Raw genomic sequence first — 51,229 nt, 5'->3', positions numbered from 1 at the left:
TATCGCAACGATCACCGTTATCCCTACTGCGACAGGATGCCCGGGTGAAGCGAAAACATTTACGATCACGGTAAACCCGACGCCAACAGTAGCGTTGCCTGCTTCATTTGAAGTGTGTAATGACGCGATGACCACACCGATAATCTTTACCCAGATTGTAGGTAAAGAGGTCAATGGAACTACATTCAGCTGGACAAATGATAATCCCGGTATCGGTCTTGCAGGGTCAGGCACAGGAAATATAGCGGCTTTTAAAGCGATTAATCTGACCAATGCACCTATCATCGCTACGATTACTGTTACTCCTACTGCGACTGCATGTCCGGGTGCTCCTAAAACCTTCACCATCACGGTGAATCCAACGGCAACGGTAGCTGTGCCTTCATCTTTTGAAGTGTGTAATGACGTGACCACCGCACCAATTATTTTTGCACAAGTTGCAGGTAAAGAGGTGACGGGGACTACCTTCAGCTGGACAAATGACACCCCAGGTATTGGCCTTGCCGGATCAGGTACCGGAAATATTTCAGGATTTAATGCGATCAACCTGACCAATGCACCGATTATTGCGACAATTACTGTAATTCCGACAGCGACAGGATGCCCGGGTGATGCAAAAACATTTACGATCACGGTTAACCCAACCCCGACAGTAGTGTTACCGGCTTCTTTTGAAGTGTGTAATGATGTAACCACTGCACCGGTTACCTTTACGCAAGTTGCAGGTAAAGTAGTTAATGGAACTACATTTAGCTGGACAAATGACAAGCCTGGTATAGGTCTTGCCGGGTCGGGTACTGGAAATATTGCGGCTTTTAAGGCAATTAACCTGACCAATGCACCAATTATTGCTACCATCAATGTTAGCCCGATAGCGACGGGCTGCCCCGGTGATGCAAAAACATTTACGATCACGGTGAACCCAACGCCAACCGTAGCGGCACCCGTTTCTTTCGAAGTGTGTAATGATGGAACGACTACACCGGTTACCTTTATGCAGGTTGCAGGTAAAGAGGTGACGGGGACAACCTTCACTTGGACAAATGACAAGCCTGGAATTGGTTTGGCCGGATCAGGTACCGGAAACATTGCAGGTTTCACAGCGATCAACCTGTCCAATGCACCAATTATTGCCACGATTACCGTCACTCCAATAGCAACAGGTTGCCCGGGTGAAGCGAAAACATTTACGATCACTGTTAACCCAACGCCGACTGTGGCGGTACCTTCTTCTTTTGCAGTTTGTAATGATGCCATGACTACACCGGTTATTTTTACACAGATTGCCGGTAAAGAAGTCAATGGAACTACATTTAGCTGGACAAATGACAAACCTGGTATAGGCCTTGCGGGATCAGGCACTGGAAGTATTGCGGCTTTTAAAGCGATCAACCTGACCAATGCACCAATTATCGCTACGATTACCGTTATCCCTACTGCGGCAGGATGCCCGGGTGCGCCTAAAACATTTACGATCACAGTAAATCCAACGCCAACTGTGGCGGTACCTTCTTCTTTTGCAGGTTGTAATGATGCCATGACTACACCGGTTATTTTTACACAGATTGCAGGTAAAGAAGTCAATGGAACTACATTTAGCTGGACGAACGACAAGCCCGGAATTGGTCTTGCGGGATCTGGTGCCGGAAATATTTCAGGATTTAATGCGATCAACCTGACCAATGCACCGATTATTGCGACAATTACTGTAATTCCGACAGCGACAGGATGCCCGGGCGATGCAAAAACATTTACGATCACGGTTAACCCAACCCCGACAGTAGTGTTACCGGCTTCTTTTGAAGTGTGTAATGATGTAACCACTGCACCGGTTACCTTTACACAAGTTGCAGGTAAAGAGGTAGCGGGTACAACCTTCAGCTGGACAAATGACAAGCCTGGTATCGGTCTTGCGGGATCAGGTACTGGAAATATTGCGGACTTTAAAGCAATTAACCTGACCAATGCTCCGATTATTGCTACCATCACCGTTAGCCCGATAGCGACGGGCTGCCCGGGTGCTTCCCAAACATTTACGATTACAGTAAATCCAACGCCAACAGTTGTGAAACCAACTTCAATGGAGGTATGTGATGATGCCAACACAATGCCGGTAACTTTTACGCAGGTTGCAGGTAAGGAGGTGACAGGTACAACCTTCAGCTGGACAAATGATAAACCTGGTATTGGCCTTGCGGGATCAGGCACTGGAAATATTGCGGCTTTTAAAGCGATCAATACGACCAATGCACCAATTATTGCGACGATTACTGTTATTCCAACAGCGACAGGATGCCCGGGTGATGCAAAAACATTTACGATCACGGTTAACCCAACGCCGACGGTAGCATTGCCTGTTTCATTTGAAGTGTGTAATGACGCGATGACTATACCGGTTACCTTTGCGCAGGTTGCAGGTAAGGAGGTGGCAGGTACAACTTTCAGCTGGACGAATGACAAACCAGGTATTGGCCTTGCGGGATCAGGCACTGGAAATATTGCGGACTTTAAAGCGATCAATACGACCAATGCACCAATTATTGCGACAATTACTGTTATTCCAACAGCGACAGGATGCCCGGGCGCTCCTAAAACCTTTACGATCACAGTAAATCCAACGCCGACTGTGGCGGTACCTGCTTCTTTTGCAGTTTGTAATGATGCCATGACTACACCAATTATTTTTACACAGATTGCCGGTAAAGAAGTCAATGGAACTACATTTAGCTGGACAAATGACAAACCTGGTATTGGCCTTACGGGATCAGGCACTGGAAATATTGCGGACTTTAAAGCGATCAATACGACCAATGCACCGATTATTGCGACAATTACTGTTATTCCAACAGCGACAGGATGCCCGGGCGCTCCCAAAACCTTTACGATCACAGTAAATCCAACGCCGACTGTGGCGGTACCTTCTTCTTTTGCAGTTTGTAATGATGCCATGACTACACCAATTATTTTTACACAGATTGCAGGTAAAGAAGTCAATGGAACTACATTTAGCTGGACGAATGACAAACCAGGTATTGGCCTTGCGGGATCAGGCACTGGAAATATTGCGGACTTTAAAGCGATCAATACGACCAATGCACCGATTATTGCGACAATTACTGTTATTCCGACAGCGACAGGATGCCCGGGTGATGCGAAAACATTTACGATCACAGTAAATCCAACGCCGACTGTGGCGGTTCCTGCTGCTGTTGAAGTGTGTAATGATGCGAGCACTACATCGGTTATTTTTACACAGGTTGCAGGTAAAGAAGTCAATGGAACAACATTTAGCTGGACGAATGACAAACCAGGTATTGGCCTTGCCGGATCAGGCACTGGAAATATTGCGGATTTTAAAGCGATCAATACGACCAATGCACCAATTATTGCGACAATTACTGTTATTCCAACAGCGACAGGATGCCCGGGTGATGCAAAAACATTTACGATCACGGTAAACCCGACGCCAACCGTAGCGGTTCCTGCTGCTGTTGAAGTGTGTAATGATGTGATGACTCCGCCGGTTACCTTTGCGCAGGTTGCAGGTAAAGAGGTAGCGGGTACAACCTTCAGCTGGACAAATGATAACCCTGGAATGGGCCTGGCAGGATCAGGTACCGGAAATATTTCAGGTTTCAAGGCGATCAACCTGACCAATGCTCCAATTATCGCTACAATTACCGTTATCCCTACATCAACAGGATGCCCTGGTACTGCAAAAACATTTACGATTACAGTTAACCCTACACCAACAGTGACGGCACCTGCTTCATTTGAAGTGTGTAATGATGCGATGACTCCGCCGGTTACCTTTGCGCAGGTTGCAGGTAAAGAGGTGACGGGTACTACCTTCAGCTGGACAAATGACAAGCCGGGAATCGGTCTTGGAGGATCGGGGACCGGAAATATTGCTGGTTTCAAAGCGATCAACCAGACCAATTCACCAATCATCGCTACCATTACCGTAATTCCTGCAGCAACTGCTTGTCCGGGTGATGCGAAAACATTTACGATCACTGTTAATCCGACGCCAACGGTGGAGAAGCCTGCTTCTTTTGAGGTGTGTAATGATGTGACCACTACATCGGTTATTTTTACACAGGTTGCGGGTAAAGAAGTAGCAGGTACTACATTCAACTGGATAAATGATACGCCAATTATTGGATTAGCTGCTTCAGGTACAGGGAATATCGGTGCTTTTAAAGCTGTAAACACAACTAATGTTCCTATTACCGCAACTATTACTGTTACTCCGATTGCAACAGGTTGTCCGGGCATATCAAAAACATTTACGATCACTGTTAATCCGACGGCTGATGTTGGCAAGCCTCTGGATCAGGAACTATGTGATAATAACCTGACAGCAAAGGTTACGTTCTCAGGGACGGTGTCAGGAACTATTTACAGGTGGACAAATACTCGTCCTGAAATAGGATTGGCAGCTAGCGGTACAGGGCCAGAAATTGCAGCATTCAGGGCTATAAATAAAACAGCAGTTCCAATAACCGCAACAATAGTAATCACGCCTTCAAATGGTTGTGGAGGAGAGATGAAGTCATTTACGATAACTGTAAATCCGAATGCAACTATTGCACTCACATCGGTTATTGAAACTGCTGAGCAGACAATATGTGTCAATACACCAGTTACAGCAATTACTTATAGGGTTACTAACGCAACTGGTGCGACAGTGACAGGACTGCCTGCCGGACTAACAGGGAAATATGATGCCGGGATATTTACGATCAGCGGAACACCAACGGTAGCAGGAACATTCAATTATACGGTTACAACAACTGGCGGTTGTGCGTCGGCGACACTAAACGGGACTATTAAAGTCAATCCCAATGCCGAAATTGCACTCCAATCTGCTGTTGCGACTGCTGCTCAGACAGTATGTATTAACTCTTCGGTTACAGCTATAGTATACAAGGTTTCAAATGCAACAGGGGCAACAGTAACAGGTCTGCCGGATGGATTAAGTGGTGTGTATAATCCGGCAACTATGGAATTTACAATTACTGGGGGTTCGGTTCAATCTGGCAGCTTTAACTATATCGTTTCAACACAGGGCGGATGCGCAATAGCAAACCTGACTGGTGTGATTAAAGTTACTCCCAACTCGACTATCATTCTGTCATCTGCTAATGGCACAGATAATCAGAAAGTTTGTGTCAATACTGCTATCAAACAGATCAGTTATCAAACAGCTAATGCTTCGGGCGCTGTTGTAACTGGTTTACCTGAAGGGCTCACTGGTTTATACAAAGATGGTCTGTTCACGATCAATGGTACGCCTAAAGTTTCAGGCACATTTAATTATACTGTAACTACCATTGCAGCATGCCAAACAGCTTCTATTCAAGGAAAAATAGTTATTTATCCGAATCCTATTGGTTTTAATGACATCGTAAGCAATTTGACCTGTGCAAATAACATGCTTAATTATCAGCTGCAGGATAATGTAAATACGATATCAAAAGGAGGAAATGCTGTGCCGGCATCATTTAGCTGGACTGTTGCGGCTAATCAAAACGTGCTTGGAATTAATAGCGGATCTGGAAATGCAATTACTGCGGTTCTGGTAAATACGAGTCATGTTGTGCAGCAGGTAATATATACTGTTACCCCAGTCTCTTTATCAGGGGGCTGCCCGGGCGCACCATTTACAATTACGGTAGCTGTACCTGTTTGCAGTGGACTAACGCTGACAAAAACTGCTGATGTAAATACTGTTTCGCAGGCTGGTGATCTGATTAAATATACAATTACTGTGAAAAATACTGCTTCAGCAAATCATACTGGGGTAACAGTTACAGATCCCTTCTTAGGTGGGGTACTGTCAAGACCTGTTTCAGGAGATAATGGCAACAATATCCTTGAGGCAAATGAATCATGGGTTTATACAGGTACATATATTGTTAAGCAGGAAGATATTGATAACAATGGAAAACCAACAGCTGCTACAGGTAATATTATCAATACGGCGACTATAAATACTACTGAACATCCAACGGTACTTTCTGCGAGTGCGACTGTAAATATCGTTACAACAGGTGCTGTTACACTTGTTAAAACGGGAATAATGAGCCGTGATTTTTCTGCTATTGTCTACACCTTCAAAATTAAGAATACGGGAAAAGTAAAATTAGCTGAACTGGATCTGAAAGATATTAAGATTCCAGGGGAAATAAGTTTGAGCAAAAATGTAATTGCAGTGGGGGAAACCATTACCGGAACTGCAACGTATATGGTAACGGATCAGGAAAAACGCGACGGGCGTGTGGTAAACACAGCGACTGTTACTGCTAAGACACCCGCCGGTGATCTGGTGACAGATGTTTCTGGTACACAGGAAAATAATGATATACCTACTGAGCTTATTATTGATGATGTTCCGCAGGCTGTAAATGACAGGGCTGAAACTATGATCAATCAACCCACAACGTTTATTATTTCAGAGAATGACATGCCATCATTTAACGGCCTGGATAAAGGAAGTATTATTATTACACGTCAGCCCTCAAATGGCCAGCTTATTGCTCATCCGGATGGAACTGTGACTTATACACCTAATAAAGGTTTCTCCGGACAGGACGATTTTATGTACACCATTACAGACCTGAAAGGTAAAATAAGTAACAAAGCATTGGTTAATATCACTGTAACGCCAATACCTGTGTTTATACCTAATACCTTTACGCCAAATGGCGACGGTAAAAATGATACATTTAAAATCATTGGAAGAGAAAGCTTCGACACAACTGATGTATTGATCTTTAACCGCTGGGGTAATGAGGTATACAGGAACAACAATTACAATGATGAGTGGGATGGATCCGGATTAAGTGAAGGAACTTATTACTATTTAATTATATTCAAAAAGGGTGATAATCAAGTCAGTAAAAAAGGCTGGATCTTGATTAAAAGATAAGCTATAGCTTATTTAAAGAGGAAAAGAATGAAATGTTTTTATAAGGTGCTTTTGCTGATCTGCTTGGTTTCTCCGTTCACGGGGCAGGTTATTGCGCAGCAAAACATTCAGTTTTCTCAGTATATTTTTAATACTCTTAGTGTGAATCCTGCCTATGCGGGATACAAGGAAGAATGGTTTGTACAATCGGCGCTGCGCAACCAGTGGGCAGGGTTAAAGGGGGCACCTAAAACCGCTCAGATCTCTATAGACGGAATTCTGGATCCTCAGGATACTAAACATGGTGTAGGTTTTCAGCTCACATCTGATAAGTTAGGGGCGCAGTCTTCTAATTCGGCGACTTTAAATTATGCTTTTCGTTTGCAGCTTGATGGTGCTGATACGCGGAGGCTCAGCTTCGGACTGGGGGTAGGGGCCGCACAGTATAGTCTGGATGGCGGTGCGCTGACTACGGTTGACGGCGGCGATCAATCAGTTCCGGTAGGCAACAGCAGCAGGATATCTCCGGATTTCCGGGTTGGAATCTTCTATACTACACCTTATTGGTATATTGGCCTTTCCGCCCTGGATCTGCTGTCCGACACCAAATCTGCTGATGATTACAGAAGAACATCCGGTATGGATGATAATATTGTCCGTACACGCCACCTTTATTTTATAGCAGGGTCACTGATTAATGTTTCTCCTGATCTGCGGATCCGGCCGAGTATGATGATCCGGGAAGATTTTAAAGGTCCCACTAATGCCGATTTTAATGTGATGGGTATTTTTAGTGACCGGATATGGCTTGGAGCAGGATATCGTACGAGTCTGAAATTACTAAAAAAAGAATACCAGAATACAGATGTCAGCAGCCAGTCTGCTATCATAGGAATAGCTCAGTTTTATGTGAATGAACGCTTCAGAATAGGATATTCCTATGATTATGCGACTTCAAAACTAAATGGTTACCAGAATGGTACACATGAAATTACTGTTGGCATAGCTTTCGGAAAGGCACCAAAAGCTTCGATTTGTCCCAGAGTTTTCTAAAATATATTTTGTAATGCGGATGTCATAGTCTATGTTTGCCTACTAAATCTATAGACATTATGCTTTGTGCCGAATCATCTCTCTCTTTATTATCCATCAAGTGGGTACTCCGACCAGTTTATGAAGTAGATTTCTGCTATTGCTGTGCTTTTTAAGAGTAAGCATTCATCTTCAATCATTCAAATGTCAAACAAAATATGAAAACATTCTACACTAAAAATTTATTGCCTTTTATTTTTTCTTTGCTGCTCATGCATGCTGCCACACTGAAAGCGCAGGAAAATCAGCTAATTGAAGTTACAGGGAAAGTTATTGATCAGGATGCGAAAGTGCCGCTTGCGGGCGTAAGTGTGTTGATCAAAGGTACAATTGCGGGTACGACAACAGATCAGAATGGTCAGTTCAAATTAAGATCTAAACTTAAATTTCCATTTAAACTGGTCTTCACCAGTATAGGTTTCAAAACCCAGGAGTTTGATGTGAAAGAATCCGGGCTGCAGTTAAATATCGCTTTGGTAACCCAAACCATAATTGGTAATGAAGTAGTCATCACAGCCTCCAGGGTTCCGGAAAACATTCTTAAATCCCCTGTGGCGATTGAAAAATTAGATATTAGGGCAATTCGCGAATCGCCGGCACCAAGCTTTTACGATGCATTGGAAAATGTTAAAGGTGTGCAAATGACAACAGCGAGTTTAACTTTTAAAATTCCCAATACCAGAGGATTCAATATCCCGAGTAACTACAGGTTTATGCAACTGGTGGATGGTATAGATATGCAGGCGGCAACATTAGGGGTACCACTGGGAAATGCGATCGGTCCGACTGAACTGGATATTGCGAGTATTGAGATTACACCAGGTGCAGCATCTGCATTATATGGAATGAATGCGATCAATGGTATGTCTAACCTGATTACCAAAAGCCCTTTCCTTTATCAGGGCCTGAGTTTTTATCAGAAATCGGGAATTAATCACGTGGGCGGTACAGGACGCGACGTAAGTAACCTGACGGAGACCGCTATACGTTATGCTAAAGCATTCAATAACAGATTCGCTTTTAAGGTGAACTTAAGTTATTTAAGGGGAACAGACTGGCTTTCAGATACGCGCACTGATCAGAACCCCAATAACCTCAAAAGTGCAAATCCTTCCTTTGCTGCTTTAAACGGAGCAAGTAACGTGGCGTTTGATGGTTGGAATAAATATGGCGATGATGTGCTTGCAGGGAGTAATACTGTTTCTGTAAGTGGATTAAATATTAATGGACAGGCTAATCAAACACTCAATGTTGCAAGAACAGGTTACTGGGAAAAAGATCTGGTAAATCCGAATGTAGATAACCTGAAGTTTGATGCAGCGGTACATTACAGAATCGGCGACTTTGCTGAGATTTCTTATGATTACAGGATTGGTAAGATGGATGGCGTATTTCAACGCGGAAACAAGATCCAGCTGGATAATGTAATTATTCAGAATCATAAGCTGGAACTGAAAGGAAGTAACTTCCTGGTCAGAGCATATATGTCGCTGGAAAACTCGGGCGATTCCTATAATGTGAAACCTCTGGCAGATAATCTTGATCTGGCCAGTGGCGGAAGCGGGACAGCCTGGGGTGCTAAATATAAAACGGCATTAAATACTTATGCAACAGCTAATGGGGGAACGTTGACGGACGCTAACCTGGCTGCTGCTACCGCATACGCAAGACAGCAGGCAGATGCTGGTCGCGTTGAGCCTGGAACACAGGCTTTTGAAGACTTGAAAAGAACTATTATTGGTGTAAATAACTGGGATATTAAATCGTCTGCCATTCCTGATGCACCTGTTACAGGTGGTGCGGCATTGATACAAAAAAGTCGTATGTACCATATTGAAGGACAATGGGACTTATCTAAGCAAGTGAAATATTTTGACCTGCTGGTTGGTGGAGATGCAAGACAATATTCGATTATTCCTGACGGAAACAGCTTTGTTGATTTCAGCAGGGCGATAGCTGACCGCGGCAAGCCACTGGAAGATGGATCTTATGGGAAGAACATCCATTATAAAAAGATAGGTGCATTTGCGCAGGTGACAAAGACCTTTTTTGAAGAAAAGCTGAAGTTGTTTGCTTCTGCCCGTTATGATTACAATCCGGAATTTGATCCTAAACTCACACCGAGATTTGCTGCGGTATATTCTCCGGATACACACAACAACTTCAGGGTCACTTATCAGCAGGGATATCGTTTCCCGGGTTTATTTGAAGCACTATCTTACGTTAATAATGGTCGTGTGAAAAGGGTAGGAAGTTTGTCCTACATCAATGAAGGATTGGGTTATCTGGACAATAGTTATACCCGTGCATCTGGTGTGCTCTTCAATTCTGCGGTGAATGCAGCTGTAGCCGCTGGAAGTGAAAGAAATGCTGCTGCTCTGGCAAACCGTGATTTACTGGTAAAAGCAGATTTGCCTAAAGCAAGTCCGGAGAAGATCAATTCATTTGAAGTGGGATATAAAAGTGTATTGCTGGAAAACACGATTTTCCTTGACATAGATGCTTATACAAATACTTATACCGGATTTCTTGGTCAGGTACAGGTCGACGTGCCTAAAGGGGCTACTGTTGGTTCTGATGCGGCTGTACTGGCAATGTTAGATGCTAACCGCGATTCGGGACAGGACCGTTACAGGGTTTATACCAATGCTAAAAATAAATACAGAAACTATGGCTCTGCATTAGGAGTTACCTATAACTTTTATAAAAAGTTTACAGTAGCTGGTAATGTGAGTTATAATAAGATAAAGTCCAATGAACAGAATGATATTTTCGTAACGGGCTTCAATACACCGGAATGGGCAACGAATTTCACTTTTGGTAATCGCGAGATAGTAAAAAACCTTGGATTTAGTGCTGTTTATAAATGGCAGAACTCATTCTTATGGGAAAGTCCGCTTGTTACGGGTGAGGTCAAGGCGATCAATACGTTCGATGCACAGTTTACTTATAGAATTCCTCAGGCAAACGCAAGTATCAAAATTGGAGGAACGAATATCTTTAATAAGCCGTTTCTTCAATATGCCGGTGGGCCAACGCTGGGTGCACTTTATTATGCCGCGGTTACTTTTGAGGGACTGCTGAATAAATAATATCTCTTAGTAATTCCAGCCCGGCCTCATCAACGCTGGCACTGGAATTACTCAATACAATTACCCCGGCTTTTTTGCCCGGTATAAATCCGCAATAACTGCGAAAGCCCGCTGTTCCGCCATTGTGCCAGACTACAGTATCGTTATCTAAAGGCTGTATCATCCAGGCAAGTCCGCGTTTAAAATCCTCCTGGTGATCTGTGGGCTGGTGACTAAGGCTGTAATCTGCATTGATTTCATTGATATTGGCTTTCAGGTAAAGCAGCATATCGCTCACAGTAGATTTTAATCCGCCGGCGGCCTTAAAATTTTCCAGATTCCAGTACGAAACAGCTTTTCCTGTTTCATCTGAATAACCTGTAACCATGAATTTGTCTTGAGGTGCAGCAACTTCATAATGCGTATTTAACATCTTAAGCGGGCCGGTGATATTCTTTTGGAGAAGTTGTTCCAATGGCATTTGATATACATTTTCCAGGATTGTTCCTAACACGGCAAAGCCCAAATTTGAATAGACCGACACTGATCCAGGGATGGTATCTGGTTTGAATTTTCTGAGAAATGCATAAATCCCTTCTTTAGGATAGTTCAGGTAGGGATTGGCTGGATCGAAGCCTTGCTGTTTATCAAAGTCATCTGGTAGTGATGGCAAACCTGAGGTGTGGTTGCTGAGGTTAATTATCTTTATAGGACTTCCTTTAAACTGCAGCTGGTTAAAGTCGCCGGGAAGATATTTCCTTATATCGTCATTCAGCTTAATTTTACCCTCATTAACCGCGCGTGCCAGCAGGATTGCCGTAAATGTTTTAGAGATAGAGGCAATTTCATAAAGCGAGCTGCTGGTTGGCAATTCATGAGTACCTTTTTTTGTTTCTCCATAGAAGAAAAGCTCAGTTTTATCTTTGTCGACGATACCGATACTCAGACTGCTGTTATTGGGATCTTTCAGGTAGTTCATCGCGACCGCATCGATTTTGATTTGCAGAGACGTTTTACGCGGGTTATTTGTTTGAATGGACTTCGGATCCCTGGGACCGGGAATTAACTTTTTATTTTCAAATGGCAGCCATAATATGCCGCTGATCTGGTTGCTTGTATTGAGCATAATTTCCAGCGATAATTTTGATCTTTCAAAGTCGACCATAAAAAGTATACCTCTCTTGCCGGCACCTGCGTAATGGTAGTTATTGATTTTACCAAGAGGACTTTTTAGATTGGCCCTATAGAAAGTGATGGTATTGCTTTCAGATGTACTTTGTCTGAATTCATCGGACAGCATTTTGTGAATTGCTGAGAATTCATCATTATTATAAAACCCGATGAGCTGTTTCACGATTTTATCTGCTGCCAGGCTATCCTGACTATTGGTTTTAACCTGTGCAGCTACAGTGATATGAGTCAGTAACAAGAGGATAACAGCTAACTTCTTCATTCTTATGAAATTTATTCTTTAAATATATTAAAATATTTCAGTATTAGCCATGTAACAAACCCGGAATATGATCATCTAAAAGCGGGCTATTTGTTATTTATCATAAAAACCAGGATGATCTCAAAATTCAATGCTGTTGTTTTGCTCGCACTCGCATTAAATGCCAGTGTGTATGGTCAAAGGATTACCAGAATTGACGGAACTACGATTACCGGTGATTCGCTCAACGCTTACCTGCCTAAATTAATGCAGAAGGCCAATGTACAGGGGATGGGATTGGTTGTATTCAATAAAAATAGGGTGGTGTACAAAAAGACATTTGGCTATAGCCGTGCCGACAAAAAAATACCGCTGTTACCAACCACCAATATATATGGCGCTTCATTAAGCAAGTCTGTATTTGCAGTGCTGGTCATGAAACTGGTTCAGGAGGGAAAACTTAATCTGGATAAACCACTGCAGGAATATTTGCCACATCCTATTTATGATTATCTGCACCTGAAGAAATGGCATGACGACTTCAGTAGTTTAAAAAATGATACGCTTTACGCAAAAATAACGGCCAGGATGTGCTTAGACCACACTTCTGGTTTCCCTAACTGGAGATGGGATTTGAAGGATCAGCAGTTAAAAGTACTGCAGACACCTGGCAGCAGGTATAGTTATTCCGGTGAAGGTATGGTTTATCTGCAGGTAGTGATAGAAAAGATGCTGGGTAAATCTTTAGAGCAATTGATGGATGAGGAGATTTTCAATCCCCTCCGCATGGAATCGTCGGCCTATACTTTTCTACCTGCTTTTGAGCAGGATTACAGTTTCGGTCATCATGTGAACGGGGAATTATATGAAAAAGATAAAGACAATGAGGCGAGGTCTCCCAGTACACTGGAAACTACACTGAATGACCTTTCTTTGTTTGTAGCAGGTGTAATGCAAAAGAAAGTAATCAGTGCAGCATCGACAGATAGCATGTTTAAACCACAAATCCGGGTTCGGTCGGTGCTACAAATGGGACCGCTGTCCATACGGGATACCAACGCTAATGACGGTATTCAGCTGAGCTACGGACTGGGTTGGGGATTATTGAAATCGCCTTTTGGATGGGGAGCGTTCAAAGAAGGACATGGTGATGGTTTCCAGCATTACATGATTATATTCCCAAAACAAAAAACAGGTATACTGATCATGACAAACAGCGATAACGGCGAAAGGATCTTTAAAGAGCTGCTGGAATTATGTATAGCAGACAAGTATACACCATGGAAATGGCAGAATTATATTCCCTATACGGGATTATAAATCGCCCACCAGTTTTTGCCACACGTTTTCAGCCAATATTTTATGTCCTTCCGGTGTTGGGTGGATACCATCCTTTTGATTGAGTTTGGGTACGCCGCCAACGCCATTTAATAAAAATGGGATGAACGTCATGTTATTCTTCTTTGCCAGTGCCGGGAACATATTTTTAAAGTCCGACGTATATTTTTCGCCCATACTGGGTGGCATCTGCATCCCTGAGAGCAGCAATTTAGCTTTTGGATATTTGTTTCTTACCCGGTCAATTACCGCCTGGATGTTTGCCGCTGTTTCCTTTACCGGCAGGCCTCTCAATCCATCGTTGGCACCTAGTTCAAGCACAAAAATATCTACCTGCTGTTTTAAAAGCCAATCTATACGGCTTTTACCAGCTGCGGAGGTCTCACCACTAAGTCCGGCGTTAATCACCTTATAGGGTAAAGCAAGCGAGTCGATTTTATGCTGGATAAGGGCCGGATAGGCCTGATCGGGATCTACACCCAGACCTGCGGTTAAGCTGGTGCCAAAAAACAGAATGTTTTTTACAGTAGTATTCTTTTCTGGCTTGATTGCTGTTGTGGAATCTGTTACTGTAACTGAATCTTTGTCAGCTACCTGTTTCTGATCATTGTTACAACTGGCGATCATACCTGTCATTACTATCGGAAGGAGGAAATTGCGTAACTTATTTGCAGTCATATGATGAATAAAGTGTTTTTGATCTATATTTAAACGTAACAAATCTTGATTGTATAGCTCAAATATCAACAATTAAACCCATTACATTGGAAAGCATTTTAAAAATTAAGGAAGTCACCAAGCGGTATGAAAGTGCAGGAACAGCATTAACCATACTTGATCATATCAGTTTCGCAGTTGAGAAAGGCTCAACAGTTGCTATCACCGGCCCTTCCGGAAGTGGAAAAACTACGCTTCTGGGTTTATGTGCAGGTCTGGACAGCGCAACTTCCGGCAGTATAGAATTGAATAATGTGACATTAGATCATCTTTCGGAAGATCAGCGTGCTGCAGTAAGAAACCAGCATGTAGGATTTATATTCCAAAACTTTCAGTTATTGCCTACGCTAACGGCAATAGAAAATATCATGGTACCATTGGAACTTCGGGGAGAGAAGAATATACGACCCCGCGCAATGGACTTGCTGGATAAGGTAGGTTTATCCGCCCGTGCTGATCACTACCCTGTACAACTATCCGGCGGGGAACAGCAGCGTGTTTCGCTCGCGCGGGCTTTTTCAAATACACCAGCTATTTTATTTGCTGATGAGCCGACGGGAAATCTGGATGGTGAAACAAGTGAGAAAGTGATAAAACTGTTGTTTGACCTGAATAAGGAAGCAGGCACGACTTTAATTATTGTGACGCATGACCTTGAACTGGCTTCCCGTACGGATAGAATTATCCGTTTAAAAGGTGGTGTAATTATAGCTGATGAACAAAAGACTTATGCCTGACTTACCTGTATTCCGAAAAACCGCACCTGTGTTATGGTTATTTAAAATGGCCTGGCGTGATAGCCGAAAAAACCGATCCAGGCTATTGTTATTCACCTCATCTATTGTTTTAGGTATAGCGGCACTAGTGGCTGTCTATTCGTTTCGGGACAATCTGCAACGCGATATTAATAATCAGGCCAAGAATCTGACTGGTGCTGATCTTGTTGTTGTCAGCAGGAAGGAGATGAGTAAATCAATGACGGCCAGGCTGGATACGCTTGGTGATGAACGCGCAAAGGAACTCAGCTTTATTTCAATGCTGTATTTTATCAAAGGCGAGGGGAGTCGCCTGATGCAGGTAAAAGCCCTGGAAGGAAACTATCCGTTTTACGGTGAGATCGAAACTACACCCCTGGTTGCTGCTAAGGAATTTAAAACTGGCAGGAATGCATTAGTAGATAAAACGGTTATGCTGCAGTTTGGCGCAAAACCAGGTGATTCCATCAAGGTTGGTCATCTTAATTTTGCAATTTCGGGCTTTCTGGATAATGCACCGGGGCAAACAGGGGTAACCGCTCTGGTCACTCCGATAGTTTATATCCCGATGAAATATCTGAAAGAAACGGGACTTGCACAGGCAGGCAGCAGGATCAATTATTTCTATTACTATAAATTTAAGAGTGAATCGGCTCTTCAGCATACCATCAGAACGATACAACCTGCACTGGAGAAAGAGGGTGCCGAGTTTGAAACTGTTGCTTCTAAAAAACAAAGTACAGGCAGGTCATTTCAGGATCTGAGCCGTTTTTTGGCTTTATCGGGATTTGTCGCTTTATTGCTGGGATGTATCGGTGTGGGCAGTGCAATTCATGTTTATATCCGCGAAAAACTGGCAGCTATATCTACTTTAAGATGTCTGGGCGTAAGGGCATGGGAAGCATTTTTTATTTATTTGATTCAGGTGACTGTGATCGGATTTATCGGAGCGGTAATAGGAGCGGTTTTGGGTACAGGTATTCAGTTTCTCCTGCCTATGGCGCTAAAAGATTTCCTGCCTGTTGAATTTACGATGCAGGTTTCCTGGATGGCCATATCACAGGGGATTATTACGGGTGTATTGATCTCCGTACTCTTTGCCTTGCCTTCATTATTAGGCGTAAGAAATATCTCACCTTTAAATGCCATCAGGTTATCTTTTGAAGAATCCAAACCAGCAGCAGCACCGCTGAAATGGCTGGTATATATCGCAATAATTATATTTGTGTGGGGTTTTGCCTATCTCCAGATGGAAAACTGGATGCAGGCTACCGCATTTACCGGCAGCATACTCATCGCCGTGCTGGTGTTCTACAGCTTGTCAGGATTATTACTTTGGCTAGTCAGGAAAACACTCCCTGCAAGGGCGGCATATATCTGGCGCCAGGGTTTTTCAAATTTGTACAGGCCAAATAATCAGACATTAATGTTGATTGTAGCTATCGGGCTGTCTACCATGCTGATCGCTACCTTGTATTTTGTGCAGGGACTGCTTATTGGTAAAGTAAGTTTGTCATCGGGAAAATCACAAGCGAATATGTTGATTTTTGATATTCAGAGCGACCAGCGCAGTGCGGTAAATGCGTTAACTAAAAAACAGCATTTGCCGGTGATGAGCGAAGTAGCGGTGATCACTATGCGAATTGATGAAATTAATGGTAAAACAGCAGCACAACTGGCATTAAAGGATAGTTTAAGTTCCAAACCTAAGCCTGCTGAGCAGGAAAACCAACAGCCCCGGGAATCGTCTGCCCGCGCCTTTAAAAGTGAACTGCGTGCAAGTTACAGGGAAGAACTTACGGGTGCAGAGCAGGTAACGAGTGGAAAGTGGGTAGGCAGGGCAAAACCTGGCGAAACAATTTATGTGTCTTTGGATGAGCGTTATGCTGAGAGAATTAATGTAAAAGTAGGTGACAAAATACAGTTTAATGTACAGGGGACATTGATACCTACTGTAGTAGGAAGTTTGAGGAAGATAGATTGGGTAAGAGCACAAACAAACTTCAGAATACTCTTCCCTTCAGGCGTATTAGAAGAAGCGCCCCAGTTTTTTGTATTGATGACCAAAGTTCCTGACGCTAGGGTTTCTGCAGCATACCAGGCTACGGTAGTGCGTGCATTTCCAAACGTTTCAGTAATTGATATGGGTTTACTACTTAAAGTGCTGGATGAATTACTGGGTAAAATTAGCTTTGTGATTCGATTCATGGCTTCCTTTAGTATGATCACTGGCTGGATTGTGCTGATTTCTGCCGTAAGAAGTAGTAAGAATCAGCGATTGAAAGAAATTGTGTTGTTGCGGACTATCGGAGCTAAAAGCACTCAGATCTTAGCGATCACTGCGATTGAATATTTGTTTCTTGGTGTATTGTCCGCTGCAGCCGGAATTCTGATGGCTATGGGTGGAAGCTGGGCACTTGCAGTGTTTAGCTTTGGTTCTGTATTTACACCGCCGGTGCTGCCGGTACTGATTTTGTTTACAGGAGTTACACTATTTGTAGTCATAACAGGTATGCTTGGCAGTCGCGGTGCACTGAGTCACCCGCCGCTAGAAGTCTTAAGGAAAGATAGTTAGCAGGTATTATGTTCAGGACATGAAATTCGGAACAATGTTTGCGTATTAATGGAAAAAATAATTTACAGCCGGAATAATTATGAAGAAAAGAATACACGTTCTTGAAGATGATCAGGATATCAGATACATCATTGAGTTCTTATTAAAAGATGAAGGATATGAATTACAGCTTTCATCGACCTTTGCGGAACTTAAAGAAAAATTGAATGACGCTTTGCCAGACTTATTTATTATCGATGTGATGTTGCCGGACGGTAACGGAATCGAAATTTGTAATGACCTGAAAACAGATATGTTTACGAAACATATTCCTGTAATTGTGATGTCTGCTAACCCTGGAAGTCAGGAGAAAAGTGTTACTGCATCGGCGGACGACTATATTGCAAAACCATTTGATCTTGATTATGTGGTGACAAGGATAGAGAAATTACTTGCAAAATAATTACCATGATTTTACTGGAAAACGAAAATATCAAAGTAGCCATTTCACCAAAGGGTGCTGAATTACAAAGCATCCATAGTAAAACGACTGATTTTGAATACTTATGGAAAGGTGATCCGCAATACTGGGGCAAATTTAGTCCGGTACTATTTCCAATTGTAGGCGCATTGAAAGACAATAAGTATATTTTCGGGAACCAGGAATATGAGCTTCCCCGTCACGGGTTTGCGAGAGACCATGAATTTGATTTCGAGCAAATCAGTAACGAGGAAGTTTTATTTACGCTTTCGCAGACAGCGGATACCTTGAAGGTTTATCCTTTCGAGTTTAAATTAGGTTTGCGTTATCAAATAGCCGGTACTAAAGTTTCCTGCAATTATGAAGTTTATAATCCGGGATTGGAAGCGCTTTTATTTTCAGTAGGAGGGCATCCTGCATTTGCAGCACCGCTGACAGCTGGTAGTGTTTATGAGGATTATTACCTGGAATTTAATAAAGACGAATCGATTACTTATCATAAAATTGAAGACAACCTGATAGCAGATGAAACTGCATCGCTTGTTCTGGATGATAGTAAGCTGGTATTAAAACATGAGCTCTTCTATAATGATGCGCTGGTGATAAAAGAGCTGAAAAGTGACTCGATCAGTTTAAAGAATAAAAGAAACCAGCACGGACTGACCTTTAATTTTGAGAACTTCCCTTATTTTGGTATCTGGGCGGCCAGAGATGCTGATTTTATCTGTTTGGAGCCCTGGTGTGGTATCGCAGACGGTGTAAACCATAATCAGCAGCTCCGTGATAAAGAAGGAATTATCTCTCTGTCACCGGGGCTGGATTGGAAACGTAGCTGGTCGGTTGAAGTATTTTAATCTCCTTTTACTACCCTTAATATTAAATGTGAATGCTGACCTGATTTAAAGTATATGCGGTGAGTCGCTTTTTGGAAGTCGGACTCATCAGCTTTATATATATTAACAAATTGCTGTGGATTCCGGTCTACCAAAGGAAACCAGGAACTTTGCACCTGTACCATGATCTTATGGCCTTTCTTAAAGCAATGAGCCGCATCCTGCATATCAAATTTCACTTCTGTTATTTTGCCTGGAACCATTGCTTCCGGCCTGACAAAACTATTTCTATATTTAGCACGCATCACTTCCCCGCGCACCATTAACTGAAATCCGCCCATCTTCGTACCTGGTATCGGACTGTCATCAGGTGCATCTCCAGGATAAACATCGATGAGCTTAACTACAAAATCAGCATCTGTGCCTGTGGTGGATACAAATAAATCGGCTATGATATTTCCGGAGATGATCACATCATCTTCCAGTATTGGTGTCTGATAAACCAATACGTCCGGTCTTGTTGCTGCAAATCGCTGATCTTCGTACATAAAGTCGCTGCCACGATCTATCCTGATTTCTTTGGTGTAAGGGACAGGTTTATTAGGATCGCTCAGGAACTCATCATATTCAGATTTAACAGTCGCCGGTGCCTCGAAGGAGAGCTTTCCATTTTCATGGAAATACAGATTTTTTTCCTCTGATTCCACAGGTGGCCAGGCTGAATATTTTTTCCACTGGTTGGATCCTGTTTCAAATATGGTGGCTTTTGGTAATTCAGGATCCTGCGTTTCTTTCAGATAATGGTTAAAGAATGCCAGTTCAATATTTTCCCTGTAATAGGGGCCTGTTTCACTATTGAAACGGATATTTCCCAGTGCCTCATTGTTGCCGCGCGACCAGCTTCCATGCGTCCATGGTCCCATTACCATATGATTTGGTGATGCTGGTTTATTTTTCTCAATTCCGGCAAATGTTTTTAGCGGACCATATAAATCTTCCTGGTCAAACCATCCGCCAACGGTCATGATAGCTGGTTTAATATGCTTAAGGTGAGGAACAGGAGTGCGGGATGACCAGAATTCAGTATAGTTTTCGTTATCCATCATTTCATTCCAGATGGGATTTTTGCCTTTGAAGTATTTTTCATTGATATTTTTTAGCGGCCCTGCGTTTTGATAAAAACTGTAGGCATCCGGAGTTCCATATTCCGCAAAAGAAGCGGCATGTTCAGTTGTGGGCTCGGGGCGTGGAGTGCCAAAATAAGATAGAAAAGAAAATGTTCCCATCATGAAAAATGCACCATTATGATGGCGGTCGTCCCCCAGAAACCAGTCCGTAACAGGAGCCTGGGGTGATGCGGCTTTTAAAGCGGGGTGTGCGTCGATTGCCGTCATCGTCGTATAAAAACCAGGTGCCGAAATTCCCCAGGTACCTACTTTTCCATTGTTATGCGCTACGTTTTTAATCAGCCAGTCGATTGTATCGTAGCTATCAGAGCTTTCGTCGATATCAGACTTTTTCCTTTTATGCGGGATATACGGCCGCGTAGCAACAAACTCGCCTTCAGACAGGTAACGGCCTCTTACATCCTGATAGACGAAAATATATCCTGATCTGGCAAAAAGCATAGAGGGACCCAAAGTTACTTTATACTCATCACCATAAGGTCCGGCACTGTAGGGTGTCCGGTTGTACATGATGGGATATTTTTTGGTCCCGTCCTTTGGACTATATATGATAGTATGCAATTTCACACCATCCCGCATTGGAATCTGCTTTTCGGTTTTATGGTAATGTTCGCGGATAAAAACCGCGTCGTCGTTATTTATCATAGGTTTTTGTGCAAAAGCGCCAAGAGATACTATTGAAATGGCGGCGGACATTATATAAGTTTTTCCGGCTATAGGCTTCATAATAGCTAAATATAGAAAAATATGGCTATTTGTGAACATGCTTACATACGCGGTTGAATCTCCAGTTCATCAAATGTGCTGCGGCTACGGTGAAGCCGCCCATTGGAATCAATACTGGCTCCAGGCTTTCTATACCAGCAAAATGACCTATTCCTATTAACGCAAAACCCGCAAATAAGATAAAAAAGGGTAATACCTTTTTGTGTTGCTTGCGATAAGATATGCTGAGGGAGAGCGTTCCAAGAATTACTGAAACTATGATCATAGCTATTTCTATCCATTCGTTTGCTAAAAACTGAAGGCCGGCGAGCGGGAGCGCGGTTAAAAATACAGGTACCAATGCGCAGTGTATGGCACATAATGTGGAGGCCGTCATTCCCAGTCGGTCAAGTTGCAAGGCTATTTTAGATAATGACATAAAAATATAATATGCTGCAAATATAAAAGCAACCACATTGCATTTGTAATGTTTGTCAGTTATTTATTCAATAATGTCATTCTGATGAGAAAACTACATGGCTAATCGTGTACATAGTATCCTTCATTCATTATTTGGCCGGGACAAGGTTGTTCCGGATCATCCTCTCGCCGTCATTGTTATCTTATATTTAAATGCTATAGTCCTGCACATTGATTGATAGTTCTGCAGGATGTTTTGCTTTAGTGTGATACATGAAGGACCAGGAATGAGCAGATTGATGATGTGAAAAAATGATATTTTAACTTTCCTTGCAAAAGTGTTAAAGAAAGTTAATTAGGAAATGCAGATGTTTAGTACATTAGTTTTCCAAATAAATGAGACCTAATGCAACCAACCACAACCAAAAACTCTGCTTCAGCACTTACTGCGGCAATCCTGGTAGCTTCTTTAGGCTACTTTGTAGATATTTATGATTTATTACTCTTTAGCATAGTCCGTATTCCGAGTTTGAAATCACTGGGACTCAGCGGAGCACAGCTTACGGATACCGGGATTATGTTACTCAATATACAGATGATAGGTATGTTGATCGGAGGTGTATTATGGGGAATGCTGGGTGATAAAAAAGGCAGGCTTTCTGTATTGTTCGGCTCCATCTTTCTCTATTCCATGGCCAATGTTGCAAATGGTTTTGTACATTCCGTAAATGCTTATGCTGTATGGCGTTTTATAGCAGGTCTGGGACTTGCAGGAGAATTAGGTGCAGGAATTACGCTTGTGGCCGAATTGATGCCAAAAGAAAAGAGAGGATATGCCACCACTATTGTCGCCTCGGTAGGGGTAAGCGGAGCGGTGGTAGCCTATTTCATCGCGCAGGCTTTTGAATGGAGAACTTCATTTTTTATTGGTGGTGGCCTCGGTTTATTACTGTTATTGTTAAGAGTAGGGGTAGCCGAATCAGGTATGTTCAGTGAATCTAAGAACGCCGAAAATAGGGGTGATTTTTTTGCCTTATTTAAGAATAAGGCCCAGTTTATTAAATATATCCGCTGTATACTGATTGGAATACCTTTATGGTTTGTAGTAGGTGTATTGATTACCTTGTCTCCCGAGTTTGGAAAAGTGCTGCGTGTTCAGGGAGAGGTGAGTGCAGGTGCAGCAGTGGCCTGGTGTTATGGAGGAATCGTGATCGGGGATATTGCCGGGGGATTGTTGAGTCAGCGAATGAAGAGCAGGCTTAAAGTGGTCTATATTTTTCTATCCCTGTCTGTGGTTGGAATTTGCGCCTATTTTACACTATACGATTTGACACTGCAGCATTTCTACTGGTTGTGTGGCGGCATTGGTTTAACTGTTGGCTACTGGGTTATCTTTATGACTATTGCTACTGAGCAGTTCGGTACCAATATAAGGGCTACGGTTACGACGACGGTTCCAAATTTTGTGCGTGGGGCAGTAGTGCCATTAACACTCCTTTTTCAGTTATTGAAGCATGTATATGGCGGAAACATTATCTATTCGGGAATTACGGTTGCTGTGTTAAGCCTCGCAGTTGCATTTATGGCGCTGAGTAAAATGAAAGAAACATTTTCGAAAGATCTTGATTATGTTGAAGAGTTTTAGTTTTATCCTAAATTGCGGACCAATCACTTATTATGAAGTATATCCTGGGAATAGATATCGGTACGGGTAGTACCAAAGCCGTCGCCGTAGATTTTGATCACAGGGCATTTGACAGTAGTCAGCATTTTTATGCGACACAATCTCCTTCTCCGGGATACAGCGAACAACATCCTGAAGTCATCTGGCAAGCCTTTCAGAAAAGTATTTCGGAAATAGTTGAAAAGCTGGGATCAGCGCCGGTAGCTGTTAGTCTAAGCAGTGCTATGCATAGTTTAATTGCGGTAGATCATAATGGTGAATCCCTTTTGCCAATGATGACATGGGCCGATCAAAGGAGCGCCGGTATTGCAGAGAGATTACTTTCTGAAGATCTGGGCCTTGAACTTTATCAGGAAACGGGTACGCCTGTACATCCCATGTCTCCTCTATGCAAGATCATCTGGATCAGGGAAAATCAACCGCAAATCTTTGAAAAGGTAGCCAAATTTATTTCCATAAAAGAGTATATCTGGTACCGTTTATTCAACAGCTGGGAAGTAGATTATTCTATTGCTTCCTGCAGCGGCCTGATGAATACAGCGCAGATGCAATGGAGCAAAAAAGCATTAAATACTGCCGGAATTGGTTTAGCGCAGCTCTCTGCATTAGTTAGCACCAGCTACCTGAGAAAGGATTTTGAACCTCAGGAATTACCATTTCTTGAGGCAGGGACTCCATTTGTGATAGGTGCGAGCGATGGTTGCCTGGCTAACCTGGGATCAGGTGCGTTTAGACCCGGATCAGCAGCTTTGACTATTGGTACAAGCGGTGCACTGCGTGTGGCTAGTGATAAGGCAGTTTTTAGTATGAAAGCCATGACCTTTAGCTACCATCTGGATGAAAGTATATTTATTAACGGTGGGGCGGTTAATAATGGGGGCGTGGCCTTAAAATGGCATTTGAAAAATATTTTTGATAAGGAGACACTTACAGCAGCGGATTATGATACTGCATTGCGTGCAGCTGAAAACGTAAGGGCAGGAGCGAATGGATTGATCTTTTTGCCCTACCTGCAGGGAGAGCGGGCTCCGATTTGGGATTCCAGGAGCTGCGGCAATTTTTTTGGTATAAGTTTGAATCATCATCAGCAACATTTTACCCGTGCAGTGGTAGAAGGAATCTGTTTTGCATTGAATGATGTATTGCAGTCGCTAACTGAATCTGGTCAGCCTGTAGCAGAATTAAAAGTTAGCGGAGGTTTTGTCTCTTCGTCCGTATGGCTACAGATTATGGCAGATATAACCGGGAAAAAACTCATTAAGGTAAATACCGAAGATGCTTCGGCTACCGGAGCGGCTTACCTGGCTGTGAAAGCTATTGGTCTTGAAGAAGAATATCCTTTACCCAATCAGGACGAAATGGTTGCTATAGCGCCCAATCAGCAGGAACACGAAACTTATAAGAAGTATTTTAAAATTTATAAAAAATTATATCAGGATCTTAAAGGAACTATGCATGATCTGCATGATTTGCAAAACGAGATGATATAATCCCGTTTTGCGATCAATATCTTATTGATGCACTGAATTATAAGTTTTTACAAGGGATTGAATTGATTTTACATCAAAGCTATCCATAGCTTTAACCCGTGCTGTCAGGTCGGCATCGTTAGAAAATTTCTCCACTAAACTATTTTTAATATACTGTGTATTTGCATCAGATTTGCCTCCATCGGGTGTGATTTCCAGCATCTCACCAGTACCTGGCTTTTCAATATAATATAAAGCGCGTCTGTCACGTTTCGGCTGGTCGTTTTCATCATCGCCTCTGCCGCCAAAAGTTACTCCACCACCAAAGCCCACGCCACTGTAACCTCCTGTTCCGATTCCTATCCCTATTGAAGGCATAAAACGTACTCTTCTTTTTCTGGTTTTTTCGTTGCCTGTATTGCCTCCCATGGCGTATAGGTTTACAGCACCAGCTTCTACCAATTTAAAGAAACGATAATCCGTTTTTTTGTTTGTGACGAAAGGCTTGCTGACAAATGTAACGCCGTTCCAAAGAAACTCTTTAATTTCTCCAGCTTTGAACTGCTGAATATCTCCGTCATCTTTTTTTATGCTCACCGTCAGGTAGTCTGTTCCCTGGATAGTTCCCCTGATAAAATTACCGGTGTCAATCACTACAGCATCCTGTGCTATCGCGTTGAATGTCAGTACAGAAAATAATATAAAAATGCTAAAAAACTTCATTGCTTTCATAATGATCAAATAACGTGAATTCTTCTGAAAATGTTGTCATACTGATTTCAGATATTTAATACCAGCAATTGGTCATGATTTCACATAAATATCTTTTTTCCGGACCATTCTGATTGAAACATTGTTATAGTCTGAACTGTATTGCTTTAATGCTGAGTTTGTGCAGACTGCGCTTAGACATAGCTATGATATAGCCTGCACATAGGGTTGACATACCCGGGGCTATGTTAACCCTATGTGCAGGGAGGGTCTTCCCCGGGTCTTACAGATTTGTGAACAAATGTTATATAGTATTGACTATCAGTAGTGTGAGATTAAGTTAGTATATTGTATAATATTAATATAAAATCATACTGATATGGCAAAGTTAAAAGGTACCGATAATGGCTTCAGAGGCAAATTAGGTATAAATACAGTTTATGAACTGAACGGACAGGTAATTATGCGTGAAATTGGTGTAAGGGAAAAGCCTTTCACCAGTGCTGAGTTAGCTAATCAGCAGGCAATTACGCTGATCTCGTCTTTATTAAAACCTGCGAGGGAATTTATAGAGCTTGGTTTTGCGAGCGAAGCAAGTAAACATCCTACAAAAAACTATCACAATATGGCATATTCTTATAATTATAAGACGGCTATATCAGGGACTTATCCCGATAGATGTATAGATTTTGAGCGTGTTTTATTCAGTAAAGGTATCATGCCACTGGCGGAAAATACCTCAGCTTTACGAACAGATACAGGAATCTTGTTCGAATGGGATACCGCGCTTCATCATCCTGAATTTAAGGATACCGATCAGGTGATGTTACTGGCTTATTTTCCGGAAAGGAAAGTGTGTGTCGTGCAAACCACCGGTATTAGAAGAAAGCAGGGAGTGGCAGAACTGATCCTGCCAGATGCCAACCGGCCAATTGTATTACATACTTATATTTCCTTTATTTCTGCTCAACATAAAATAACTTCTGATAGTGTGTATACAGGCAAATTTGTCTGGTTGTCTAAATTATAGCAGCGGCATGTTATTCGGGTTTACACAGTTACAGACGACTGCGGAATAAATAGAATTTTTTGATTTGGCAATGACGTGGTCTATATTCGAAACCCAAAATAATTACGGTTCCCAGCGTATAAGCCAGCAGATCAATCCAGGCGAAAGAATTTCCCATGATTACGTTTGCTAACCGGGAATTTTGTAGTCCGGCATAATTGAGTATATGAAAGTATTGCGATATTTCAAGGAGAAAGGAGAATAATAAGACGCCTGATGCAGTTTTTCTAACCGGTGAATTAACCACACTTTTAATCACACCATATAAGAAGATCACTGCCAGTAAATCTCCTCCGTATGGCCGGATCATATCATCATGCGCATAAATTGCAATCAAGACTTCGGCGATGAACAAAGTTAAACTGATGCAGCAGTATTTTTTGTTGAAGGAGATCATGCAAAATTCTTTTATAGCATACAGAAAGCAGATATGACTTCCTGTATGCTTGTTAATAATTAATACTGCGGCTGTACGATAGATTTTTTATCCCAATCAATTTTGGCAGACAGATACATCAATGCAGCAACAATAATGAATGTTCCTATACCTCCGAACATTAACGCAAGATCCTGAAGCTGGATCAGCACATAGATAAAACTATAAAAGACAGTAAGAATACCACCGAACAGTATCGCAGGCTTTCTGCTTTTTAAAAGTGTAGCGATGAACACACTGATCAATAATACAGTCGCTACAGAAGCGATCAGATATGCAGCATTAAATCCCAGTTGCTCACTGAATGAAAGCAGTAATATATAATAGATGATCATGGCAGAACCGATCAGAATGTATTGCAATAAATGCACTTTCTTTTTGTTAAGGAGTTCTGTGAAAAATAGTGAAACAAAGGTCATTAATATGATAAGAATGGCATATTTTGCGGACCGCATCGTTTTCTGATATTGATCTACCGGAAGTATAAATTCTACACCGAAGGTTGCATCCAGATTAGTATTGGCATGTAATTCCTGATTCTGTGCGATCCATTGCTGCGCAAAAGGACGATTGAAATAGGGCATTTTCCATATAGCAGAAAAAGTGGTGTTTGTGATTGCTCTCTGCTCAGGCAGATATTTTCCCGTAAACTTAGGGTTATTCCAATTTCCATTTAGTTTGACAGTTGTGTTTTTGGCAATGTGTGTAAAATTGAGTTCATTGCTGCCACGTAGATTCAATTCGAAACTAAAGTCTGTAACAGTATTTTGGTTTTTTAGCTCTGGTAAGACAATCAGGTTATTACTGAACAATTTCAGCGAGCTGAAATCTGGTTCAACCGGATATGATGAGTTTCCTATTTGAATGGCCGGATTATTTTTTAATCCTTTGAGATCACTCATTCCAATGACGACTTTGACCTTATCCCACTGCACCATCAGAGGATCAATTCCTGACTTTTTAAGTTCCAGTGCGCCAAACCTTCCCTTAACATTAATTTTTGTGTTATATACTGCGGCATCAAATATGCCTCTGTGGAGTATTTCCGGGTTAGCCTGACTAACGATATCCAGCACCTCTGGCATCAGATAGATATTAGTAATTACTTCTTTTACGATTGATTTTCCACTTGAATCTTTTTGTATCACTGATGTTTTATACGGCAAGACCATTATTGGTCCCTCAATCAGCTGACTGCCTGACCATTTTTCAGATATTTCCCCGGTTACAAGTTCCTGCCGTAATTGTCTCTCTGAGATCAGGTTTTGTATCCAAACAGACGGGATAAGAAGAAGTAAAGTTATCACTCCTATGAGTGCGAGTTTAACCAATACAGAATCCGCCAGTCGCGGTTTAATAGTAGTCGCATTTTGTTGATTTTCAGTTGTTTGATTTTCCATGATTTCAGTTTTAAAAGTACTCTGTATTTCAAAGTAAATGAATAAAAAAATATTAGCTTTTTTGTTGTTTAATTAAATTTTCAAGAGCTTCCAGATGTTTTTTAAAGGCAGTCCGTCCTGCAGCTGATGCTGAATATTGTGTATTTGGTTTCCTGCCAATGAAGGTTTTGTTTACTGTGATATATTCCTCTTTTTCAAGCGCTTTCAGATGGGAGGCAAGGTTACCATCTGTTGCATTCAATAATTCTTTTAATGCATTAAAATCGTAATGCGTATTCGCAACCAGTACGCTCATGATCTGCAAGCGTAACCGGTTTTCAAAGGCTTTATCGAATTGTTCCAGTATTTTCACTGATTATATTTAAAATGCATTAAAGAACCATAAATAATATGCAATACGCCGAAACCTAAAGTCCAGAATATAATACCATAACCAGGGAACAGCGCAGCAAAAAGGCCCAGTATAATTTCGCAGAAACCCAGCCATTTTACACCGGAAAGGGTGTAGTGACTACCTGAAATTAGCGCCAGACCGTAAAAAAGCAAACAAGCCGGCGCTATGATGCTGTAATTTCCCCGAATTAACAGGATGAATATAAATAGTCCGCCTGTAATTAACGGGATAGAGAGACTGATCAGCAATCGCCGGCTGACCGGGTTCCAGGCACTTTCCCCCTTTTTATGCGCTTCACGTATAGTTAACCAGACACCAGTTAGCAGAGCGCATAGAAGGACGATAGCTGCAATAATAAATAGTTTGGCCAATACTTCACTTTCATTGACATAGTTATTTCTATAATCCAGATCATAGGAATTACCATATACCACCTTAAAGCCAAGAAAGGCTCCGATTAAGGCATAGATACCAGCCATGACACCTGACATTCCGCTAAGTGAAATGAACTTGGCAGAGCGTTCCATCAATGATCTGATGGAGCTTAGTTCTGAATAAATATCTTCTTCTTGCATTTTTGAAAGAACTTTGAGTTACAAAGTAAAAGATAATATTTTAATAATGCAAGCTAAATTTAAGGTGTAAAAGAAGCATCCTGTAAATTGATACAGGATGCTCTCATTTTAATCTTCGCCAACAGGTTTTTGCTGCTCATACATCGTATGCGCAACAGTGCTGTCTGGCAGAATATTACTCATTCCCACCTGTACTTTATTTTTAATGCCGGATATGACTTTATCTTTTCCCGTCATTAATGCATGATATCCATCCTGTGCTACATCTGCCGGATCTGCTTTTGCGTCTTCATCCTGCACCGCCTTACTTTCATTCATCTCGGCTTTATTAAAAAAGTCAGTGTCTGTTACGCCTGGCAGCAGGGCAGTGATTGTAATAGCTGTTTCTTTTACTTCCTCACGGATAGCTGCTGTGAAGGAAAGTACAAATGCTTTTGTACCATGATATACCGACTGCCAGGGACCTGGGGTTTTGCTCGCTATGGAAGCCAGGTTTAATATTTTTCCGGAATTTCTGGTAACCATATCTTTCAGGAAATCCTTGGTTAAAATAACGAGGGCAGATATATTCAATTCAATTATATCCAATTCCCGGGAGATATCAGTGTCTTGAAATTTACCATAAATACCCTGGCCCGCATCATTTACCAAAACGTCAATTTCGATACCTAAATTTTTGACTTCCTGATAGATTGATCTTGTCTCATCCCTGTTAAACAGGTTCTTGGAGAGGGTCGTCACCTCAATCCCATAAGCGCTGAATTCTTTGGCCCTGTTATCCAGCGCCTGCTGATCTCTGGAAACGATAACAAGATTGTATTGGTCTTTTGCAAATAGCTTTGCCAGTTCATAACCGATTCCACTGGTCGCTCCCGTAATCAGGGCATATTTTTTTGTGTTTGACATAGGACTTGATTTTTTAAGTAGATGTCAGCAAGAACAATATTAACAACTAAGAGTTTACAAAAAATAAATCTGGCAGGGAATAATCAGATCAATAATTTCAGGCATAAAAAAAGCAGATATTTATGAATATCTGCTTTTTTTATGCCGATGAAAAACTAAACTTCTGTGTAAGGAGTTTCGCCTGTTTTATATTTAACTTCCAGGTCTTCCTTAAACTGTTTTGCTTTATTCACCCATTCAGGTGCTTTGTCCTGCAAATCATCAACAATTGATCTGCCGTTAACATCCTTTTTCGTCACATATTTAATTGCACCGTATACTGCGGCGCCTATTAATGCTGTTTTTAATAATCCCATAGTTTTAAATTTCTGATGTACCTATGTAACAGCGTAATTCCACAAATGTTCATGAAATTTTCAAATCATCATTTTACAATAATTAAATATTACATTAACATAGAATTTGGCACCATAAATGATACGCCAGCTTATTATACTTCAGATATGAAAAAAATTGTATTAGCGCTCGGCTGTTGTTTATCCTATTACGTATCGTTTGCGCAAAATGCGCCCAATGTTATTCCTCAGAACAACATTGTAAAAGATACAGCTCGTCAGACAGATTTGATTGATATAGGAAAAGCTTTATTTCGTATCAGCCCAAAAAAAATAAGAGAGCAGCGTGATAAAAAACTCTATTTTTCTATTCTGCCCAGCAGTAGTTCTCCAGGTGGTAGCGGACGTGTACTGATCACGAGTACTACGGCTGGTGTATATCTTGCATCTAAAAAGACTACAAATCTATCCAGTGTTACTTTTGCGCCTTACTGGAATTTTGGCAGCCGTTTTGGTCTTCCTCTGCGTTCTAATATCTGGTTGCCAAATAATACCTGGAATATTCAGGGAGATACCCGTTTTCTTGTTTATCCGCAGTATACCTGGGGGCTGGGTGATGGAAAAAGTGAAAGTGAAAAATTATTGGTAAATTATAAATATATCCGTTTTTATCAAAATGCCTTAAAGAGGATCAAACCTTATTTCTTTGCTGGATTAGGTTATAATCTCGATTATCGTTTTAATATTAACAGCGATGATCCGAATACAACACTAAAGGATTATACAGGTTACGAATATGGAACGGGTAAGAATTCTTTTTCTTCCGGGATCAGTCTGAATTTGCTTTATGATACAAGAAATAATTCGATTAATCCTTTGCCGGGAATGTATGCTAATATGGTTTACCGTATCAATCCTGCATTTTTGGGTAGTAATGACAGCTGGAGTTCAATTTATACTGACGTCAGAAAGTACATTTCTTTGAATCCGGCTAAACCCAATCAGCAAAATACACTGGCTATATGGTCATATTTCTGGACCACTTTAAATAGTAAAACTCCGTATCTGGATTTGCCAAGTACAGGCTGGGATCCCTATAACAGATCGGCCAGGGGAATGGATCAAAACCGATACAGGGGTAGATCTTTGTTTTATCTGGAAGGGGAGTACAGAAGGGATATTACAGAAAATGGCTTATTAGGTTTTGTGGTATTTACCAATGTTAATACAGTAAGCGGGTCAGGATCTTTATTTACGTCATGGCATGCTGCGGCAGGTACGGGATTGCGTATCAAATTCAATAAAGGATCTAATACAAATATTGGTATAGATTACGGACTGAGCAAAGGATACAGCAATGTAATGTTTAGTCTTGGGGAAGCATTTTAGGTATGTGATTTTTGCAGGCACCAGGTGGTCATGCAGCGCAGATTCTGAACATTGGTAGTTTTTATGGGTTCGTAAAGATACCCATTTAATGATGCTGTATATTTTAATAAAAACTCTTCGTTCACTAGAAAACGCTCAGAACCATCTGGTAATAAATAGCGTTGGTTCCCGAGAGGTTGTACCAGATGTGCTATGCCTATATCGGAGGCCAGCCTGGCAAACAGATATCCTCCGGGTTTTAGCACATCCCACATCCTTGTGAGCATTTGATGAAAATGTCTCTCATCACGTGCAAAATGTAATACGGCACTGGAGATCAGCAGGTCAAAATAGTCATTAGGAAATGACATGTCTTCTGCAGTTGTGATCTCGAAATTTGTGAGTTCATTTTTCGGAGCAAGTAATTGAGAAAGTGCCTTCACTTGCATGATTGCAGCTTCATTAGGATCTATTCCATAAACTTCAAATCCGTTCCTTAGAAAGTAAACGAGGTTGCGACCACCCCCACAACCAGCATCTAATATTTTTCGACAATGCTTAAAACGGTCTTTTAACAATTGATCAAAGAGATAAATATCAATGTTTCCGTAAAGTTGTTCTAAATTATTTTGCATGTTTATTTGTGTGATTGGTGCTGAAGGCATCTGTTTCACCGGCGAATATAACAAGATCTCATTAATCATTCTTGCATTACATCAATGATCAGGATAAAAGCTATTTGTATATGCAGGCGACTAAATTATAATTTAGTTCTTGAATTTGTCAAGGGAAATGTTTTATTTGAGCTATATTCATATACGGTGACGGCACTGGAATGAAAAATTGACTATATAAAAATTAGCATATGAGTACAGAAAATCTTAGTGAGGAATTGAATAAAAAGATTGAGCAATTGGTAGCGGAAGGCAATGTTCTGGTTGATGAAGATGATTATGTATCAGCACTTGATAAATTTGAGGATGCGCTTGACTTAATACCTAATCCGAAAAGCAGTTGGGACGAAGCGCTTTGGATCTACGCAAGTATAGGTGATATGCAGGTGTTTACGGAAGACTATGAATCTGCTGCTGAGAATTTTTTCAATGCTTTGAATTGCCCGGATGCACAGCAAAATAGCTTTTTACACTTAAGATTAGGACAGGCATTATTTGAACTTGATGATAAAGAAAAGGCTCTTGACCATCTGCTCAAAGCCTATGAAATTGATGGCGAGGAAATCTTTGATGATGAAGATCATAAGTACTATGACTATTTAAAAGCAAATATGTGATGAGTTGCGAACCAATCGGTTTGAGACAGCATTTTATCAAGACAATATAGCCTTCAAAATCTTACAGCCAAAAGATCCTGTCTATAAGGAGGCGAAGTGATGATGTCAATTCCAGCAGATATTCTAATGATTTTGTCCAATTCAGCATTCGGATCAATCATAACTATCTATTTGATAGTGTCTGAAGAATAATTTCTTCTTCCTGTATTTTCTTGTTTAATCGTTTTATAATAGATAAATCAGGATGGCGATTGAATTTTTTACGGGAGGAACGAGTGAAAATCAAAAATAATGTTTGGACATATATCAATTAGAGATATTAATTAATTAAATTCGTTTTTTAGGACACTACGCGAACAGTATATTTGACAACGCCAACGAGCCATTTGGCGAGACGAACGGTTTATTTTTCATGGGGCGAAGAATACAAAAACTTATATTTAATTGATGTTATTGAACTGTGTTATTATCGAAGATGAAAAACATGCTATTGAATTATTGCAAGAGCATATTGAAAGCATGCCTTATCTTCGTCTGCTTAAAGTTTACTCCCAATCTATAACTGCGCTTACCGAGATAAGTGCAAATGATGGTATAGATATCATCTTTATGGATATTGAAATGCCAGGAATTTCAGGGATAGAGCTGGCGAAGAGTTTACGTGATAAAACCCGGTTTCTTATATTCACGACTGCCTATCATCAGTATGCTGCGGAAGCTTTTGAACTGGAAGCTTCTCAATATATTATCAAGCCAGTTACTTTTGCCAAATTCGCGACAGTGATAGATAAATTAGCGAAAAATCTATTTAAGACGGAAAAAGACGCAACTGTTGAGAATAATCATGAGGAAGATATCTTTCTGAAAACGGGGATGAAAAATAAAGTGATCAGAATAAACCCCGCAGATATTGTTTACCTCCAGTCGCATGATAACTATGTATGCGTGCATACGGACAAGGAAATGGTAGTTGCTTATTTGACGCTCAAGGAAGCTGAGCGGTCATTTAACAGGAATGGACATCTGATACAAGTACACAGATCTTTTGTTATTGCTAAAAGTAAAATACAAATGATAGTTGGTAATACTGTAAAGATGAGTGTAGGAAAGGATGTTCCTGTAGGAAATGCTTTCAAGCATGTATTTTTTGATTATATAAAAAAACAAACAATATCGTCCGGACGCAAATAGTCCGGACGATATCGATATCTTATCTTAAATTAATACCACTCGTCATTGTAATTGTTACAGAAGTGGGATCACCTGTTGGATCAGTAGGTTGATTTCCATAAGAAATTGTTTGCTGATTTGAAGATTTAAAAACGAATAAAGTAGTTTTTGTTAACTTGCTGTTTTTTTTAAATGATGTCTGTTTCATAATGTTTTTTTAGAAAATTATGAACAGCGTCTCCCTCATTATAAAGTATTACGCCAAATGCCAATTCAATTACGCGAAAGGACGAACGACACAAAAAACAGCCTGATTAAAGCGATAAAAAGGCATAGGTACCACTTCATCGTATGGACTGTTTTTATCGCTTATGAGATACTGATTGCTGGAATTTTTAGTGGATTTTATTCAAGTTTTACCAATTATGCACTGCACTATTTTTTCAATATTGTATTGTTTTATAGCCATGCATTCCTGTTATTTCAAACTTTATGGAATGGCAAAAACAAATGGTCGAAATTCAGTTTGCCATTTCTTATCCTAATTGAGATCGCATTATATGTACTTGTCGTTTATAGTTTTGAGATTTTTTTTACTAAATATCTCCATATCGTCGTTTTACAAAAAACTGCTTTTAGTAAAGCATATGTTAGCCGTACGGTCTGGCGGGGCTTGTATTTTATTGGCTTTAGTACAGCCTATTATGTGATTTTACGCAATCAATACCGTAAACAGCAAATGGAGGAAATGGAGCGGCAAAAACTCCTTAGTATTATCCAGCAGGAGGAGGTCAAAAATGAGTTGATGCGAACGCAGAATGCGTACTTAAAATCACAAATCAATCCTCACTTTTTAATCAATACACTCAGCCATTTGTATAATGAAACCAGGAAATTAGCTCCAAAGGCTGCGGAGAGCATTATTTCATTATCTGATATGATGCAATATGCGCTGAGTAAAGAAGTAGCTGCAGGGATGATGCGTTTGCATGATGAGATTAAGCTGGTAGAGAATTATCTCCATTTACATCAGGCAAGGCAGGTTCATCCGGCAGAGCTCTCTCTGGAATATGATGAAGAATGTCAGAAATTGAATTTTATTCCTTTGGTATTGATGACTTTAGTGGAGAACATATTGAAACATGGTAAACTTGATCAGCCTGATCAGCCTGCTATTATCAGGATAACTGTTGAAAATAGTATACTTCATATCCATACGTCAAATCTGAAATCCGTTAATCCTAAGGCTAGCGGGCATGGAATGGGACTTAAGAACATTAAAGAACGTCTGATCCAGAGCTATGGAGATAATGCAACTTTTGACTATGGTTCGGATGAGAAAAAGTATTTTAATACAGATATTTTCATCACTGTCCCGTAATGGTGTGACCAATATTTCAATATATTTTTTTAGGTTTGCTGTTAATATGTGAAATATGATTAACTATTACCTCAATAAAATTGTAGTTTTCTTTCATACCCCTTTTGCGGGGATTATACCACTCAAAACCTTTAGATATGGGATGAGTGGAGGAAGCAATGCATTATTAAACCTAATCGTATTCTATATTAGTTATAATTATTTGTTTGACAGAAACCTGGTGTCATTTGCAGGTTTTGTGATCACACCATACATTGCTGCATATATTGTAGCCCTGTGCATTACTTTTCCTGTTGGTTTCTTATTGAATAAGTATTTCGTATTTCAGGGTGTAAAGGGGCAGGTAAGTAAACAGCTTAGTCTTTATGCAGGGTTAACTGTAGCCAATATATTTCTGGAATATGTTCTCCTCCATTTATTAATAGGGCGTTTTGATATTCCGGCAACCCTGGCTCAGTGCTTCATTATTATTTTACTTTCTGGTCTAAGTTATCTTTTTCAATCATACGTTACGTTCCGCAGTAGTGTAAGCTAAACTCCTGGAAGGTATATTGAAATTTTCAAAAATCATTTGATAGCTTAAATAAGTCCATATCAGTATACAGGGCACTGCTTTAAACGAATAACGAGCAAAAAACTGATCTCTGATAAATTTCGGGTAAATATCTGATGGCGCAAGTGTTGTAAATAAGATGGCGAATATGAAAAGGAGGAGGACTGGCACAGGTAATGGCCGTGGTTGTATCATAAACCAAATGGCAACTCCGCAAAATGCAATAATATAGGTAGGGGATTCCGATGAGTTACTGAATATAACTGCGAAAATCATTGCAGACGAGAGGAACATCAAACGAAAATTGAGTGATTTATATTGACTGATTCTGATGTATGGGTAACAAAAAACAGCGAGGCCGGTCATCAGAAATGGTAAGTTTGGTAGCTCTGCATTTTGAAATACTCTCCTTACAAATCCCATAATAGACATATCTTGCATTGAAGTGAGCGAGGCATTTAGTAGTTGTTTCTCACTGAGTGAAATATACCACTCCTGATATTGCTGTATAATGTAGGAGGGCCCGAAAAATACCATTGGCAAAGCGAAGAAAAATAGGGTCCAGAATACGCAATAGGCTATATACTTAGGTTTTTCCTTAGCAAAAAAGAAAAATGCAAGCCCCACAATTCCATAAAGCTTAATGAAGGTGCCAAATAAAATCAGGCAGGTAGCCCAGAAATTCTGTTTTTTCTCCACCAGCGTAAAGCTTAAGATGATGATCGCAGCAATTGAGGGATTAATCTGGCAAGAGAACATCGCTGTAAGCAATTCATGGGCGACGATCCAGTAAACAGCGGTCACTTTACTGTTTTTTAGCGGCAATGTTTGTATTGCATAGAACAGAAACAATGCATTTGCTGCTTCCCATAAATACATCCCCATAAATTCCGGCAGATAGGTGAAAGGTGCGATCACCAATGCGAAGAGCGGGCCGTAGTGATTTGTATCTGCATATTCAGGATAGGCCGTAAAAAGATTGAGGTGATCAACTGAATGGAAATATGTGTAGATAAATATCAGGTAATTATTATGATGACCACCGTGATGATATTGCTTATATGTGGTAATTGCAGGTAAAAGAATAAAGATAAAAAAGATGAATAGTCTGCTTTTGAATAAGCTGCTAACTCCAGCTGGTATTTTAATGTTTTGAAGCGTTGGTAATGACATGCCTTTAATAATCAATTGGTTTTCGGTATAACTTTATTTTCCATGAAATGGGATAGTGTAGCTGAAGGATAACCTTTCTGATTAATCCATTTCATAAAATTGTCCATTCTGCTGATCATTGCGCTACCTGAATTTTTACTTACATAAGCAGGAAAACCGAAGCGCTCTTTATCCCCCAGGTCAGTGAATTCCCAGGGATGAAAATAGATGTTTATATAATCATCTTTTTGATATGTCCGGTAGACAAGGTGTTTATAGAACCATAGTGGAAGGTTATGAAATGATAACCAAAATAAAGGAAAGCGTGATATCGGGCTTACGGAGGCCGGTATTTGCCATACACCACTTTGCTGAAAGTATGTTCTGGAAATATGACGGTTATTATATCTCCCCGGCAGCCAGGTTGGATTAATAGAGCTGTTATACACATAACCTGCCTTTTTTATTTCCGTCTCATCAACAGGCATCATTCGTGGCATTCTGTAACCCTTTACCGGAAGACCGGAGAGCTCTTCTAATATTAACCTTGATTCAAGCAAATGCTCATTTTTAAAATCGGAGTGATAATATCCGTGTGAAGCCAGTTCATGTCCTTCTGCAGCAATACGCGTAATGATCTCTGGTGCATTCCTGGCAAAAATTACAGTGCTGAAAAATGTAGCCTTTAAGCTGTGTTTTTTTAGCAGATCCAGAATGATATGGGTACCGGTTACCGAAATACTGATCTGATCTTCAAAGCTGATGTTTTTTTGATATTCAAAAGGCATATCAAACTCTTCGATGTCGAAACTTAATACTACCATATCTTAGTTTGAATTTGGAAGGTTTGTATTTCTGATAATATAATTAGGTCTGTTTTTTGTCTGCATAAACATTTTCCCAACGTATATACCAATGATCCCGAGGATAATGAGTTGCAGGCCACCGAAGAAAACCACTGTCATGATCAGTGAGGCCCAGCCGTCGACTTCAATACCCATGAAAAAGGAATACAATACATAGGGAATATACAATACAGACAACAAGGAGAAGATGAAGCCAAGGTAAGCTGCAGTATATAATGGTCTGATGCTGAAAGAGGTCACGCCGTGAAGCGCCAGTTTTACCATCTTCCTGAAATTATACTTGCTTGCGCCGGCAAACCGGGAGCTGGGCGTATAGTCAATTGCGAACTGACTGTAACCCATCCATTTGACGAGGCCGCGAATAAAAGGTTCATTCTCACCCAGATCACGAAAGACATCGATTACTTTTTTATCCATCAGTCTGAAATCAGCCGTTCCTTCCTCGATTTTAATACTGGATAGTATATTTAGTGTTTTGTAAAATAGGGAAGATGTTTTTCGTTTAATGAATGGAAGTTTTTTATCTTCAATTCTTCTTGTATAAACCACTTCATAACCTTCCTGCCATTTTTGTAACATTTCAATAATGAGCTCCGGTGGGTGCTGCAGATCAGCATCGAGTGAAATAATGCAGTCTCCCATTGCTTTGTCCAGCCCGGCTTTAAGTGCAATCTGGTGTCCGAAATTTCTGGAAAACTCTATGAAATACAGGTTAGGCTTAACCTTCGCCATTGTCTTCAGGATAAGTGCGGTCTTATCAGTACTGCCGTCATCTACAATGATAAATTCTACATTCAGTTCAGTTTGTCTGAAAACACATTCTAATCTGTCGATAATAACAACAATATTGTCTTCCTCATTATAAGCAGGAATGACTACAGAAACCAGGCTCATAGGATTACAATGATAAGAGGGATAAAATTAGATGTAGGTATGCCATTATGCTGAGAGGCTGATGTCATTTGGTTATTGTCGTTAAAGACTCGTCAAATATAATTTTTTTTCGTCAATCCTGCATGTTAAATTGTTAACCCGGTCATCATTCGGTCTGCTTCGCTGTGTCAGACGCAGAGGTCTGTAATCTATTGTTTTACAACTGTAGAATGCAACAGTTGTATTTTCCATATTCCGTTTTTATTAATTAATACAGCACTTTCAAGCCATTTTATGCTCCTTTGCTTATCGTTGATTAAAAAATCTGCAGTATTAAAATAACTGATCCATGCCACTTCTTTATGCTGTTCAGTTGTTAAAAACTCAAATTTGTTTACCCTTTTCACTTTCAGTTTTCTCAATGGCAACAGATGATTGATTAGCGTATCTGCATTCCAGACCAGACCGCCTTCCAATAAAGTAAAGTCCGCCGTAACTGTTGATCTGATTGCTTTATCATCAAGGTTGGACATTCCGTCAAAGAAGGCGATAATAGTTGCCTGAATTCCTTTGTCTGCCGCTTTTTGGGCGAATGACTGAGACGTGATCAGAACAAATGCTATAAGTGCTGATATGGTTTTCATAATTGTAGTTTAAAAGATAATGAATGATTTTCGGGAAGTATCAGGCTAGGTTTATTATTTGGTTTTTTATTAATCACCGTCGCATTAACTGCGGTAGAAACGCTATAGCTTTCCATTTGCTCATCTGCATAAGGATTACATAAACTTAGTAATTCCGGTACACTGATATCTTTACTCAACCACAATTCTTCCTCGTTTTTATCAAGTATGACGGGCATCCTGAATTTAGGATCATGAACTTTGCCGACAGTTTCATTTGCCTTTGTGGTCATAATTGTAAAAGAACGGTATACCTCACCCGAAAATCTATCTTTCCACTGGCTCCACAATCCTGCGAAGGCAAAAATATCCCTGTCCTTTAAGACAAAACGATAAGGAAGGGGCTTACCACTTTTTTTATCCCATTCATAAAATCCATCAGCTAATACCAGACATGTCTTTCTGTGTGTAAGCAAAGGAGCGTAAGTTTTCTTCGTAAGTGCATCTTCACTTCTTGCATTGAGTGTAGAGAAGTCAAGTTTTTTACTTTCCGCCCAAAATGGCACAAGTCCGAAATGCATTTCCTGCGCAATCTCCGGTTCATCTGCTGTAATTACCAGTCCTTTTTGTGTAGGTGCCAGATTGAAATTTGGCTCGTAGTCAGGTGGTAGCTTTACCAGATAGGCAATAAGCAGTTCTTTTTCATTTTTAGTGAGTGTATATCTGGCGCACATGCTCTAAGTTATCTTTTTTTAAGGAGAAAATATTACTCATTTTTTCACGATCGATATTGGTTAAGAATGATAAAACCATTCAAGCTGTTCATTGTTAAACTATTAAATAAAATTAACTCTATGGGAAATCAAAAATTTTTAATGGTGCTTGCTTTTGCAGGAATAACATTAGCAGCATGTAGTGGGAATAAAGATAGTAAAGAGGGGGCAGATAGCTCTGCTTATAACAGTTCTGTAACAGATACTGTAGCTACTGATACAGGAAGTGTTGCCCCAGCGGATAGTACACATTCCTTTAGAAATGACAGAGGAACGGATAGCGTTGGTGCAGGTAAGGGAGTACCTGAAAAGCCGTAATTTTATAGAAGCCATTGCTCATCAGTGCAATACATCTGGTGGCCATTTTTTGCTAATACGTTTTTTTATAAATGCAAAACATATTGAACCGATCTGACGTTAGATTGATGTAACAGAATTGATATGAAAGATTTAAACAACATCATAGACACCCAATTTTTTATTGGTGATGTCGTAGTATTGAAAACAGGGAGTCCAAAAATGACAATTTCGGAAATTGATATGATAAGTGGAGAAATCAGATGCATCTGGTATGCAAATGGTAAATGCGAAATGCAGATATTGAATCCTGATTTGGTTCAGAAATTCAATTTAGTTAGGTTCAAAGCTTCGTAAATGACATAATTGCTATCAATAATAACGTTATCAAATGTGCTATTGTATAAAAGAGCCCTGTATATCAAAATACAGGGCTTTCTTATACAATTATGTCAGGCTATTTGATACTTATTGCCACGCCACCACCGGCGGCTAAAGGTTGTTTCAATACCGTTTTAGCGTTTACCTTAATTTTTCTTATGGTATAACTTTGAGGATTTTTATCATAACTGGCATCCTTACCATCTGCATACACAGTTGCAGTGAAGGTCTGTCCTTTTGGCAGGTAACTAAAGGAGATATGAGCTACTCTTGGATTTTCATCAGTGATTCCTCCAACATACCATTCGTTTTTGTTTTTCGCTTTTCTGGCAATTGTTATATAATCTCCCGGCTCGGCTTCAAGTATATCAGTTTCATCCCAGTCTGCCGCCACATCTTTAATAAACTGAAACGCATCCATAAACTTATTGTAAGTCTCCGGCAGGTCTGCAGCCATTTGCAGCGGACTATACATTGTTACATACAGGGCAAGCTGATGGGTAAGTGTGCTGTGTACAAATGATGTATTTTCAGGATTATAAGCACTAACTCTGGTCTCGAAGATACCAGGTGTATAGTCCATCGGACCACCCATTAATCTTGTAAAAGGAAGGATTGTTGTATGGTCGGCATTATTTCCTCCAAATGATTCATACTCTGTACCACGAGCTGCTTCATTAGCGAGCAAATTCGGATAGGTACGATTCAGTCCGGTTGGTCTGACAGCTTCATGTGCGTTAACCATTATTTTATAATCTGCTGCCTTTGTAATCGCATATAAGTAGTGGTTTACTAACCATTGACCATAATGATGTTCTCCTCTGGGAATGATATTTCCTACATAGCCACTTTTAACAGAATTATAACCATTATTTACCATGAATTTATAGGCTGTGTCTAAGTGGCGTTCATAGTTACGCACAGATCCCGAGGTTTCGTGGTGCATGATGATTTTAATATTTTTCGCTGCTGCATACCGATGGAGCTCTTTCACATCAAAATCCGGATAAGGAGTTACAAAGTCGAACACATAGTCTTTTGTTTTTCCAAACCAATCTTCCCAGCCCTCATTCCATCCTTCTACCAATACAGCATCCAGACCATTTTTTGCAGCAAAGTCAATATATTCCTTCACATGCGCAGTATTGGCTGCATGTTTTCCATTGGGTTTTAATTTGGAATAATCTGTAACGCCGAGCTGTACATTTTCTATATCGGCATAAGCCCAGGTGCTTTTCCCTGTGATCATTTCCCACCATACACCTACATATTTAATGGGTTTGATCCACGAAACGTCTTTATATTTTGTCGGCTCATTCAGGTTGAGAATTAATTTAGATGCCAGGATGTCTGTTGCCTTATCACTCACTACTATCGTTCTCCAGGGTGACTGTGCAGGTGCCTGCATATAACCTTTATCACCAATTGCATCAGGTGTTAAATAGGATTCAAGTATCAGATTTTTATCATCCAGATTTAAGGACATGGTTGAATAATCTACCAGGGCAGCCTCATGGATATTGATATATAAGCCGTCTTTACTTTTCATCATCAGTGGTGTCTGAAGACCGGTAGGGGAAAAGGTAGTCTGAGAAGCATTAGGCGTAACAGCCTCCTTCATCTTTCCTCTTACTTCAGAAAGATCTGAAGTCATCGTACTATATTCCTGGGTGTCAAAATCACCCGGTAACCAAAATGCTTTGTGATCACCCGCTAATGCAAACTGTGTTCTCTCTTCCTTGATAATGAAGTAATTTAAATTTGGTTGTTCAGGAAACTCATACCTAAAGCCCAGACCATCATTAAACAAACGGAAGCGGATGCGGATGAACCTGTTTTTGATATCTTTTTGTGTTAATGTAACCAGTAACTCGTTGTAGTGGTTACGAATTGTTTTCTGTTCTCCTAAAACGGGATTCCAGCTTTCATCAAACGTCTTCTGCTCGGCATTAGTGACGCTGAAGCCACTAAGCATAGCGGGGACATCCTTGGTTTCTATACCCAGTTTACTGGTTTTGATCACCTTTTTTTTCTTGTAACTAAGCTGGTAAGTAGGGATTCCATTTCCCTGTAACTCGAACTTCATACTCAGGTTTTTATCAGGGGAATTAATTTCCTGTGCCCCTGCATACCATACTGATCCTAGTATAGTCGTGATTATTAATACTATTTTGCGCATTTTATGATTGATATTTGTTTATTCATTACTAACTATTTAACTATTTAACTATTCGGGAACGTTCCCGATACTTTCTAGTACTGTTTCTTTACAGTACGATATTTATATTTGACAGGATTAAAAAGGTCCTGTCATTAAAGCGACAGAACCGGTGAAGGTATCATTAAACAGCCAGCAGACCAAAACATTGATCAGCGATTTCATACTCCTCATTGGTAGGTATGACCAGTATTTTAACTTTTGAAGCTTCGGTGCCGATATCCAGGATTTCACCTTTATACTGCAGGTTTTTTTGTTCATCCAGCACGATGTTCAGATAGTCCATTTCCTTACATACGGCAGCCCGCATTGCGCTGTCGTTTTCGCCCACACCCGCCGTAAATAAAATTGCATCTACGCCATTTAACACAGCAGAGTAGGAGCCAATAAACTTTTTAATGCGATAAGCATATATTTTCAATGCCAGCTCTGCAGCAGGATTGCCTTCACTTACCAGCTTGCGGATATCCCGCATGTCACTAGAACCCCCAACACCCAGTAAGCCTGATTGTTTATTCAGTAATGTGCTTAACTGTTCCAGGGTGTAGCCCGAGTGTTCCATTAAGTGCAGGATCACTGACGGATCGATGTCGCCTGAACGCGTGCCCATCATTAATCCGCTCAATGGACCAAATCCCATACTGGTGTCTACCGATCTGCCCGATTTGATTGCAGTCATACTGCAGCCATTTCCAAGATGGATGCTGATCAGCTTTGCATCTGGTTTATTCAGCCATCTGGCAGCTTCAGCACTTACATATTTATGGCTCGTACCATGGAAACCATAAACCCTGATGCCATGTTCCTTATAATACCATTCGGGAATAGCGAAACGGTAAGCTTCTTCGGGAATACTCTGGTGAAATGCAGTGTCAAAAACAGCAATTTGTCTGGCCCCGGGAAATGTTTCTTCCGCTACCTCAATACACTTGTAGTTCACCGCATTATGAAGAGGAGCAAGGGAGAATAATTTTTTGATCTGCTGCTTCACTTCGGCAGTAATTAATGTTGGTCCGGAGAAATGTTCGCCACCATGCACTACTCTATGTCCCACAGCCGTAATGTCATCCGGACTGGCGATTACAGCATTTTCACCTTCTGAGAGGAGTACCAATACATGCTTTAATGCGTCGCCATGATTTGCGATAAAATTGTCTTTTTCGATGGTCAGTTTCCTACCTCCGATATATATTGAATGTTTAATAAACGCGCCTTCAATTCCAATCCTTTCTACCAGTCCGCTACAAACCGGAGCTTTCTCTGGCATTTTAAACAATTGGTATTTTAAGGAGCTGCTTCCTGAGTTGATCACAAGAATATTCATATGATAGTTTTCTGAATGTTTAAATGTTGTTTTGCTGTTAAATATCCTGGCACTGGATTGCTGTGATTACTACCGTATTGAAAATATCGTCGACAGTACAGCCTCTGCTCAAATCATTAATCGGTTTATTTAATCCCTGCAGCATTGGGCCAATGGCCAGTGCTCCTGTTTCCCTCTGCACCGCCTTATAAGTGTTATTTCCCGTATTTAAATCAGGGAAGATGAGTACGCTTGCCCGTCCCGCAACCTCAGAACCTGGCATTTTTTGTTGACCTACCGAAGGATCTACAGCAGCATCATACTGTATGGGACCTTCAATTTTAAGGTCGGGCCTTCTTTCTTTTACAATCGCTGTTGCTGCTCTTACACGTTCCACATCTTCGCCCTCTCCTGAGCTTCCTGAGGAGTAGGAAAGCATTGCAATCCGTGGTTCAATTCCAAAACGGGCACTGCTTTCTGCAGAGGATATAGCAATTTCTGCCAGCTGAATGGCCGTTGGGTTTGGGTTAACCGCACAATCACCAAAGATGGCCACCCTTTCTGGCAGACACATAAAGAAAATGGAGGAGACCACCGATACACCGGGCTTGGTTTTTACAAACTGCAGCGCAGGACGGATCGTATGCTGTGTAGTGTGCACCGCGCCGGAAACCATTCCATCTGCATGACCTTTATAAACCATCATGGTGCCGAAGTAAGATACGTCTGTCATCATATCCCTGGCCATTTCCATATTTACATTTTTAGTTTTACGCAGTTCATATAAGGTTTCTACGTAATCATCATAATGTTCGGAATCTGCCGGATTATGAATATGAATTGTATTCAGATCCAGATTTAAACCTAATCGTTTTACCGTTGTTCCAATTTCTAATGGGTCGCCAAGTAAAGTAATATCTACAATATCCTGACTGATCAGTCTTTCTACTGCTTTTAATATTCTTTCATCATTGCCTTCAGGAAGTACAATGTGTTTTTTCTGACTTTTGGCCCATTTGACTAATTGGTACTGGAACATATGAGGCGTGATTCCCTCATAGCGGAAGGTGATAATCTTATCATCCAGCGCCTGCATATCTACATATTTTTCAAAAATATCTATGGCCAGTTCTATCTTCTTTTTATTGTCGATCGTGATCTTCGAATGTATTGCACCGATAGCGGTAGTAGTCTCAAAAGTGCCTTTTTCTACTGATATGATAGGAATAACAGTTTGCAGACCTTCAATCAGCCGGATCATGTGCTCGTCAGGTAGCGTCCCGGCGGTAAGTACAATTCCCGCTACTTTTGGATAATTGGCTGATAAGTTTGCCTGTAAAGATCCGATAATAATGTCGCCACGATCACCTGGCGTTACGATTAATACATTTTCTTTGATGTAACTCAAAAAATTAGGTAACATCATCGCACCAGTTACAAAGTTATCTACCTGGTTGGCCATCAGGTCTGCGCCGAATAATACCTTCCCATTCAGCGCATGGGTTATCTCTTTCATGGTCGGACTCTGTAAGCCACTTTCCAAAGGGATGACGGTAATCATCAGGTCTGCCGGTAACTGTTTTGCTAAAGCAAGTTTTACCTGTTCCGCATCTTTGGGAGCAACCATATTTGCCACAATTCCCAGGACCTGTACATCCCTGAGCATAAAGTTTCTGTAGACGTTTACAGCTGTATTGATCAGCTGTGTTGCCGTTTTGTCTTTACCTGTTACCACCATCATCACAGGGGCACCCAGATTTTTGGCGATCAGGGCATTGGACTCAAACTCAAAAGCGATTCCTTCGCCTAAGAAGTCGCTTCCTTCTATCACCGTAAAATCATAATTATCTTCCAGCTTTTTATATTTGCTGATAATGGTATTGATCATGTGACCAGTATGTTCCGCTTTAGCATCATGCAGAATCTGCTGCCGTGTAAAGGCATAAGTATCCTGGTAATTAATTGGCAGGGAAAAATAGTCAAGGATAGCTTCAATGTGCTGTTCCTTTTGCTCAGAATCTTCCTGTGCAATAATCGGTTTGAAATAGCCCACCTTTTGTGTTTTGGCGAGCAACATATTTACCATTCCGAATGCGACAACTGATTTGCCAGTGTAAGGTTCTGCAGAGGCTATGAATATGTTTTTGGTCATGTCGAATTATTTATTTACCCTTAATAACGAATCACGACCAAGATAGTGGGAAAAAAATTAATTTTTGCTATTTTGAGATCCATCCTTCCGGATTTTGTGCAACCTTTCCTCTCCTGATCTGGAACTGTAATTGCGGTCTGCCGCCGTCATTTGCCACAATACCAATTGTTTGTCTCGTTGTCACCTGTGATCCTACCGCTACTGATACAGATTTTAAATTCTGATAAACTGTATAATATTCTCCATGTTTGATCAGAATGAAATAAACACCGTACTGAAAACTGGCAATTCTCACCGTACCGGCAAATACAGCACGGACTGCCGCGCCCGGGGCGGTTTCGATATTGATACCATCATTGACGTATGAGGCCTGACCTTCCATGTGTTTTCCAAAACGTTCTGTGATGGTACCATTGACAGGCCAGGGGAGGGAGCCTCTGTTTTTCTGGAAGTCGGACGACAATTTTGCTGATCCCGCACTGGCATTCAGGTAACTGCCGCTGGTTTTTGCCTTTCCGGCAGGAGCTTTCTTATTTGCTGTTCGCGCTCTCGCAGCGGCTGTACGTTCCGCTGCATCAGCTTTCTTTTTGGCTATGGCAATGTCTCTTAAAATTGCTGCGCGGATATCACGGTCCAGTCTTGCCTGTTTTTTTCTGCGAACGGCAATATCCTGTTTGTATTGTTTTTCCTGTCTGCTGTATTTATTAAGGACCAGTGCCTGTTCAGATTTGTTCTTATCCAATTTTGCCCTGTCGTTTTCCTGTTCCTGCAGCAGGTTACTTTTTTCTTTGAGATTTTTGTCAAGGATAACGATTTTATATTTCAGGTCTTTTTGACGACCCTGAATATAGTCTGCCTGTTTTTTCCTGTACTGACCAAACTGCTGGAGATATCTGATTCTTTTATAGGCCTGATTAAAGTCCTGGGAGGCGAAAATAAACATCATCCGCTCGTAAGCGCTTCGGTTGCGTTGCGCAAACCTCATCATCGCGGCATACTCATCCTTGAGCTGACCCAGTTGTCCCTTAAGGTTGGTTACCGTATGGGTATTCTCATTGATCTGATGGTCAAGATTTCTGATTTCAGTATTAATTACAGCAATTTTTTCCTGCATTAAGCCAATTTTGGCATTTAATGCATTGATCTGACTAAGCGTAAGCTTTTTGTTCTTTGCTGCTCTATTTGCATTTCTTTGTAAAAGATTGATTTCACGTTGCAATGCCTGTTTTTTTCTTTTCAGCGCTGTACTGCTTTGGGCAAATGAAAAAGAAGACGACAATATAAAAAGGCAGAGAATGATCAGGCTTTTTAAACTCATTCAGCCAAAGGTAAAGATTTTTTTAAAGCTATTAAAAACGGATGCAGCATTTGGTGATCTGATTACTGCTTTTGCAGATAGAATCCATGCATTTAGATATGGCGCAGACCATACTCATCCGCTTAAGAGGCACTGGTATACCTGGAAACGAAATAAGCAAGCCCACGCCAAAGCATGAGCGTTGCAATATCTCTCGTTTCCTTTTGAAATTACCAGTTTCCTTAAGCGAGTTTTGCGACGCAATATCTTAAATCATATTTTTTTCCGACAGCGAGCTCATGGCTGTTGTCAAAACTTTAACGAAAGTAAGAAAATTGTGCGTTATGAAATGAATTTCTGTGTTGAATTTTATCTTTAAGTGCTGATTTTAATGCTAAATCTATTTTATAATTGATCAGCTGACAGGGGTAAAATAAAAAAGGATTTATAATTTAAAATAAAGTATACTTAATTAGTAGATTATTTGTATGTTTGCAGCACACCGTTCTTAAATTTATTAATTTTATCCAGAAAGACTGAGGGAAGGGCCCTGTGATGTCTTAGCAACCTGTATTTAACAAGGTGCTAACTCCTACCGCTTAAAAGCGGATAGATAAGAATATTTTAATTGAATATAATTGTCTTTGATAGGTTTTTAAGCTTGAATAAGCTTGTTCATCATGGTCGTATAAGCGATAAGTTTATACAGGCTCCATCAGAAATCCGGGTATTAACATTATTTTTTAATCTTAAATATTTAGATGGACATGAGAATTTATTTTGACAATGCAGCAACTACACCTTTAAGCAGAGAAGTTTTTCAGGCTATGGAACCTTATCTTTTTGAAAACTTCGGCAACCCTTCTTCTTCACATTACTACGGGAGAACAGTTAAAAATGCAATCGAACAGTCACGCAAAACAATAGCAGATTTATTGAATACTGCACCTGCACAGATCGTTTTCACCTCAGGTGGTACCGAAGCTGACAATACTGCTATTCTTTCAGGAATCAGAAACAACGGGATCAAACTGGCTATCACGACACCATTTGAACATCATGCTGTATTAAATACTTTAAAATCTCTTCAAAAACGTGGGGAGATAGAACTGGTGTATCTGAATCACGATGAGAAAGGTAATTTGTCCATTCCCCATCTGGAATTATTACTGTCAGCTCATGTAAAGACATTTGTTTCTGTGATGCACGGTAATAATGAGATTGGAAATTTAAATGACATACAGGAGATCAGTAATGTCTGTTGTAGGTATGGAGCTATATTTCATACGGATACGGTGCAGAGCATGGGACAGTATCAATACAATACAAAACAGTTGAAAGCAGACTTTCTTGTGGGATCTGCGCATAAATTTCATGGCCCGAAAGGAATAGGTTTTTTGTATAAAAGCGCGGACCATGATTTATTGCCATTGATTAATGGAGGTTCTCAGGAAAAGGGAATGCGTAGCGGTACGGAAAACGTGACAGGCATTGTAGGTCTTGCAAAAGCACTTGAACTGAGTTACGGTAATCTTGAAAATAACAAAAGACATATTACGCTGTTAAAAGAGAAAATGATCAGAGATCTTATTCATCATATTCCAGGAATTAGATTCAATGGCAATTCGGCACAGACAGCTGATAGTCTGTCGACAGTTTTAAGTGTTTCCTTGCCGGAAGCGGTAAATGGAGATAGTCCGCTCAATTATCTTGACCGGCATCATATTTGTGTATCAGGCGGAAGCGCCTGCACGAGTCACAGTACGTCAGGATCTCATGTTTTGGCTGCTTTGGGTGATAATTTTGATCGAAGTACGGTTAGATTTTCTTTTAGCAGATATAATACGGCAGACGAGATTGATAAGGTAGTAAACAGGCTTGCCGGGCTGTACAAACAAGAAAGCCTGAACGAACTCAGCGCTGTGAGTTAATTTATAAATTTAAATGATTGAACTAAAAAATATTACAAAGCAGTTTCAGCTCAGGAACAGGATTGTAACTGCTTTGTCTGATGTATCTCTAAAAGTTCCGAAGGGTAAGATCTTCGGTGTTATTGGCGCTTCAGGAGCAGGAAAAAGTACGCTGATCCGTTGTGTCAATTTACTGGAAAGGCCAACCTCCGGAGAAGTGATTGTTGACGGCATAAATCTGATTGACCTTTCTTCTGCACAGCTGGCGAAAGAAAGAAGGCAGATTGGCATGATCTTCCAGCATTTTAACCTGTTATCTTCAAGAACGGTTTTCGATAATGTGGCATTTCCTCTGGAGCTTGACAAATTGCCTAAAGCAGAGATTGAGGAAAGAGTAAATGCTTTGCTGGCTTTGGTAGGACTCCATGAAAAACAACACGATTATCCTGCAAGTCTGTCTGGCGGACAAAAACAGCGTGTTGCCATTGCCCGTACTCTGGCAAGTAATCCAAAAGTATTGTTATGCGATGAGGCGACCAGTGCCCTCGATCCTGCTACAACACGTTCTATACTTGCCTTATTAAAAGATATCAATAAGCGACTGAATATAACTATCCTGCTGATTACGCATGAAATGGATGTGGTAAAAAACATTTGTGATGAAGTTGCAGTGATCAGTAATGGCGTATTAATTGAACAGGGTACTATAAGTGAGATTTTTGCACACCCAAAAACTGACCTGGCCAGGGAGTTTGTGGCTTCTTCATTAAAGATAACCCTGCCGGAAAGTTATCAGGAGCGACTTATCCCTGTGTATAGTGCCGGCAAAAGACCTTTACTGAAATTAGATTTTACCGGCCTTTCTGCCGATAATCCTGTCTTATCAGAAGTAAGCAGATTATTTGAAATTGATAATAATATAATATATGCACAAATTGAGCATTCTGGTGGCGTTAAATTCGGCGCAATGGTTATAGAAGCATCAGGTACAGAGGTGAATAACCAGAAAGCAATTGCTTATTACGAGTCCAGACAAATTAAAGTGGAGGTTCTAGGCTATGTCTGATGCAATGATCCTGCTCCTGATTAAAGGGGCTCTTGAAACCATTATCATGACTTTTGTCTCGGGCTTTTTTGGCTTTGT

The 51,229-nt window shown here is 40.7% G+C and carries 43 protein-coding genes and 1 riboswitch (1 of these 44 cut by a window edge); of the genes, 21 read left to right on the top strand and 22 right to left on the bottom strand.

Translation table 11 applies throughout. The features are described 5' to 3' along the window. Window positions 1–127 precede the first annotated feature (127 nt). The 3 genes from OQX62_RS20825 (at window position 128) to OQX62_RS20815 (ending at window position 11,097) form a co-directional block, all read left to right on the top strand. The gene (locus tag OQX62_RS20825) at window positions 128–6,934 is read left to right on the top strand and encodes a PKD-like domain-containing protein (RefSeq protein ID WP_265833582.1); all 6,807 of its coding nucleotides are present in this window, start codon (window positions 128–130) and stop codon (window positions 6,932–6,934) included. A 27-nt stretch (window positions 6,935–6,961) separates the two neighbouring features. Beyond that, complete coding sequence (locus OQX62_RS20820) at window positions 6,962–7,966, top strand: type IX secretion system membrane protein PorP/SprF (protein WP_265833581.1); 1,005 nt, start codon at window positions 6,962–6,964, stop codon at window positions 7,964–7,966. A 197-nt stretch (window positions 7,967–8,163) separates the two neighbouring features. Then, entirely contained in the window at window positions 8,164–11,097 is a 2,934-nt protein-coding gene (locus OQX62_RS20815) for a TonB-dependent receptor (RefSeq protein ID WP_265833580.1), read from the top strand. Here the strand turns inward: OQX62_RS20815 and OQX62_RS20810 are convergent. Then, window positions 11,069–12,529 carry a serine hydrolase domain-containing protein gene (locus OQX62_RS20810; protein ID WP_265833578.1) on the bottom strand — a complete coding sequence of 487 codons (1,461 nt, stop codon included), beginning with the start codon at window positions 12,527–12,529 and terminating at the stop codon, window positions 11,069–11,071. The genes OQX62_RS20815 and OQX62_RS20810 overlap by 29 nt on opposite strands. Before the next feature lie 114 nt (window positions 12,530–12,643). On the opposite strand from OQX62_RS20810, the gene OQX62_RS20805 reads away from it, so the two are divergent. Then, entirely contained in the window at window positions 12,644–13,828 is a 1,185-nt protein-coding gene (locus OQX62_RS20805; RefSeq protein WP_265833576.1) for a serine hydrolase domain-containing protein, read from the top strand. On the opposite strand, the gene OQX62_RS20800 is transcribed toward OQX62_RS20805, so the two are convergent. Then, complete coding sequence (locus OQX62_RS20800) at window positions 13,823–14,524, bottom strand: arylesterase (protein WP_265833575.1); 702 nt, start codon at window positions 14,522–14,524, stop codon at window positions 13,823–13,825. The genes OQX62_RS20805 and OQX62_RS20800 overlap by 6 nt on opposite strands. Window positions 14,525–14,610: 86 nt before the next feature. On the opposite strand from OQX62_RS20800, the gene OQX62_RS20795 reads away from it, so the two are divergent. The 4 genes from OQX62_RS20795 (at window position 14,611) to OQX62_RS20780 (ending at window position 19,207) form a co-directional block, all read left to right on the top strand. After that, window positions 14,611–15,300 carry an ABC transporter ATP-binding protein gene (locus OQX62_RS20795; protein ID WP_265833574.1) on the top strand — a complete coding sequence of 230 codons (690 nt, stop codon included), beginning with the start codon at window positions 14,611–14,613 and terminating at the stop codon, window positions 15,298–15,300. Continuing rightward, the gene (locus tag OQX62_RS20790; RefSeq protein ID WP_265833573.1) at window positions 15,278–17,893 is read left to right on the top strand and encodes an ABC transporter permease; all 2,616 of its coding nucleotides are present in this window, start codon (window positions 15,278–15,280) and stop codon (window positions 17,891–17,893) included. The genes OQX62_RS20795 and OQX62_RS20790 overlap by 23 nt, the downstream gene beginning before the upstream one ends. 79 nt (window positions 17,894–17,972) lie before the next feature. Next, window positions 17,973–18,335 carry a response regulator transcription factor gene (locus OQX62_RS20785; protein ID WP_265833572.1) on the top strand — a complete coding sequence of 121 codons (363 nt, stop codon included), beginning with the start codon at window positions 17,973–17,975 and terminating at the stop codon, window positions 18,333–18,335. Window positions 18,336–18,340: 5 nt separating this feature from the next. Further along, complete coding sequence (locus OQX62_RS20780) at window positions 18,341–19,207, top strand: aldose 1-epimerase family protein (protein WP_265833570.1); 867 nt, start codon at window positions 18,341–18,343, stop codon at window positions 19,205–19,207. Here OQX62_RS20780 and OQX62_RS20775 read toward each other — a convergent pair. Continuing rightward, window positions 19,204–21,018 carry a CocE/NonD family hydrolase gene (locus OQX62_RS20775; protein WP_265833569.1) on the bottom strand — a complete coding sequence of 605 codons (1,815 nt, stop codon included), beginning with the start codon at window positions 21,016–21,018 and terminating at the stop codon, window positions 19,204–19,206. The genes OQX62_RS20780 and OQX62_RS20775 overlap by 4 nt on opposite strands. Window positions 21,019–21,124: 106 nt before the next feature. Beyond that, the gene (locus tag OQX62_RS20770; protein WP_265833568.1) at window positions 21,125–21,517 is read right to left on the bottom strand and encodes a MerC domain-containing protein; all 393 of its coding nucleotides are present in this window, start codon (window positions 21,515–21,517) and stop codon (window positions 21,125–21,127) included. Between the two features lie 387 nt (window positions 21,518–21,904). Here OQX62_RS20770 and OQX62_RS20765 point away from each other — a divergent pair, with 387 nt between their 5' ends. Both OQX62_RS20765 and OQX62_RS20760 read left to right on the top strand, forming a co-directional pair. Next, window positions 21,905–23,143: an MFS transporter gene (locus tag OQX62_RS20765; protein WP_265833566.1), complete on the top strand. Its 1,239-nt coding sequence runs from the start codon at window positions 21,905–21,907 to the stop codon at window positions 23,141–23,143. 32 nt (window positions 23,144–23,175) lie between these two features. Further along, window positions 23,176–24,672: a gluconokinase gene (locus OQX62_RS20760; protein ID WP_265833565.1), complete on the top strand. Its 1,497-nt coding sequence runs from the start codon at window positions 23,176–23,178 to the stop codon at window positions 24,670–24,672. 21 nt (window positions 24,673–24,693) lie between these two features. Here the strand turns inward: OQX62_RS20760 and OQX62_RS20755 are convergent, their stop codons facing one another. After that, window positions 24,694–25,383 carry a hypothetical protein gene (locus OQX62_RS20755; RefSeq protein ID WP_265833564.1) on the bottom strand — a complete coding sequence of 230 codons (690 nt, stop codon included), beginning with the start codon at window positions 25,381–25,383 and terminating at the stop codon, window positions 24,694–24,696. A gap of 358 nt (window positions 25,384–25,741) precedes the next feature. On the opposite strand from OQX62_RS20755, the gene OQX62_RS20750 reads away from it, so the two are divergent. Beyond that, window positions 25,742–26,392, top strand: coding sequence for a DUF6266 family protein (locus OQX62_RS20750; RefSeq protein ID WP_265833562.1), 651 nt, complete (start codon window positions 25,742–25,744; stop codon window positions 26,390–26,392). Window positions 26,393–26,420: 28 nt separating this feature from the next. On the opposite strand, the gene OQX62_RS20745 is transcribed toward OQX62_RS20750, so the two are convergent. The 6 genes from OQX62_RS20745 to OQX62_RS20720 all read right to left on the bottom strand — a co-directional run bounded on the left by OQX62_RS20745 (window position 26,421) and on the right by OQX62_RS20720 (window position 30,498). Further along, window positions 26,421–26,828: a DUF2809 domain-containing protein gene (locus OQX62_RS20745; protein WP_265833561.1), complete on the bottom strand. Its 408-nt coding sequence runs from the start codon at window positions 26,826–26,828 to the stop codon at window positions 26,421–26,423. A 59-nt stretch (window positions 26,829–26,887) separates the two neighbouring features. Further along, window positions 26,888–28,267 carry a cell envelope integrity protein CreD gene (creD, locus tag OQX62_RS20740; protein WP_265833560.1) on the bottom strand — a complete coding sequence of 460 codons (1,380 nt, stop codon included), beginning with the start codon at window positions 28,265–28,267 and terminating at the stop codon, window positions 26,888–26,890. Window positions 28,268–28,319: 52 nt separating this feature from the next. Then, on the bottom strand, window positions 28,320–28,619 hold the full coding sequence (locus OQX62_RS20735) for a winged helix-turn-helix domain-containing protein (protein WP_265833559.1): 300 nt from the start codon (window positions 28,617–28,619) through the stop codon (window positions 28,320–28,322). Continuing rightward, window positions 28,616–29,236, bottom strand: a complete 621-nt coding sequence (locus OQX62_RS20730) for a hypothetical protein (RefSeq protein ID WP_265833558.1) — start codon at window positions 29,234–29,236, stop codon at window positions 28,616–28,618. Before OQX62_RS20730 ends, OQX62_RS20735 begins: the two co-directional genes overlap by 4 nt. 108 nt (window positions 29,237–29,344) lie before the next feature. Beyond that, on the bottom strand, window positions 29,345–30,142 hold the full coding sequence (locus OQX62_RS20725) for an SDR family NAD(P)-dependent oxidoreductase (protein ID WP_265833557.1): 798 nt from the start codon (window positions 30,140–30,142) through the stop codon (window positions 29,345–29,347). Between the two features lie 155 nt (window positions 30,143–30,297). Further along, window positions 30,298–30,498 carry a YtxH domain-containing protein gene (locus tag OQX62_RS20720; protein WP_265833556.1) on the bottom strand — a complete coding sequence of 67 codons (201 nt, stop codon included), beginning with the start codon at window positions 30,496–30,498 and terminating at the stop codon, window positions 30,298–30,300. A gap of 147 nt (window positions 30,499–30,645) precedes the next feature. On the opposite strand from OQX62_RS20720, the gene OQX62_RS20715 reads away from it, so the two are divergent. Continuing rightward, window positions 30,646–31,866: a BamA/TamA family outer membrane protein gene (locus OQX62_RS20715; RefSeq protein ID WP_265833555.1), complete on the top strand. Its 1,221-nt coding sequence runs from the start codon at window positions 30,646–30,648 to the stop codon at window positions 31,864–31,866. Here OQX62_RS20715 and OQX62_RS20710 read toward each other — a convergent pair. Further along, window positions 31,863–32,480, bottom strand: a complete 618-nt coding sequence (locus OQX62_RS20710; RefSeq protein WP_265833553.1) for a class I SAM-dependent methyltransferase — start codon at window positions 32,478–32,480, stop codon at window positions 31,863–31,865. The genes OQX62_RS20715 and OQX62_RS20710 overlap by 4 nt on opposite strands. 230 nt (window positions 32,481–32,710) lie before the next feature. Here OQX62_RS20710 and OQX62_RS20705 point away from each other — a divergent pair, with 230 nt between their 5' ends. Further along, entirely contained in the window at window positions 32,711–33,136 is a 426-nt protein-coding gene (locus OQX62_RS20705) for a tetratricopeptide repeat protein (RefSeq protein ID WP_265833552.1), read from the top strand. 447 nt (window positions 33,137–33,583) lie between these two features. Next, window positions 33,584–34,327, top strand: coding sequence for a LytR/AlgR family response regulator transcription factor (locus OQX62_RS20700; protein WP_265833551.1), 744 nt, complete (start codon window positions 33,584–33,586; stop codon window positions 34,325–34,327). Between the two features lie 19 nt (window positions 34,328–34,346). Here OQX62_RS20700 and OQX62_RS20695 read toward each other — a convergent pair whose 3' ends face one another. Then, window positions 34,347–34,514 (bottom strand): hypothetical protein, encoded by a 168-nt coding sequence (locus OQX62_RS20695; RefSeq protein ID WP_265833550.1) that lies wholly within the window; start codon window positions 34,512–34,514, stop codon window positions 34,347–34,349. Window positions 34,515–34,571: 57 nt separating this feature from the next. Here OQX62_RS20695 and OQX62_RS20690 point away from each other — a divergent pair, with 57 nt between their 5' ends. Next, on the top strand, window positions 34,572–35,687 hold the full coding sequence (locus tag OQX62_RS20690) for a sensor histidine kinase (protein WP_265833548.1): 1,116 nt from the start codon (window positions 34,572–34,574) through the stop codon (window positions 35,685–35,687). Between the two features lie 55 nt (window positions 35,688–35,742). Then, window positions 35,743–36,222, top strand: a complete 480-nt coding sequence (locus OQX62_RS20685) for a GtrA family protein (protein WP_265833547.1) — start codon at window positions 35,743–35,745, stop codon at window positions 36,220–36,222. On the opposite strand, the gene OQX62_RS20680 is transcribed toward OQX62_RS20685, so the two are convergent. The 5 genes from OQX62_RS20680 to OQX62_RS20660 form a co-directional block, all read right to left on the bottom strand. Then, window positions 36,190–37,413 carry a glycosyltransferase family 87 protein gene (locus tag OQX62_RS20680; RefSeq protein ID WP_265833546.1) on the bottom strand — a complete coding sequence of 408 codons (1,224 nt, stop codon included), beginning with the start codon at window positions 37,411–37,413 and terminating at the stop codon, window positions 36,190–36,192. The genes OQX62_RS20685 and OQX62_RS20680 overlap by 33 nt on opposite strands. 11 nt (window positions 37,414–37,424) lie before the next feature. Further along, entirely contained in the window at window positions 37,425–38,216 is a 792-nt protein-coding gene (locus OQX62_RS20675; protein ID WP_265833545.1) for a polysaccharide deacetylase family protein, read from the bottom strand. Window positions 38,217–38,219: 3 nt separating this feature from the next. Then, window positions 38,220–39,152: a glycosyltransferase family 2 protein gene (locus OQX62_RS20670; RefSeq protein ID WP_265833544.1), complete on the bottom strand. Its 933-nt coding sequence runs from the start codon at window positions 39,150–39,152 to the stop codon at window positions 38,220–38,222. Window positions 39,153–39,340: 188 nt separating this feature from the next. Next, a complete protein-coding gene (locus OQX62_RS20665; protein ID WP_265833542.1) occupies window positions 39,341–39,775 on the bottom strand; it encodes a hypothetical protein in 435 nt (144 codons plus the stop codon). Next, a complete protein-coding gene (locus tag OQX62_RS20660; RefSeq protein ID WP_265833541.1) occupies window positions 39,772–40,488 on the bottom strand; it encodes an SOS response-associated peptidase in 717 nt (238 codons plus the stop codon). Before OQX62_RS20660 ends, OQX62_RS20665 begins: the two co-directional genes overlap by 4 nt. A gap of 120 nt (window positions 40,489–40,608) precedes the next feature. Here OQX62_RS20660 and OQX62_RS20655 point away from each other — a divergent pair, with 120 nt between their 5' ends. Both OQX62_RS20655 and OQX62_RS25215 read left to right on the top strand, forming a co-directional pair. Beyond that, window positions 40,609–40,845 (top strand): hypothetical protein, encoded by a 237-nt coding sequence (locus OQX62_RS20655; protein ID WP_265833540.1) that lies wholly within the window; start codon window positions 40,609–40,611, stop codon window positions 40,843–40,845. A gap of 123 nt (window positions 40,846–40,968) precedes the next feature. Then, a complete protein-coding gene (locus tag OQX62_RS25215) occupies window positions 40,969–41,181 on the top strand; it encodes a YodC family protein (protein WP_416276594.1) in 213 nt (70 codons plus the stop codon). A 100-nt stretch (window positions 41,182–41,281) separates the two neighbouring features. On the opposite strand, the gene OQX62_RS20650 is transcribed toward OQX62_RS25215, so the two are convergent. The 4 genes from OQX62_RS20650 to OQX62_RS20635 form a co-directional block, all read right to left on the bottom strand. Beyond that, on the bottom strand, window positions 41,282–43,384 hold the full coding sequence (locus OQX62_RS20650) for a glycoside hydrolase family 97 protein (protein ID WP_265833539.1): 2,103 nt from the start codon (window positions 43,382–43,384) through the stop codon (window positions 41,282–41,284). Between the two features lie 163 nt (window positions 43,385–43,547). After that, window positions 43,548–44,747, bottom strand: coding sequence for an acetate/propionate family kinase (locus OQX62_RS20645; RefSeq protein ID WP_265833537.1), 1,200 nt, complete (start codon window positions 44,745–44,747; stop codon window positions 43,548–43,550). A gap of 37 nt (window positions 44,748–44,784) precedes the next feature. Next, on the bottom strand, window positions 44,785–46,878 hold the full coding sequence (gene pta / locus OQX62_RS20640) for a phosphate acetyltransferase (RefSeq protein WP_265833535.1): 2,094 nt from the start codon (window positions 46,876–46,878) through the stop codon (window positions 44,785–44,787). A gap of 67 nt (window positions 46,879–46,945) precedes the next feature. Beyond that, window positions 46,946–48,196 carry a murein hydrolase activator EnvC family protein gene (locus tag OQX62_RS20635; RefSeq protein ID WP_265833534.1) on the bottom strand — a complete coding sequence of 417 codons (1,251 nt, stop codon included), beginning with the start codon at window positions 48,194–48,196 and terminating at the stop codon, window positions 46,946–46,948. A gap of 499 nt (window positions 48,197–48,695) precedes the next feature. Beyond that, window positions 48,696–48,795: riboswitch (SAM riboswitch) on the top strand. Between the two features lie 141 nt (window positions 48,796–48,936). Here OQX62_RS20635 and OQX62_RS20630 point away from each other — a divergent pair. The 3 genes in view from OQX62_RS20630 to metI are tightly spaced (at most 13 nt apart) and all read left to right on the top strand, a layout consistent with a single transcriptional unit that may run on beyond the window. Continuing rightward, the gene (locus OQX62_RS20630; protein ID WP_322973783.1) at window positions 48,937–50,106 is read left to right on the top strand and encodes a cysteine desulfurase family protein; all 1,170 of its coding nucleotides are present in this window, start codon (window positions 48,937–48,939) and stop codon (window positions 50,104–50,106) included. 13 nt (window positions 50,107–50,119) lie between these two features. Further along, window positions 50,120–51,151 (top strand): methionine ABC transporter ATP-binding protein MetN, encoded by a 1,032-nt coding sequence (gene metN / locus OQX62_RS20625; protein WP_265833533.1) that lies wholly within the window; start codon window positions 50,120–50,122, stop codon window positions 51,149–51,151. Next, window positions 51,144–51,229 carry the 5' end (the start) of a methionine ABC transporter permease MetI gene (gene metI / locus OQX62_RS20620; protein WP_265833532.1) on the top strand. The gene runs 571 nt beyond the window's last position, so only the first 86 of its 657 coding nucleotides appear in the window; its start codon is at window positions 51,144–51,146; its stop codon lies beyond the right edge, outside the window. The genes metN and metI overlap by 8 nt, the downstream gene beginning before the upstream one ends.

The sequence above is a fragment of the Pedobacter sp. MR2016-24 genome (assembly GCF_026239655.1).
In the GTDB taxonomy this organism is placed as follows: domain Bacteria; phylum Bacteroidota; class Bacteroidia; order Sphingobacteriales; family Sphingobacteriaceae; genus Pedobacter.
Note: the sequence above shows the minus strand (reverse complement) of the source record. Positions and strands in the feature narration are given on the sequence as shown.

Excerpts from the sequence above, each read along its gene's own strand:
- OQX62_RS20685 (WP_265833547.1), top strand. The coding sequence starts at position 35,743 with ATGATTAACTATTACCTCAATAAAATTGTAGTTTTCTTTCATACCCCT.
- OQX62_RS20825 (WP_265833582.1), top strand. The coding sequence starts at position 128 with ATGACCACACCGATAATCTTTACCCAGATTGTAGGTAAAGAGGTCAAT.
- OQX62_RS20665 (WP_265833542.1), bottom strand. The coding sequence starts at position 39,775 with ATGAAAACCATATCAGCACTTATAGCATTTGTTCTGATCACGTCTCAG.
- OQX62_RS20715 (WP_265833555.1), top strand. The coding sequence starts at position 30,646 with ATGAAAAAAATTGTATTAGCGCTCGGCTGTTGTTTATCCTATTACGTA.
- OQX62_RS20805 (WP_265833576.1), top strand. The coding sequence starts at position 12,644 with ATGATCTCAAAATTCAATGCTGTTGTTTTGCTCGCACTCGCATTAAAT.
- OQX62_RS25215 (WP_416276594.1), top strand. The coding sequence starts at position 40,969 with ATGAAAGATTTAAACAACATCATAGACACCCAATTTTTTATTGGTGAT.
- OQX62_RS20655 (WP_265833540.1), top strand. The coding sequence starts at position 40,609 with ATGGGAAATCAAAAATTTTTAATGGTGCTTGCTTTTGCAGGAATAACA.
- OQX62_RS20730 (WP_265833558.1), bottom strand. The coding sequence starts at position 29,236 with ATGCAAGAAGAAGATATTTATTCAGAACTAAGCTCCATCAGATCATTG.
- OQX62_RS20650 (WP_265833539.1), bottom strand. The coding sequence starts at position 43,384 with ATGCGCAAAATAGTATTAATAATCACGACTATACTAGGATCAGTATGG.
- creD (WP_265833560.1), bottom strand. The coding sequence starts at position 28,267 with ATGGAAAATCAAACAACTGAAAATCAACAAAATGCGACTACTATTAAA.
- OQX62_RS20720 (WP_265833556.1), bottom strand. The coding sequence starts at position 30,498 with ATGGGATTATTAAAAACAGCATTAATAGGCGCCGCAGTATACGGTGCA.
- OQX62_RS20725 (WP_265833557.1), bottom strand. The coding sequence starts at position 30,142 with ATGTCAAACACAAAAAAATATGCCCTGATTACGGGAGCGACCAGTGGA.
- OQX62_RS20690 (WP_265833548.1), top strand. The coding sequence starts at position 34,572 with ATGCCAATTCAATTACGCGAAAGGACGAACGACACAAAAAACAGCCTG.
- OQX62_RS20630 (WP_322973783.1), top strand. The coding sequence starts at position 48,937 with ATGGACATGAGAATTTATTTTGACAATGCAGCAACTACACCTTTAAGC.
- OQX62_RS20750 (WP_265833562.1), top strand. The coding sequence starts at position 25,742 with ATGGCAAAGTTAAAAGGTACCGATAATGGCTTCAGAGGCAAATTAGGT.
- OQX62_RS20660 (WP_265833541.1), bottom strand. The coding sequence starts at position 40,488 with ATGTGCGCCAGATATACACTCACTAAAAATGAAAAAGAACTGCTTATT.
- OQX62_RS20705 (WP_265833552.1), top strand. The coding sequence starts at position 32,711 with ATGAGTACAGAAAATCTTAGTGAGGAATTGAATAAAAAGATTGAGCAA.
- OQX62_RS20755 (WP_265833564.1), bottom strand. The coding sequence starts at position 25,383 with ATGAAAGCAATGAAGTTTTTTAGCATTTTTATATTATTTTCTGTACTG.
- OQX62_RS20765 (WP_265833566.1), top strand. The coding sequence starts at position 21,905 with ATGCAACCAACCACAACCAAAAACTCTGCTTCAGCACTTACTGCGGCA.
- OQX62_RS20770 (WP_265833568.1), bottom strand. The coding sequence starts at position 21,517 with ATGTCATTATCTAAAATAGCCTTGCAACTTGACCGACTGGGAATGACG.
- OQX62_RS20675 (WP_265833545.1), bottom strand. The coding sequence starts at position 38,216 with ATGGTAGTATTAAGTTTCGACATCGAAGAGTTTGATATGCCTTTTGAA.
- OQX62_RS20710 (WP_265833553.1), bottom strand. The coding sequence starts at position 32,480 with ATGCAAAATAATTTAGAACAACTTTACGGAAACATTGATATTTATCTC.
- OQX62_RS20775 (WP_265833569.1), bottom strand. The coding sequence starts at position 21,018 with ATGATAAATAACGACGACGCGGTTTTTATCCGCGAACATTACCATAAA.
- OQX62_RS20635 (WP_265833534.1), bottom strand. The coding sequence starts at position 48,196 with ATGAGTTTAAAAAGCCTGATCATTCTCTGCCTTTTTATATTGTCGTCT.
- OQX62_RS20780 (WP_265833570.1), top strand. The coding sequence starts at position 18,341 with ATGATTTTACTGGAAAACGAAAATATCAAAGTAGCCATTTCACCAAAG.
- OQX62_RS20680 (WP_265833546.1), bottom strand. The coding sequence starts at position 37,413 with ATGTCATTACCAACGCTTCAAAACATTAAAATACCAGCTGGAGTTAGC.
- OQX62_RS20815 (WP_265833580.1), top strand. The coding sequence starts at position 8,164 with ATGAAAACATTCTACACTAAAAATTTATTGCCTTTTATTTTTTCTTTG.
- OQX62_RS20645 (WP_265833537.1), bottom strand. The coding sequence starts at position 44,747 with ATGAATATTCTTGTGATCAACTCAGGAAGCAGCTCCTTAAAATACCAA.
- OQX62_RS20785 (WP_265833572.1), top strand. The coding sequence starts at position 17,973 with ATGAAGAAAAGAATACACGTTCTTGAAGATGATCAGGATATCAGATAC.
- pta (WP_265833535.1), bottom strand. The coding sequence starts at position 46,878 with ATGACCAAAAACATATTCATAGCCTCTGCAGAACCTTACACTGGCAAA.
- OQX62_RS20790 (WP_265833573.1), top strand. The coding sequence starts at position 15,278 with ATGAACAAAAGACTTATGCCTGACTTACCTGTATTCCGAAAAACCGCA.
- OQX62_RS20810 (WP_265833578.1), bottom strand. The coding sequence starts at position 12,529 with ATGAAGAAGTTAGCTGTTATCCTCTTGTTACTGACTCATATCACTGTA.
- OQX62_RS20800 (WP_265833575.1), bottom strand. The coding sequence starts at position 14,524 with ATGACTGCAAATAAGTTACGCAATTTCCTCCTTCCGATAGTAATGACA.
- OQX62_RS20820 (WP_265833581.1), top strand. The coding sequence starts at position 6,962 with ATGAAATGTTTTTATAAGGTGCTTTTGCTGATCTGCTTGGTTTCTCCG.
- OQX62_RS20745 (WP_265833561.1), bottom strand. The coding sequence starts at position 26,828 with ATGATCTCCTTCAACAAAAAATACTGCTGCATCAGTTTAACTTTGTTC.
- OQX62_RS20670 (WP_265833544.1), bottom strand. The coding sequence starts at position 39,152 with ATGAGCCTGGTTTCTGTAGTCATTCCTGCTTATAATGAGGAAGACAAT.
- OQX62_RS20760 (WP_265833565.1), top strand. The coding sequence starts at position 23,176 with ATGAAGTATATCCTGGGAATAGATATCGGTACGGGTAGTACCAAAGCC.
- metN (WP_265833533.1), top strand. The coding sequence starts at position 50,120 with ATGATTGAACTAAAAAATATTACAAAGCAGTTTCAGCTCAGGAACAGG.
- OQX62_RS20700 (WP_265833551.1), top strand. The coding sequence starts at position 33,584 with ATGTTATTGAACTGTGTTATTATCGAAGATGAAAAACATGCTATTGAA.
- OQX62_RS20695 (WP_265833550.1), bottom strand. The coding sequence starts at position 34,514 with ATGAAACAGACATCATTTAAAAAAAACAGCAAGTTAACAAAAACTACT.